This window comes from Bacillus sp. 11C (assembly GCF_055486375.1).
Window position 1 is genome coordinate 1 of record NZ_JBUPVZ010000019.1, and the last position, 53,363, is coordinate 53,363.

Annotated in this window: 77 protein-coding genes, 6 tRNA genes and 1 rRNA gene; 7 read left to right on the plus strand and 77 right to left on the minus strand. The window is 41.3% G+C overall.

What is annotated here, in order from left to right:
• Positions 1 to 158 precede the first annotated feature (158 nt).
• The 6 genes from ACY3LV_RS18915 to ACY3LV_RS18940 form a co-directional block, all read right to left on the minus strand.
• A tRNA-Ala gene (locus ACY3LV_RS18915) sits at positions 159 to 234 on the minus strand.
• 7 nt (positions 235 to 241) lie between these two features.
• A tRNA-Pro gene (locus tag ACY3LV_RS18920) sits at positions 242 to 318 on the minus strand.
• Positions 319 to 344: 26 nt separating this feature from the next.
• Positions 345 to 421: transfer RNA gene (locus ACY3LV_RS18925), tRNA-Arg, on the minus strand.
• Positions 422 to 454: 33 nt separating this feature from the next.
• Positions 455 to 529 (minus strand) — tRNA-Gly (locus tag ACY3LV_RS18930).
• A gap of 333 nt (positions 530 to 862) precedes the next feature.
• Positions 863 to 1,075 (minus strand): LexA family protein, encoded by a 213-nt coding sequence (locus tag ACY3LV_RS18935; protein ID WP_464864302.1) that lies wholly within the window; start codon positions 1,073 to 1,075, stop codon positions 863 to 865.
• Complete coding sequence (locus ACY3LV_RS18940) at positions 1,068 to 1,295, minus strand: hypothetical protein (RefSeq protein WP_268287870.1); 228 nt, start codon at positions 1,293 to 1,295, stop codon at positions 1,068 to 1,070. The genes ACY3LV_RS18935 and ACY3LV_RS18940 overlap by 8 nt, the downstream gene beginning before the upstream one ends.
• A gap of 106 nt (positions 1,296 to 1,401) precedes the next feature.
• Here ACY3LV_RS18940 and ACY3LV_RS18945 point away from each other — a divergent pair, with 106 nt between their 5' ends.
• Entirely contained in the window at positions 1,402 to 1,590 is a 189-nt protein-coding gene (locus ACY3LV_RS18945; RefSeq protein WP_044430359.1) for a hypothetical protein, read from the plus strand.
• A gap of 43 nt (positions 1,591 to 1,633) precedes the next feature.
• Here the strand turns inward: ACY3LV_RS18945 and ACY3LV_RS18950 are convergent, their stop codons facing one another.
• The 3 genes from ACY3LV_RS18950 to ACY3LV_RS18960 all read right to left on the minus strand — a co-directional run bounded on the left by ACY3LV_RS18950 (position 1,634) and on the right by ACY3LV_RS18960 (position 3,438).
• On the minus strand, positions 1,634 to 1,765 hold the full coding sequence (locus ACY3LV_RS18950) for a hypothetical protein (RefSeq protein ID WP_268287869.1): 132 nt from the start codon (positions 1,763 to 1,765) through the stop codon (positions 1,634 to 1,636).
• On the minus strand, positions 1,765 to 2,895 hold the full coding sequence (locus ACY3LV_RS18955; protein ID WP_464864303.1) for a response regulator aspartate phosphatase: 1,131 nt from the start codon (positions 2,893 to 2,895) through the stop codon (positions 1,765 to 1,767). The genes ACY3LV_RS18950 and ACY3LV_RS18955 overlap by 1 nt, the downstream gene beginning before the upstream one ends.
• Before the next feature lie 219 nt (positions 2,896 to 3,114).
• Positions 3,115 to 3,438, minus strand: a complete 324-nt coding sequence (locus ACY3LV_RS18960; RefSeq protein ID WP_088326066.1) for a hypothetical protein — start codon at positions 3,436 to 3,438, stop codon at positions 3,115 to 3,117.
• Positions 3,439 to 3,597: 159 nt separating this feature from the next.
• Between ACY3LV_RS18960 and ACY3LV_RS18965 the strand changes: the two genes are divergently transcribed.
• Positions 3,598 to 4,074, plus strand: coding sequence for a hypothetical protein (locus ACY3LV_RS18965; RefSeq protein ID WP_464864304.1), 477 nt, complete (start codon positions 3,598 to 3,600; stop codon positions 4,072 to 4,074).
• Positions 4,075 to 4,342: 268 nt separating this feature from the next.
• Here ACY3LV_RS18965 and ACY3LV_RS18970 read toward each other — a convergent pair whose 3' ends face one another.
• From ACY3LV_RS18970 to ACY3LV_RS19050, 17 genes are all read right to left on the minus strand, one after another.
• A complete protein-coding gene (locus ACY3LV_RS18970; RefSeq protein WP_464864305.1) occupies positions 4,343 to 5,317 on the minus strand; it encodes an N-acetylmuramoyl-L-alanine amidase in 975 nt (324 codons plus the stop codon).
• A gap of 50 nt (positions 5,318 to 5,367) precedes the next feature.
• The gene (locus ACY3LV_RS18975; RefSeq protein WP_213415706.1) at positions 5,368 to 5,631 is read right to left on the minus strand and encodes a phage holin; all 264 of its coding nucleotides are present in this window, start codon (positions 5,629 to 5,631) and stop codon (positions 5,368 to 5,370) included.
• A gap of 15 nt (positions 5,632 to 5,646) precedes the next feature.
• A complete protein-coding gene (locus tag ACY3LV_RS18980; protein WP_019712729.1) occupies positions 5,647 to 5,925 on the minus strand; it encodes a hemolysin XhlA family protein in 279 nt (92 codons plus the stop codon).
• A gap of 67 nt (positions 5,926 to 5,992) precedes the next feature.
• Positions 5,993 to 6,886, minus strand: a complete 894-nt coding sequence (gene xepA / locus ACY3LV_RS18985) for a phage-like element PBSX protein XepA (protein WP_464864306.1) — start codon at positions 6,884 to 6,886, stop codon at positions 5,993 to 5,995.
• A 91-nt stretch (positions 6,887 to 6,977) separates the two neighbouring features.
• Positions 6,978 to 7,142 (minus strand): XkdX family protein, encoded by a 165-nt coding sequence (locus ACY3LV_RS18990; protein WP_464864307.1) that lies wholly within the window; start codon positions 7,140 to 7,142, stop codon positions 6,978 to 6,980.
• Positions 7,139 to 7,468: an XkdW family protein gene (locus tag ACY3LV_RS18995; protein ID WP_464864308.1), complete on the minus strand. Its 330-nt coding sequence runs from the start codon at positions 7,466 to 7,468 to the stop codon at positions 7,139 to 7,141. The genes ACY3LV_RS18990 and ACY3LV_RS18995 overlap by 4 nt, the downstream gene beginning before the upstream one ends.
• Before the next feature lie 11 nt (positions 7,469 to 7,479).
• Positions 7,480 to 9,237, minus strand: a complete 1,758-nt coding sequence (locus ACY3LV_RS19000) for a pyocin knob domain-containing protein (RefSeq protein ID WP_464864309.1) — start codon at positions 9,235 to 9,237, stop codon at positions 7,480 to 7,482.
• 3 nt (positions 9,238 to 9,240) lie between these two features.
• Positions 9,241 to 9,513: a hypothetical protein gene (locus ACY3LV_RS19005; protein WP_464864310.1), complete on the minus strand. Its 273-nt coding sequence runs from the start codon at positions 9,511 to 9,513 to the stop codon at positions 9,241 to 9,243.
• Positions 9,510 to 10,088, minus strand: a complete 579-nt coding sequence (locus ACY3LV_RS19010) for a YmfQ family protein (RefSeq protein WP_464864311.1) — start codon at positions 10,086 to 10,088, stop codon at positions 9,510 to 9,512. Before ACY3LV_RS19010 ends, ACY3LV_RS19005 begins: the two co-directional genes overlap by 4 nt.
• A complete protein-coding gene (locus ACY3LV_RS19015) occupies positions 10,072 to 11,118 on the minus strand; it encodes a baseplate J/gp47 family protein (protein WP_464864312.1) in 1,047 nt (348 codons plus the stop codon). Before ACY3LV_RS19015 ends, ACY3LV_RS19010 begins: the two co-directional genes overlap by 17 nt.
• Entirely contained in the window at positions 11,111 to 11,536 is a 426-nt protein-coding gene (locus tag ACY3LV_RS19020; protein WP_456520355.1) for a DUF2634 domain-containing protein, read from the minus strand. The genes ACY3LV_RS19015 and ACY3LV_RS19020 overlap by 8 nt, the downstream gene beginning before the upstream one ends.
• Positions 11,537 to 11,548: 12 nt before the next feature.
• A complete protein-coding gene (locus ACY3LV_RS19025) occupies positions 11,549 to 11,815 on the minus strand; it encodes a DUF2577 family protein (RefSeq protein WP_456520356.1) in 267 nt (88 codons plus the stop codon).
• A complete protein-coding gene (locus ACY3LV_RS19030) occupies positions 11,812 to 12,792 on the minus strand; it encodes an XkdQ/YqbQ family protein (protein WP_464864313.1) in 981 nt (326 codons plus the stop codon). The genes ACY3LV_RS19025 and ACY3LV_RS19030 overlap by 4 nt, the downstream gene beginning before the upstream one ends.
• Positions 12,793 to 12,804: 12 nt before the next feature.
• Positions 12,805 to 13,464, minus strand: a complete 660-nt coding sequence (locus tag ACY3LV_RS19035) for a LysM peptidoglycan-binding domain-containing protein (RefSeq protein ID WP_003229936.1) — start codon at positions 13,462 to 13,464, stop codon at positions 12,805 to 12,807.
• On the minus strand, positions 13,457 to 18,799 hold the full coding sequence (locus tag ACY3LV_RS19040; protein ID WP_464864314.1) for a phage tail tape measure protein: 5,343 nt from the start codon (positions 18,797 to 18,799) through the stop codon (positions 13,457 to 13,459). Before ACY3LV_RS19040 ends, ACY3LV_RS19035 begins: the two co-directional genes overlap by 8 nt.
• A 2-nt stretch (positions 18,800 to 18,801) precedes the next feature.
• Positions 18,802 to 18,939, minus strand: coding sequence for a hypothetical protein (locus ACY3LV_RS19045; RefSeq protein WP_014112408.1), 138 nt, complete (start codon positions 18,937 to 18,939; stop codon positions 18,802 to 18,804).
• 41 nt (positions 18,940 to 18,980) lie between these two features.
• The gene (locus ACY3LV_RS19050) at positions 18,981 to 19,430 is read right to left on the minus strand and encodes a phage tail assembly chaperone (protein ID WP_131227018.1); all 450 of its coding nucleotides are present in this window, start codon (positions 19,428 to 19,430) and stop codon (positions 18,981 to 18,983) included.
• A 146-nt stretch (positions 19,431 to 19,576) separates the two neighbouring features.
• Here ACY3LV_RS19050 and ACY3LV_RS19055 point away from each other — a divergent pair, with 146 nt between their 5' ends.
• Positions 19,577 to 19,660, plus strand: coding sequence for a putative holin-like toxin (locus ACY3LV_RS19055; protein ID WP_268397074.1), 84 nt, complete (start codon positions 19,577 to 19,579; stop codon positions 19,658 to 19,660).
• 300 nt (positions 19,661 to 19,960) lie between these two features.
• Here the strand turns inward: ACY3LV_RS19055 and ACY3LV_RS19060 are convergent, their stop codons facing one another.
• The 48 genes from ACY3LV_RS19060 to ACY3LV_RS19295 all read right to left on the minus strand — a co-directional run bounded on the left by ACY3LV_RS19060 (position 19,961) and on the right by ACY3LV_RS19295 (position 49,873).
• On the minus strand, positions 19,961 to 20,404 hold the full coding sequence (locus ACY3LV_RS19060) for a phage tail tube protein (RefSeq protein WP_014112406.1): 444 nt from the start codon (positions 20,402 to 20,404) through the stop codon (positions 19,961 to 19,963).
• A gap of 1 nt (position 20,405) precedes the next feature.
• Positions 20,406 to 21,806, minus strand: coding sequence for a phage tail sheath family protein (locus ACY3LV_RS19065; protein ID WP_464864315.1), 1,401 nt, complete (start codon positions 21,804 to 21,806; stop codon positions 20,406 to 20,408).
• A complete protein-coding gene (locus tag ACY3LV_RS19070) occupies positions 21,807 to 21,998 on the minus strand; it encodes a hypothetical protein (protein WP_041952578.1) in 192 nt (63 codons plus the stop codon).
• Positions 21,995 to 22,432 carry a phage tail terminator family protein gene (locus ACY3LV_RS19075; protein WP_464864316.1) on the minus strand — a complete coding sequence of 146 codons (438 nt, stop codon included), beginning with the start codon at positions 22,430 to 22,432 and terminating at the stop codon, positions 21,995 to 21,997. The genes ACY3LV_RS19070 and ACY3LV_RS19075 overlap by 4 nt, the downstream gene beginning before the upstream one ends.
• 12 nt (positions 22,433 to 22,444) lie before the next feature.
• The gene (locus ACY3LV_RS19080) at positions 22,445 to 22,948 is read right to left on the minus strand and encodes an HK97 gp10 family phage protein (protein ID WP_464864317.1); all 504 of its coding nucleotides are present in this window, start codon (positions 22,946 to 22,948) and stop codon (positions 22,445 to 22,447) included.
• Positions 22,945 to 23,307: a YqbH/XkdH family protein gene (locus tag ACY3LV_RS19085; RefSeq protein ID WP_264240445.1), complete on the minus strand. Its 363-nt coding sequence runs from the start codon at positions 23,305 to 23,307 to the stop codon at positions 22,945 to 22,947. The genes ACY3LV_RS19080 and ACY3LV_RS19085 overlap by 4 nt, the downstream gene beginning before the upstream one ends.
• Positions 23,304 to 23,696: a protein YqbG gene (yqbG, locus tag ACY3LV_RS19090; RefSeq protein ID WP_464864318.1), complete on the minus strand. Its 393-nt coding sequence runs from the start codon at positions 23,694 to 23,696 to the stop codon at positions 23,304 to 23,306. The genes ACY3LV_RS19085 and yqbG overlap by 4 nt, the downstream gene beginning before the upstream one ends.
• 5 nt (positions 23,697 to 23,701) lie before the next feature.
• Positions 23,702 to 24,019: a YqbF domain-containing protein gene (locus tag ACY3LV_RS19095; protein WP_464864319.1), complete on the minus strand. Its 318-nt coding sequence runs from the start codon at positions 24,017 to 24,019 to the stop codon at positions 23,702 to 23,704.
• Positions 24,020 to 24,029: 10 nt separating this feature from the next.
• Complete coding sequence (locus ACY3LV_RS19100; protein ID WP_282627641.1) at positions 24,030 to 24,965, minus strand: phage major capsid protein; 936 nt, start codon at positions 24,963 to 24,965, stop codon at positions 24,030 to 24,032.
• A gap of 31 nt (positions 24,966 to 24,996) precedes the next feature.
• Positions 24,997 to 26,178, minus strand: coding sequence for an XkdF-like putative serine protease domain-containing protein (locus tag ACY3LV_RS19105; protein ID WP_464864320.1), 1,182 nt, complete (start codon positions 26,176 to 26,178; stop codon positions 24,997 to 24,999).
• 32 nt (positions 26,179 to 26,210) lie between these two features.
• Complete coding sequence (locus ACY3LV_RS19110; protein WP_464864321.1) at positions 26,211 to 26,918, minus strand: hypothetical protein; 708 nt, start codon at positions 26,916 to 26,918, stop codon at positions 26,211 to 26,213.
• Between the two features lie 40 nt (positions 26,919 to 26,958).
• Positions 26,959 to 27,876 carry a phage head morphogenesis protein gene (locus tag ACY3LV_RS19115; protein ID WP_464864322.1) on the minus strand — a complete coding sequence of 306 codons (918 nt, stop codon included), beginning with the start codon at positions 27,874 to 27,876 and terminating at the stop codon, positions 26,959 to 26,961.
• Positions 27,873 to 29,405 (minus strand): phage portal protein, encoded by a 1,533-nt coding sequence (locus ACY3LV_RS19120; protein WP_464864323.1) that lies wholly within the window; start codon positions 29,403 to 29,405, stop codon positions 27,873 to 27,875. The genes ACY3LV_RS19115 and ACY3LV_RS19120 overlap by 4 nt, the downstream gene beginning before the upstream one ends.
• Positions 29,398 to 30,717: a PBSX family phage terminase large subunit gene (locus tag ACY3LV_RS19125; RefSeq protein WP_464864324.1), complete on the minus strand. Its 1,320-nt coding sequence runs from the start codon at positions 30,715 to 30,717 to the stop codon at positions 29,398 to 29,400. The genes ACY3LV_RS19120 and ACY3LV_RS19125 overlap by 8 nt, the downstream gene beginning before the upstream one ends.
• On the minus strand, positions 30,714 to 31,604 hold the full coding sequence (terS, locus tag ACY3LV_RS19130) for a phage terminase small subunit (RefSeq protein ID WP_464864325.1): 891 nt from the start codon (positions 31,602 to 31,604) through the stop codon (positions 30,714 to 30,716). Before terS ends, ACY3LV_RS19125 begins: the two co-directional genes overlap by 4 nt.
• Positions 31,605 to 31,651: 47 nt before the next feature.
• Positions 31,652 to 31,900, minus strand: a complete 249-nt coding sequence (locus ACY3LV_RS19135) for a hypothetical protein (RefSeq protein WP_019713103.1) — start codon at positions 31,898 to 31,900, stop codon at positions 31,652 to 31,654.
• 137 nt (positions 31,901 to 32,037) lie between these two features.
• A complete protein-coding gene (locus tag ACY3LV_RS19140; RefSeq protein ID WP_464864326.1) occupies positions 32,038 to 33,057 on the minus strand; it encodes a DNA cytosine methyltransferase in 1,020 nt (339 codons plus the stop codon).
• A 10-nt stretch (positions 33,058 to 33,067) separates the two neighbouring features.
• Positions 33,068 to 33,589: a ParB N-terminal domain-containing protein gene (locus ACY3LV_RS19145; protein WP_464864327.1), complete on the minus strand. Its 522-nt coding sequence runs from the start codon at positions 33,587 to 33,589 to the stop codon at positions 33,068 to 33,070.
• A gap of 55 nt (positions 33,590 to 33,644) precedes the next feature.
• Entirely contained in the window at positions 33,645 to 34,103 is a 459-nt protein-coding gene (locus tag ACY3LV_RS19150; RefSeq protein ID WP_326353061.1) for a hypothetical protein, read from the minus strand.
• Positions 34,104 to 34,170: 67 nt separating this feature from the next.
• Positions 34,171 to 34,515: a structural protein gene (locus tag ACY3LV_RS19155; RefSeq protein WP_264240455.1), complete on the minus strand. Its 345-nt coding sequence runs from the start codon at positions 34,513 to 34,515 to the stop codon at positions 34,171 to 34,173.
• A gap of 94 nt (positions 34,516 to 34,609) precedes the next feature.
• Positions 34,610 to 34,777, minus strand: coding sequence for a hypothetical protein (locus ACY3LV_RS19160; protein WP_010330145.1), 168 nt, complete (start codon positions 34,775 to 34,777; stop codon positions 34,610 to 34,612).
• 493 nt (positions 34,778 to 35,270) lie between these two features.
• Positions 35,271 to 36,023, minus strand: a complete 753-nt coding sequence (locus ACY3LV_RS19165) for a hypothetical protein (RefSeq protein WP_440645060.1) — start codon at positions 36,021 to 36,023, stop codon at positions 35,271 to 35,273.
• 68 nt (positions 36,024 to 36,091) lie between these two features.
• Positions 36,092 to 36,478, minus strand: a complete 387-nt coding sequence (locus tag ACY3LV_RS19170) for an ArpU family phage packaging/lysis transcriptional regulator (RefSeq protein WP_019712760.1) — start codon at positions 36,476 to 36,478, stop codon at positions 36,092 to 36,094.
• 81 nt (positions 36,479 to 36,559) lie between these two features.
• Complete coding sequence (locus ACY3LV_RS19175; protein WP_264240459.1) at positions 36,560 to 36,958, minus strand: hypothetical protein; 399 nt, start codon at positions 36,956 to 36,958, stop codon at positions 36,560 to 36,562.
• Entirely contained in the window at positions 36,955 to 37,233 is a 279-nt protein-coding gene (locus ACY3LV_RS19180; RefSeq protein ID WP_264240460.1) for a hypothetical protein, read from the minus strand. The genes ACY3LV_RS19175 and ACY3LV_RS19180 overlap by 4 nt, the downstream gene beginning before the upstream one ends.
• 1 nt (position 37,234) lies before the next feature.
• The gene (locus ACY3LV_RS19185; RefSeq protein ID WP_464864328.1) at positions 37,235 to 37,738 is read right to left on the minus strand and encodes a hypothetical protein; all 504 of its coding nucleotides are present in this window, start codon (positions 37,736 to 37,738) and stop codon (positions 37,235 to 37,237) included.
• Positions 37,735 to 38,355, minus strand: coding sequence for a hypothetical protein (locus ACY3LV_RS19190; protein ID WP_464864329.1), 621 nt, complete (start codon positions 38,353 to 38,355; stop codon positions 37,735 to 37,737). The genes ACY3LV_RS19185 and ACY3LV_RS19190 overlap by 4 nt, the downstream gene beginning before the upstream one ends.
• A 33-nt stretch (positions 38,356 to 38,388) precedes the next feature.
• Entirely contained in the window at positions 38,389 to 38,661 is a 273-nt protein-coding gene (locus tag ACY3LV_RS19195; RefSeq protein WP_464864330.1) for a hypothetical protein, read from the minus strand.
• Entirely contained in the window at positions 38,658 to 38,945 is a 288-nt protein-coding gene (locus ACY3LV_RS19200) for a hypothetical protein (protein WP_464864331.1), read from the minus strand. The genes ACY3LV_RS19195 and ACY3LV_RS19200 overlap by 4 nt, the downstream gene beginning before the upstream one ends.
• A gap of 17 nt (positions 38,946 to 38,962) precedes the next feature.
• Positions 38,963 to 39,442, minus strand: coding sequence for a hypothetical protein (locus tag ACY3LV_RS19205; protein ID WP_464864332.1), 480 nt, complete (start codon positions 39,440 to 39,442; stop codon positions 38,963 to 38,965).
• A gap of 41 nt (positions 39,443 to 39,483) precedes the next feature.
• Complete coding sequence (locus ACY3LV_RS19210; protein ID WP_464864333.1) at positions 39,484 to 39,687, minus strand: XtrA/YqaO family protein; 204 nt, start codon at positions 39,685 to 39,687, stop codon at positions 39,484 to 39,486.
• A gap of 69 nt (positions 39,688 to 39,756) precedes the next feature.
• Positions 39,757 to 39,939 (minus strand): hypothetical protein, encoded by a 183-nt coding sequence (locus ACY3LV_RS19215; RefSeq protein ID WP_464864334.1) that lies wholly within the window; start codon positions 39,937 to 39,939, stop codon positions 39,757 to 39,759.
• A 126-nt stretch (positions 39,940 to 40,065) separates the two neighbouring features.
• Positions 40,066 to 40,761, minus strand: coding sequence for a hypothetical protein (locus ACY3LV_RS19220; RefSeq protein ID WP_010330156.1), 696 nt, complete (start codon positions 40,759 to 40,761; stop codon positions 40,066 to 40,068).
• Complete coding sequence (locus ACY3LV_RS19225; RefSeq protein ID WP_010330157.1) at positions 40,743 to 41,189, minus strand: RusA family crossover junction endodeoxyribonuclease; 447 nt, start codon at positions 41,187 to 41,189, stop codon at positions 40,743 to 40,745. The genes ACY3LV_RS19220 and ACY3LV_RS19225 overlap by 19 nt, the downstream gene beginning before the upstream one ends.
• 100 nt (positions 41,190 to 41,289) lie before the next feature.
• Positions 41,290 to 41,484 carry a Fur-regulated basic protein FbpA gene (locus ACY3LV_RS19230; protein WP_010330158.1) on the minus strand — a complete coding sequence of 65 codons (195 nt, stop codon included), beginning with the start codon at positions 41,482 to 41,484 and terminating at the stop codon, positions 41,290 to 41,292.
• Between the two features lie 18 nt (positions 41,485 to 41,502).
• Positions 41,503 to 42,801: a replicative DNA helicase gene (gene dnaB, locus ACY3LV_RS19235; protein ID WP_010330159.1), complete on the minus strand. Its 1,299-nt coding sequence runs from the start codon at positions 42,799 to 42,801 to the stop codon at positions 41,503 to 41,505.
• A complete protein-coding gene (locus ACY3LV_RS19240) occupies positions 42,776 to 43,057 on the minus strand; it encodes a replicative helicase loader/inhibitor (protein WP_010330160.1) in 282 nt (93 codons plus the stop codon). The genes dnaB and ACY3LV_RS19240 overlap by 26 nt, the downstream gene beginning before the upstream one ends.
• A gap of 13 nt (positions 43,058 to 43,070) precedes the next feature.
• Positions 43,071 to 43,829, minus strand: coding sequence for a hypothetical protein (locus ACY3LV_RS19245; protein ID WP_464864335.1), 759 nt, complete (start codon positions 43,827 to 43,829; stop codon positions 43,071 to 43,073).
• Positions 43,830 to 44,033: 204 nt separating this feature from the next.
• Entirely contained in the window at positions 44,034 to 44,735 is a 702-nt protein-coding gene (locus ACY3LV_RS19250) for an MBL fold metallo-hydrolase (RefSeq protein ID WP_264240470.1), read from the minus strand.
• Positions 44,732 to 45,613 (minus strand): recombinase RecT, encoded by an 882-nt coding sequence (locus ACY3LV_RS19255; RefSeq protein ID WP_264240472.1) that lies wholly within the window; start codon positions 45,611 to 45,613, stop codon positions 44,732 to 44,734. The genes ACY3LV_RS19250 and ACY3LV_RS19255 overlap by 4 nt, the downstream gene beginning before the upstream one ends.
• The gene (locus ACY3LV_RS19260) at positions 45,606 to 45,830 is read right to left on the minus strand and encodes a hypothetical protein (protein ID WP_017696746.1); all 225 of its coding nucleotides are present in this window, start codon (positions 45,828 to 45,830) and stop codon (positions 45,606 to 45,608) included. The genes ACY3LV_RS19255 and ACY3LV_RS19260 overlap by 8 nt, the downstream gene beginning before the upstream one ends.
• Positions 45,830 to 47,803: a hypothetical protein gene (locus ACY3LV_RS19265; RefSeq protein ID WP_464864336.1), complete on the minus strand. Its 1,974-nt coding sequence runs from the start codon at positions 47,801 to 47,803 to the stop codon at positions 45,830 to 45,832. Before ACY3LV_RS19265 ends, ACY3LV_RS19260 begins: the two co-directional genes overlap by 1 nt.
• Positions 47,800 to 47,985 (minus strand): hypothetical protein, encoded by a 186-nt coding sequence (locus tag ACY3LV_RS19270; RefSeq protein WP_017696744.1) that lies wholly within the window; start codon positions 47,983 to 47,985, stop codon positions 47,800 to 47,802. Before ACY3LV_RS19270 ends, ACY3LV_RS19265 begins: the two co-directional genes overlap by 4 nt.
• A 419-nt stretch (positions 47,986 to 48,404) precedes the next feature.
• Positions 48,405 to 48,569 carry a hypothetical protein gene (locus tag ACY3LV_RS19275; RefSeq protein ID WP_014112369.1) on the minus strand — a complete coding sequence of 55 codons (165 nt, stop codon included), beginning with the start codon at positions 48,567 to 48,569 and terminating at the stop codon, positions 48,405 to 48,407.
• The gene (locus ACY3LV_RS19280) at positions 48,570 to 48,830 is read right to left on the minus strand and encodes a hypothetical protein (RefSeq protein ID WP_044430518.1); all 261 of its coding nucleotides are present in this window, start codon (positions 48,828 to 48,830) and stop codon (positions 48,570 to 48,572) included. It lies immediately after the preceding gene.
• Positions 48,820 to 49,353, minus strand: coding sequence for a helix-turn-helix domain-containing protein (locus tag ACY3LV_RS19285; protein ID WP_014112367.1), 534 nt, complete (start codon positions 49,351 to 49,353; stop codon positions 48,820 to 48,822). Before ACY3LV_RS19285 ends, ACY3LV_RS19280 begins: the two co-directional genes overlap by 11 nt.
• Positions 49,354 to 49,417: 64 nt before the next feature.
• A complete protein-coding gene (locus ACY3LV_RS19290) occupies positions 49,418 to 49,609 on the minus strand; it encodes a helix-turn-helix domain-containing protein (protein ID WP_019713076.1) in 192 nt (63 codons plus the stop codon).
• 15 nt (positions 49,610 to 49,624) lie between these two features.
• Positions 49,625 to 49,873, minus strand: coding sequence for a helix-turn-helix transcriptional regulator (locus ACY3LV_RS19295; RefSeq protein ID WP_019713075.1), 249 nt, complete (start codon positions 49,871 to 49,873; stop codon positions 49,625 to 49,627).
• A 165-nt stretch (positions 49,874 to 50,038) separates the two neighbouring features.
• Between ACY3LV_RS19295 and ACY3LV_RS19300 the strand changes: the two genes are divergently transcribed.
• From ACY3LV_RS19300 to ACY3LV_RS19315, 4 genes are all read left to right on the plus strand, one after another.
• Positions 50,039 to 50,365, plus strand: coding sequence for a helix-turn-helix domain-containing protein (locus ACY3LV_RS19300; protein ID WP_019713074.1), 327 nt, complete (start codon positions 50,039 to 50,041; stop codon positions 50,363 to 50,365).
• Between the two features lie 231 nt (positions 50,366 to 50,596).
• On the plus strand, positions 50,597 to 51,202 hold the full coding sequence (locus ACY3LV_RS19305; RefSeq protein WP_003325899.1) for a hypothetical protein: 606 nt from the start codon (positions 50,597 to 50,599) through the stop codon (positions 51,200 to 51,202).
• A gap of 80 nt (positions 51,203 to 51,282) precedes the next feature.
• Positions 51,283 to 51,816, plus strand: coding sequence for an ImmA/IrrE family metallo-endopeptidase (locus ACY3LV_RS19310; RefSeq protein ID WP_464864337.1), 534 nt, complete (start codon positions 51,283 to 51,285; stop codon positions 51,814 to 51,816).
• Complete coding sequence (locus tag ACY3LV_RS19315) at positions 51,803 to 52,987, plus strand: tyrosine-type recombinase/integrase (protein WP_464864338.1); 1,185 nt, start codon at positions 51,803 to 51,805, stop codon at positions 52,985 to 52,987. The genes ACY3LV_RS19310 and ACY3LV_RS19315 overlap by 14 nt, the downstream gene beginning before the upstream one ends.
• Positions 52,988 to 53,093: 106 nt before the next feature.
• Here the strand turns inward: ACY3LV_RS19315 and ACY3LV_RS19320 are convergent.
• From ACY3LV_RS19320 to rrf, 3 genes are all read right to left on the minus strand, one after another.
• A tRNA-Thr gene (locus ACY3LV_RS19320) sits at positions 53,094 to 53,166 on the minus strand.
• A gap of 2 nt (positions 53,167 to 53,168) precedes the next feature.
• A tRNA-Asn gene (locus ACY3LV_RS19325) sits at positions 53,169 to 53,243 on the minus strand.
• Positions 53,244 to 53,287: 44 nt separating this feature from the next.
• Positions 53,288 to 53,363 (minus strand): 5S ribosomal RNA (rrf, locus tag ACY3LV_RS19330); the annotation flags it as partial.

Genomic DNA, 53,363 nt, shown 5'->3' on the forward strand with positions numbered 1-53,363 from the left:
ACTACGCACATCGCTGTGCGATTTATAAAAAATGAATTAACAGGTACGTTTTGTCTTGTTTAGTTTTCAAAGATCATTTCGTTTGTTCGCTTTGTTAAAGCAACTTTATTAGTATACAACGATGCTTCTTCAAAGTCAACAACCTTTTTTTAAAAAATTGGTGGAGCCTAGCGGGATCGAACCGCTGACCTCCTGCGTGCAAAGCAGGCGCTCTCCCAGCTGAGCTAAGGCCCCATTGAAATGGTCGGGAAGACAGGATTCGAACCTGCGACCCCATGGTCCCAAACCATGTGCTCTACCAAGCTGAGCTACTTCCCGATTCCCTATCTATTCTATAACAATAATGGCGCGCCCGAGAGGAGTCGAACCCCTAACCTTTTGATCCGTAGTCAAACGCTCTATCCAATTGAGCTACGGGCGCAATCAATTTTACAATATCCCGTTGGGATAAAAATGGAGCGGAAGACGGGATTCGAACCCGCGACCCCCACCTTGGCAAGGTGGTGTTCTACCACTGAACTACTTCCGCATATCGCAATAAAAAAAGCTTTCTCTTTTTTGAGAAACCTTGGTAATAACACACTTAATAAAGCTTCCAAGCGGGCTCGAACCGCTGACCTCTTCCTTACCATGGAAGAGCATCTTGAAAGTTTATATCCGGTTTCTTAGGACAAAAGTAATTATAGCAGGGTTTTGATAAATGTCAATACGGTTTAAACAAATTTAGAAAGGTGGCAAATAATCGTGTTTGCCACCTTTCTGCCACCCTGGGTGGCAGACACCTGAAATTAAACCCGGCAACCACTTCATTAAATACTGAACACGAGGGCAAATAAAAAACCATCTTATATATAGATGGTTTTCACTTAACAATTTTCAACGTTCTTGGTGATCCTGCTTCCCAGGTTATATAATCTTTTCTTTTCAGAGCATCCAACAACCCTTTTACTGTACTCGTTGAGGTTAGCCCTAACAGATTCATTAATTCTCTATATGTAGGAGCAAACCCCTTTTCCTTAATGTAATTCTCGATAACCTGGAGCGTTTCAAATTGTCTTTCTGTAATTTTACGCATAATTCCTGACCCCTCTTTTATATGCTGCAGGAGAAACAGCAAGGATATTTTCGATAGTAAACGTCTTTGTTTGACGGCTGGTGAAACAATAAGCGCGTATGTAACTCTGATTAATTTGTCGAACAATAATTGATCTCTTCGTGATAAGACCGTCACTTCTCATATAAATCATATCTAATGCTGTTTTCTCAGTTAATGAACGTTTTAAAATCGATTCCATGCTTTCCTCCTCCTTCTCTACCATTATTTTATACGAACATTAGTTCTATTTCAAGTTGAAAAGCGAATGTTTGTTCTGGTATTATTTACTCAAGGAGGCAATTGAATTGAACGATTTTGAACAAAAAGTGTATCGGATTATTTTTAATATGACCCATTTAGGAAAAAATCCTTCGTTGGATCAATTGAAGAGAAAAACTGGGAAGGATGAACGAGCTATACGGGAAGCCGTTAAAAATCTTATGAGGCAGCGTTTGTTAAAATGGGATAAGAAAAAGAATAAATGGATTGTGTAAAAACCCCACCTTAAAAAGATGGGGTTTAACAGGATAATATTACTTAGATATTAATAGCTTTTTCGGCTACATAGAAAGTTCCAGAATCATTCATAGCATCATATACCTTTTCCACATTTAATAAACCTGCAAAAAGAATACCGATTAAAGCGGAGCTGATTAAAAATTTTTTCATTATATAGCCTCCGTAACCTTAAGTATTTGTGTTTGTGCATGTATAGTTCTCTTTAAGAAGCTTCTTCCCTCTGCATAGTTTCTTTGCTCATAATGAAAGTCACCCAATTTTTCTGTTAATTCTGCAAAATCAGACCACAGGCGTTTCTTTTCCAAATAGTCTAAGCTTCGATTTACTTCTGTTTCATTATATTCTTCATATATTGAATTAATGATCTTTAATTTCGCCATGTATTCTTCTTCATTAGAATCTTCAGCCCGTTTTAAAGCTGTTTCATAAAAGAAACGTGCTTCCTTAGGTTTGTTGCTTTGGTAAAGTACATTTGCCATCATATATAATGATCTTACTCCATACACTGTATCAAGATGTTCTTTCATGTCTATTGCTTTTTTGAAATGCTCTTCAGCTGCACTTAGGTTTTGGGTCCTTAAATAAACTAAGCCTAAATTATGAAAGATCACCCCAATGATCCTTTTTGCCTTTTTCTCATTCATTCCCTCAGCGACACTTAAAGCTTCTCGGTAATATGATTCCGCCTCTGTCAGCCGGTACATATCGTACATATTAGCTCCAAACATCATATTGCATCCGATCACTTTCACCTTATATAATTGATTCTTTTCAAACAAATGCTTAGCTTTTTTCAAATGATTCAGGGAAACAAAATGCTGATCAATTTGATAGTAGGCATCAGCTATTTTATAATGAAATTCAGCTTGTTCCATTTCATCTGAAACTGCAGTCAATTCTTCCTCAGCTTTACGATAATAACTTATCGCTTCAACGTATTCTTTATGATCAAATTCATACATCCCTCGGAAAAATAATGAGTAATATTTTAAAAGGCCTGTAAGTCTTTTTTGCGGTTTTTCTATTTTTTCAAGTAGTTCATCGACTGTGGGACGATCCCGATATCTGTCTTCTGGCTCCAATGAATCTAACATCAATTGATGACGGAAACACATCAACGAATAATAAACAAGTAAATCCTGATCCTCTTCCATTTCCTCTATTTCTTGCTCCACTTCTGCCTTTAAGATTTCTGCATCAGGAACACTGAATTGACGAATCATTTTATACCATTCATTGATCTTGACTCCCACTCGGGATGACGGTAAAACTTGGTCCATACATACCCCTCCCTCTTATGTCTATTTTTGTAATATTGTAACATTTCCAAAAAGTGTTTAAACCGCAAAAAAACCGCAAATTTTTCTTGCGGGTATTTTCCGACATATAGCTGAATTACTTAAAGGCACCCTATCATAGGATATAGAAAAGAAAATATAGATTATTTAAAAAAGCCCCTCTCATATGAGTTGGGCTTATTTTTATGAGGGTAAATATTTTTATCTTTCCTCAATAGGATTATGTTTAGTTGCTTTCAACCCTGTTATAACTTTTTTGATGATCCTTAGTATTACATAAACCATCAGAACGGCGATTAAATAATTAACAACATTAAACTCTGTCTTTATGAATTCTGTTGGAGTAAATAACAAAAACCTATTTCCTACAAACCCATCATAGCTACGATAAATCACAAATTGAATAGGGAAACCGAGAGCATACCCCAATTCTGAAACCTTCTCATAGGGTATTACAAAAATCGAAATAAGTGGAACCAGAAAGCTTATCAAACCTAACTTGTATTTTTTCAATCGGTTTTTCATGCAATCACTCCCTTCCCCTTATATGTTACCCGGCAATTATAACATATCCAAATAAATAAATTTATTGAAAAATATAAATCTTTTGGTTTTTTATGGATTTTGGGACTTTTATATGTTTTAATTGGTTTGTAAGAACTAAATTAAATGGAGGTTGAGAGTATGAAAAGGATTTTAGTCTTAGTCATTGCCCTTGGCTTGGCTTTGGTTCCTTTTGCTTCAGCCAACGCAGAATCCACAACAAAAGAGATTGCTGAAACAAAGAACCAAGTGGAAGAATTACAAAAGGACCTTGGTTTTGAATTAGTGGATGTCTCAAGCGAAGAATTTTCAAGTGTATCTAAAAAGGATTTTTTGAAGTTTGATTCAGTTCAGGATTTTGAAGAGTTTATTAAAAATGCTCAACAACCACAAGAGTTTGAAAAGGCCATTAATGTTAGTGAAGGTACTCCCCTAATAAAACCACAAATAAATGACTCACATGTTATCAATTGGTGGGCGCCTTTTACAGGTTGGGGTATGACAGGGATGGCTTGCTGGAAAAATATCGCGTTTAATTACCAATATAAATTTGTAAATAAGAAGCCTCAGTTCACCAAAGTGTCAGGTATTAACTCTTATGTTACTGCCTTAACGTAGCTTGGTGGAAACAAACTGGAAAGAGCTATAACATTACTAAAACCAAAACAACTAATGATACTGCAAAAATTAAGGTTGTAGGGGCTATGGTTCTCGGTGTAGACATTAAAGGATTTACGATTGGAGCTAAAATCGGACAAACTTGGAACGGTAGTTTACGTTTATATTAAAAGCAAAAAGGGGTTATTGATACCCCTTTTTATTTTATTCTCTTTTTGTAATTAAGTGCATAATAGAGACGCTTAAAAGGCTTTGGTCAGAAGGCTTTTTATTTCAATTTCTCCTCAATTTTCGCTTTAGTCTTAGTTCCATAAATGCCGTCAGCAGTTAGACCACTGACTGACTGGAACCGCTTGACTGCATTTGCTGTTTTGGGACCATACACGCCATCAACACCATTATTCTTTGCCCCTTTATCCGGGTAGAAATAAAGAGCAGCCAGAGCATTTTGAACTTGTCTGACATTCGTTCCTTTCGTCATCGGACTTGTCACTTTAATAATTCCGGAAGGAAGCGGGTATGATGTCTTTTTGCCACTTGTTTTAGTGCTGCTGGATGAACTGGATGCTTTCAGTTTCAACTTTTGGCCAACTGTAATTTTATTCGGGTCTTTTATGTTATTCCAGCTCTGAAGATTTGCCACACTCACTCCGTGCTCTTTTGCAATTGCAGAAAGAGTATCGCCTTTTTTCACTGTATACGTTGTTCCGGATCCTGAAGAGCCGCCTGAAGACGCTGAGCTTTTACCGCCGATTTTGCTTAATTCATCAGCAATAGCGGCTTTTACTTCATCCCATCTACACTCATCTAAAATACGGTGCGGGCAATATTTGCCGCTCCAGTCTTGGTGCTTGCGAACACGATCAATGCCCCAACCGCGCTCTTTAAGCAGCTGCGCCACAAACTTGATTGCCAGTTTTTCAGCAGCGTAGTATTTAGCGCCTCCTGACTTACTGTAGCAGATCTCTACTCCGATGGACTTGCGGTTTCCTGGGCCATCTTTTCCGTCTCCTGTGTGCCATGCATTACGATTCAACGGAAGCCCTTGAATAACCTGTATATCATCCACCGCAAAATGATAGCTTGTTGAGCTTGTGTTGTTCTTCATATAAGAAATTTCATTCTTTGCCGAAGCGTCGTTTGCTGTATTGTGGATAGTGATATATTCCGGAACCATGGGATTCGGACATTTCAAACTGTATTTTTCTTGAGAAACTAAATTTTTCACCACTTTTATGGCCATAATATTTCCTCCCCTATCTTAAGATTAAAAAAGGCTGCCAGCCGGCAACCTCATTTAGTTAGATTGTTTTGTTTTAAAATGGCTTTCTGCTTGTGCCCTTTGTTTGTCACATAGTTATTTTTGAACCAGGCTGTCAGTGTCGTGCCGATAGTGAAGATCAGAGAGCCGGCAGTGTATAGCGCATCCGCCAGTTGGTTCACTTGTGCATCAGTAATATCCAAGGGTGATTTACCAAACATCAGCATAGTTTGGTTGATAAGTGCAATTAAAAGAAGCACTGTCCGAATGACCGTGCCTTTGTCATATTTTTTCATATTCGTAATTCCTCCCTATTTTTGCAACAGATTATAAAGAATTGCGATTGCTCCCCCTATAATCCCTGTGCAAACTGCTGTAATAATAGCGCCCGTGATTGTGCGTTTGATCCAGGTTGTATTCTCATCGATTTTGTTTAATTTTTCGTTCAGCGTCATGATTTGCTGGTCCTGTCGGTCAGACACGCGCTCTAATGCGGAAACCCTCTGTTCAAGTGCTTTGTGCTCACCTTTAATGTCCGCTAAATCCTGCTGAAAAATATTCACATCAGGTACCTCCGTCGGTTGTGACATCAGTACGCCCCCCTTTTATTTCATCTTCTTCACCTCCTTCGAGGCAAAATAAAAGGACAGCCGGATTTTATGAGACGGCCGTCCCTCTTACTGAAAAGTTTCCATTCGTCAAAGATTTAAGTTCCATCACAATTTCTTTAAAACCAGTAATATCAAAAGACCAGGCTTCAGATTTACCTTTTGTGCTAGTGGCAAACGTGCCATCGTCCACTTTTTGCCCTCTCAGGGCTCGTTTTGTTCCAGATAAGGATTTTCCCCAGAATATTAATTCGCTTGTCTCAGCTGTCCCATAAACCTCAATGAGCAACGTTTTAAATGATCCAACGGTGAATGGGTTACCCTCACCTATGGTTTCTGCTTTATCGTGAAAGACAATATCCATTGTTTTCGCTTGAGTGTCTAATGAGCTAAGGTTCAGGCCTTCAGTCTGAACTTTTAAACGACCTTCATCGGTTAAGCCGCTCTTGTCTATTTGCATAGTGAGCGGAACAGCTGTCATAATTGGAACGGCTTGTTTAATATTTATATCTTCTTCACCAGCGCCAAGTGACTGATATAGTAAGAATTCGGATTGCTGCAGATTACCGTTTGCATACCTGAAGCGGAAGTATCGCTGGGTTAAGTGGATCCATTCAGTCTCGCCAAGTGTCCCTGCCTTAACCACTAAGGAAGACACTGTGGTCCATGTATTAGCATCATTACTTTCTTCGATGAATAAGGTTCCTTCTCGATCAGAATAAGCGTGACCTTTTACTTTGGAAATCAAGACCTGACCTAATCGATCTTGGCCATACTGTGTATATACCTCTGTTGCTTTTAAGACTTTGTTTGTCAGCAGCTCTGCATTACCCGAAATGGCCGCCACCGGCACCACAAAATCTCTGTTTCCTTCTCTGTATGGCTTGGCTGCTCCCGGCTTACCCGCTGCATCTGTTGGAAATTGAAAACTATACTTCACCATTTAAAAATCCTCCTTGCTATTGTTGATCTTTACACGGTCAATCATAGGCGTTACATCGTATCCACCCCCTTTCAGGCAAAATAAAAAAGCCCTAAATGGCTTCTCCTGTAATCTCCTTATACTGTTCTGTAGTGATTAGATTTTTTTCTATTCCTTCCTGTAAATCTTCGGGCGAGCAATCTTTGTAATGGATTGCCTGCTTCACCATTTCATCGGTAGCCCAGTTATAATACAAAGCCAATACCCAATAATTCATACGTTATTCTCTCCTTGTAAGGAAAGCAGCTGTAGCTTTATTTCAGACAGCGCATTTCCTAGTGTTTGGTTTAATTCTTCAAGCTTTTTGCGGGCCAGCTTCTCTTGTGACAATTCTTGCGCAAGCAACTCTACCTGATCAGGAGGCTCATATGCTGGATTGCTTTTCGATTCTTCCCACCAGGCTTGCAATTCCTCCTGAGTAGGTAACGGCGCCCGGAGATTCCATTTCTCAATATATGAACCGTTACCGTCGTTCCGCAGTTCAAAGTCCTTTCTCGGTACCGCAGTAGGGTACTTGTACATAATCGCATCATACAAAATCATAAAAGCACCTCCTATAATCTCGGATAATTTCTGCCGCCAAGCTCCAGTACATCAAAGTAATTGAGAACTCCATTTGAATCTGAAACATAGCGTGTTACGTCCCCGGAATAACCAACGTAAACATAAATTTCAACGTAATCTCCTGCATCAAGCGGTACTGTAACCGATCCAGTTATGGTTGCATTAAACTCATCATCACTGTTACCGGCAGGAGTAGGCATTCTAAATTGATTCATCAATTTATACTTTGTGCCGTTGACATACACATATAATTCAAAATTAGAATACCGCTCCGTATTCTGTATATATAAGCTTGCGCCGACTAAGTGCATTCCTGCATGACTGGCTACAAACCTATTGTTTTTTGCATCAAACAAGTGATGGCTATCTTTTATAATGCGGTTATATTTAATTTTGTTATTTTCACCTTTAATCAATGCTTGTCTTCCAGTTGTTCCTACATTGACATGCGCAAATCCAGATATTTTTTCCCAAGGAGTCCAGCCAGAACCGCTCCACCAATGGCGAACCCATATCCCTGTACTGTCAATATAGGTTCCTGATTCATTGCCTGTACCGTAAAAATATTGTGTGAAGCGGGAATTATTATATTTCTCGTTTTTTACAATTCCGTATCGCAAAGGATATCCGGTCGTGTTACCTTGGCCAATATCCATAAGTGTAAGCCCAAGTGGATATGATTCTCCGCTAGTTCTCGCGTCTTGAATTGCATTTGTTCCTGTGAGGAGGGTGAGCTTCTGATTTGTAAAGTTGTTTTGAACAAAAGCTTTTGCATCTGATAGAGCCTTGTCAGCTTTCTCTTGTGATGCGGTTTCTGTCTCGAGTTTCTTCCACCCCTGCCATCCGACAGTATTACCATCCCAATAATTCGTAAAGACATTATTTCTGTAGTCCATTGCATAAACCCAGCCATAGTTACCTTTACCATCAGTGGATTGGCTTGTCATTTGATAAAATCCTCTTGTAGAAGCGGAAGAAGGAGAATTTATTGCTTTTCCATTTGCATAAAATGTGCCCATACTTCTACCTCTATTTACAATTGCCTGAAGCATATCTTCGCCTTCGTTAACTGCAAAAGATACACCTCCAACATCATTTGTAATTTTAGATAGTTGAGCACCATTCCATTTATCCTTATCAGATTTCGTGACATGGATATCTGTTTTATTGGCATGCGCATCGACTTTCTTTTGAGCTCCCTCTTCGGTTTCCATCTCAATCCAAGGTGTCCACGTTTCCCAGTCGTTTTTACGGATTCGATTGAAGGACTTCAAACCATTCGTGGCATCATACGCAGTTTGAACGAGCGTATTTCCATAGCTCATAACCAGAAGAAAGCATTGGGTCAAGCCTGGCCCGTTAAAACCAGCATTGTATATCAGATACATCCCGGTGTCAGTTAGCTCATTATAATCCGTTGTTTCACTGCTGGCTTTATAAAATACCCTGCCATTATCTTGCGTTAGTTTATAGAGCTGCCCTGCATTCCATTTGTCTTTCTCATTTTTTGAGACATGACGCTCATTGTTAAAATTATGTTGTCGAAACTCATAATAATCAGCCTGTTTGACGTCATCAACATTCCCCAATCCCAATTGTTCCTTTGTCATCTTGTGAGGATTGTTCATGTCATTTTTATGTGCTGCTAAATCTTTATGCGCATCTTGAATGCCTTTTTCCCAACGGTTCACATCATCCTCATTGATCGGATCATCCGGCAGCCAGTCTGTTTTTGCTTCATATGCCATTTGTTACACCACCTCAAAAGTAAATCTAAAGTCCAACGTTCTATTGTTACTTACATCTAAATCTGTTGTTCTTTCCGTAATCACGTTGTTTTGTTCATCAAGGACCTGAACACTCTCAATGTGTTTGATATCTTCTTCCCGATGGGTAAGCACTGTAACAACTGCGCCCTGAATGGTTATTTCCACAACCTTTGTTTCATTTCCATTCAGCAGCACTTTCGATATTCTACTTTTAAGATCTGCAGCAGTACGCTCTCTATAAACTTGCGTAATCATGGTAAAACCACCTCGTTATTATTGAGCGTGACGGAATAACCCACCATCAGCTCGCTTACCTTTCGATATCGTCTGTTATTTAAAATGACAGTATCTTTTATCTGGAGTGGCTCATTTAAAGCAGCTCGCAAGGTATACGCCAAGTGAGCCGGCTTCATATTTTCTAATGTTTCTATGAGCTCGCTCATGTGCTGCATATCATCTATATCAATATCAACATTAAAACGGTACTCTCCAGGAAGTAGCCGGACCTGAGCGGACGGATTCTTCAGGAACCGATTCAATGCCTGTTCAATGGCCATATATGTTGCGGGCGGTATATTGGACATTTTCGAGATCAGCCGCAGCCGGCGGATCTCGTACGTATCACCGGACTCTCGAGGTACGTTCAATATTTTTTCCCACCGTTCAAGCCCCCAGGTTGCCGTAGTAACAAACAGTTGATCTGTCAGATCAAAGATGCCGTTATTTTGCTTTTCAAATTCGGGAGCTTCCGCTTGAAGAAGTTCAGACATTTCCTTTAACTTGGTAAGGAACGGCGGCAAGTAAGCGGTCATTTCATCGAGTTTGCTCAATGATGTTCACCTGCCCCAATCTAGGGATTTCTACGTCACTAAGAATCAAATTTTCGGTCAAGCCGTTGATTTTGATATCTGCATAATCACTTACTGAGGGTGAGTTATAGACAATATTATTGATCTGCGATAAGCGGATGACATTGTCTTCGAATGCCATCTTTTTAAAGAGATTTAAAACACCTGATTCGATTTCTTGCTTTACCTGATCAATAGAGCTATTGACCTCGGGAAGCACCTCAGCTGATATCTCAATCTCTTTCCAAACCGCACTCTCCACCGTGACAAAGGCGCCAATAGGCGCCTGCCCCTCGCCTTGTCCGGGTTCAGGATCAATATAGTTTTTAACCTTAGAAATCAATATATCGGAAGCAGGTTCCAAGTTAGCATTGGTCACAACAATTTTTACTGTGCCATCCCCGTTCCAAAGCGGAAAAATTTTCGCCTTTCCGACTCCGTCAACTTCTTCCGCCCACTGTTTATAATGCTCTTTATTTGCACTAACAGCTTCCCGGCGTACGCGGGTAAAATATCTCGCTCTTAAACTGTCATCATCCTCTTCTTCACGTCCAGGAATCAGGATCTCTTTCACAATTGCTTTTTGAAGTCCTGGAATGGTATCCAATGACAATAGATTCTGTCCGGAAATATTCGCGTTTCCTGCTTCCCCGGCTGTTTCACATTCTAACGTCCCGTCAGCTGTGTATTGAAAGTAGAGGTTTTCAACAAAGAAGCGAGAACCCACCGGAATAGTTACACCTTCAGTAAACTCCGCCGCCCTGACTGCTTTTGTTGCAGCCGTTCGCTCGATGCCGGCTTCCGTAGCCCGTCGATCTAAGAATTCTCCTTGTGCTGTGTCCGAGAAGACAAGTTCCAGCACAGTATCGAGCCAAATATAAGACTTGGCCAATTCTGCAGCTGCAGGAGCTAAGGCGTTATAGATAACGCTGCCTTCCCTTGTATCGATGTCCGCGGAAATGCTGTTCAGCATACGGTTCATAATTTCTTCAAAGGTTTGATCTTCAAACATCCTCACCAAGCACCTCCTCGATCTCCAGTGTTCCCTCGTCAGTTTCGACCGCAAAGGAAACACGGAACGAATCGCCTTGTTTTTCTATTTCAAAATCTGACACAGAGGAAACACGATCGTCATAGATCAGCGCTTCCTCTATCAGCCGCGGAATCTCCATTTTCTTATATGCGTCTGTTGTTTCATTATCTGCTAGGACGTCTTGAAGCTCATTTCCAATGTCATGACTGAAAACAGAATAGGCGTATCGCTCAGTATGAAGGGATAAATATACAAACTGCTTGATCGCTTCAAGGCCTGTGATGATTTCATTTGTGATACGGCCATTTTCAAAATCTATTTTGTAGGTTTGCGAGGTCTCTATGACTTCGCTGTCATCTTCAATATCATCAAATTCAACTTCTGGCGAAAGGGCCAATCCAGGCACCCCCTATATTTTGTCGAGAATAAAAAATGATTGCCCACCTTTTAAGGAGACAACCATCACATTCTCACCCATCTTCAGTTCTTCATCTCCTCCAGCGCGCAACCGTTTAGGAATAATAATCAAATCAGACGGAATAATCAGCTTATCATTTTCATTGAGCTTAATTTCAACAGGAGAAACGGAAACCACTTCAGCCGGCAGAATATCCACCGGCGACTCTGAACCAACGGCACCGACAGCCAAATGTTTGATCGCTTCACTTAGTCTCATGAGGAAACACCATCAGGAATAGAGTTTTTCTCCACAACGTCAATGGTCATTGTGTGCGTGGATCCTTTAAATTCGTGTTTGTCTGTATCGATCCAATATGTTTTCTTAACCCCGACTTCCGGAATTGAGATATACACGGGCAATCCGCTCTGAAGTTCCGGAATACCAATTGCTTGAATACTTTTGAGTTCTTTTTTTACACCCTTTTTCTGTGCCTGTTTGACTTTCGCACGCTCCTGAAGCTGCGCTTGGTTAATGTTATCGGAAACCGTTTCGACATACTGAAGCACACCATATTTACTGATGCCTGAGCTGTCGCTTGCGGTGGCTGTGTATGTTTTATTGTCTTTCTGACGCCGCAGCTTTACTTTTGTGGCCGTGTCATTAATTGAAGTGCTGTATTGATATCCGGTGATGTTCACACCCGTCTCCAGCACCCATACTTCTGACGGATCAGGCCAAGCTCGAAGGCCAAGCTTCCCCTGTGCAGAATATAATTGATAATTCCTTCCGGTTTGGCTTTTCGTTTGTTTCAAGGCTTTCAAAATCATGTCATAAAGGCTCGTATCATCTTTGAACACAAGTGATTTAATTGTATGACCTGTATTTGCAATGGACGTCGTGGGAATCTGAAAGTCTCTTGCCAGGCGTTTTATGATCTCGTCTGCACGCTTATTAGAGAACACATAAACATCCTTGTTTTTGACCAGATATTGCAGCATATCATAAGCCGTAAAGGTCAAGCCATGCTCTTCAGGATTCCGTGAAAACACAATACCCCGAAACAGCTCTTTCCCCTTCCACTTAAATAAAACCGTATCCCCTTCAGATACGCTGTAATATGAATGGGTTCCCTGTTTCGTAATGATCTTTGCTGTGATCGATCGCGGCGCCTGATACCGTTGCCCTTCGAGGGAAACACTTTCAGTTACCAGCTCAAGCCATTCCGTTTCTTTAATGACGAAAAGTTCTATCATGTCATCACCTGCTTATTGCGGTATCTTTAATTTTTGACCAGGAAAGATCCAGTGTCCTGGCTGCCTGATATTCCGTTTACTTCGTTTGATCATAGCCTTTTTATTGACGTTCCATATCTTGCGCCATTTTGTGCTGTCGCCATAAAATTTGCCGGCAAGGTCCCACAATGTATCACCTTTTTTAACCGTGTACGTTTTAGGAGCTGATTTAGACGGCCGTTTTTTCTTTGTCTTTTTCTTTTGCTTGATCTTCCGCGGCGCAGCGGTTTTGTATTCCTTCAGTTTGATTTCATAATCACGATCACCTATGTCTTTTTGACCCTCACTATAAGAAAAGCCCTCAATGCTGCAGGTGAAGTTTATTTTCGTGCCAGTAATCAAAAATTGAACCGGCTTTTTCGCTTTTGCCCATTTCTCAATCTTAGCGATAGCATTTTCAGGAGAAGGAAATCCCTTATACTCAGCAAGCGGACTGTGTTTCTTTGGAAAAAAAGAAGAGAACGAAATCTCTTTCGCTCCCGGTTTATCTATAAAAGTGATCTCCCCAAAACTGGCCACTTTTACTGATTCATTTTGAATTGTGTTGGATATATCAATTTGTTCAGGAAGGACAGGAAGTCGCAGCTTGTCCTTCCCTTGTGAAATCCAGAATTCATAAACAGATCTAGTCAAACGCGACGACTCCCTTCGTACCGATGTTAATATCCTGTTCAAGCTCAGCGACAAGGGCCTGCTTAATTTTTGAGACAAAGCTGTTCACGTCTTGATCATTATAAAAGTGCTGATCACCATTAAACTGAATGACAACCTCTTTACCGCCTGCAGCTGTCACAGTTGTTTGATTGCTTCCTGCGGTAGCAGCTGTGACTTGGCCAGATGGTAGTTCAATTTGACCAGTTTGAGCCGGGTCTGTGACTTCCATGCCGAGCGCCTTAGCTGCTTGAGCTAACAAATAGCGCCCGCGGATCCCCCGTTCTTCCGGAATGATCCATTCACGTTTATTTCCTTCCCCGACACGAGCAATTTGTTCTTTTGTGATCAGGCCACCGTTAGCATAACCAACATACGGACCGCCATGTCTCAAGCTTTTAATGCCAGGCACATTATCTATTGATCCGTATCTGCTCTTAATATATCCGATCGCTGCAGCTGCATTGTGAATTGGGTTTCGAATGTTACCCATGCCCGGTGCTTTATGAGCATTAAATGTGGTCGGGACTGTCTGCATGAGTCCTTGTGATGGATTTCCCGCCTTCGCGTTGCTATCCCACAGGTTAATAGAGTTCGGGTTGCCCCCTGATTCATGCTGAGCAATCGTCATTAATCCCGGCAGCCAGCTCAATGGTGTCTTTGTGGCCATCATTGCTGCCATGAGCCACTGTTTCACATTGCCCCCTACTGCACCCATTCCGGAATAAGCAGCTGCCAGTGAACCGGCTTGCTTTTCAGCATACTTTTTCACATCGACAGAATCCAGACCTTTTACAACTCCGACAGAGGCGAAACGCCCCAAGCTCATCATGACACGAGAAGGTGAATGGATATCTAACTCTTCACGAAAAGCTTTCTCGACTTTTTTTGCTAGTTCCTTGGCTGCCTCATGGACCTCACTGCCCTTTGAAGTCATGCCTGAAACAAAATTCCCGATCATTCCGGTTCCCCAGCCGTTTGATGATTCTTTAGACTTCAAAAACGGCTTATTCACATGAGTATTTACATACTGATCAGTACCAGTTTGTGAACTATTTTGACCGGAAGCAAACCCTTTGACCGTACCGGTTCCCCATGAAGAGGATTTATTCACAGTATTCTGGAATGGTGTTTTGACTTTCGTCTGTAGGAATCCATCTGTTCCGGTTGCCGTACTGTTCTGACCATTAGCATAACCATTGACCACCTGTTTTCCGTAATTCGGAGTGTAAGAGATCAAATTTTTCATAGGCTGGCCGACGTTTTTCTGTTTCCAAGTGTCCATTGAAACGACATTATCGCCAATACCTTGATCGAAGCCTTGTGTGAACTGTTGGCCGAAAGAAGCCGCCTGTTCATTTAGGCTCGACGTATCAACAGTAGGAGCTACCGTCGCTGAGACTGACGCTCCGCCGGCTAATGGTGAAACAGCAGTTTCTCCACCTGCAGATGAAGCAGAAGCCATATCGTCAACAACGCTCATACCAAGTTTTGAAGCTGCCTGAGAAAGAAGCATTTTACCGCGGCCTTTGTTGTTATCAACAGGGATAACAAACTCTTTACCCGCTTCACCAATCCATGAAATGGTTGGTTTGGTAATATAGCCGCCCGTCGCATTCTTTTCAGTTGCAAGAACACTTTTTTGTTTAGGAAAAATACTTGTTGGCGCTGATGACTGAGACTGGGCAAGACCAGCAATTCCTCCGCCACCGCTAGAATTTTTACCAGATGAGGATTTACCGGATTTCTTTTGGTGAAGACCTGTTGCATCCTCACCTCTCCCTATGATATTGCCTATGATCTCCCCACCAGCGTCAGCTAATCCTTTTAGCTTAATAACCCACCAGAAGGTATCTTCAAACTTCTTCTTAATTCCGTCAGCAATTTCACCTAATGGATCACCTACATTTTTAGTGAACCAAGTTTTAACGCCTTTCCACGCGTCCGTCACTGCTGTTTTTGCTGACTCAAATTTTTCTGAAATGGATTTTTTTGCATCTTCTACTTTTGAGACAATTGGATTCCAAACATTTTCACTAAACCAAGCTGAAACAGCACTCCATTTGTCAGATATCCATGTCCATGCTTCGTTAAGCTTTGTCCAGATCCAGTTTGCTGCATTAGTGACAGCATCACTTACCGGCGTCCACACATTATCCATAAACCAAGTTGAGACTGTAGACCATAAATCTGAAATAAAAGTCCATGCTTCGTTGATCTTCGTCCAAATCCAATTTGCTACGTCACTAACTGCTGTACTGATTGGATTCCAGACGTTGTCATAGAACCAAGTTGCCACTTGAAGCCATTTTAATTGGATCCAGATTCGCGCATAATCAATATGATCTTGTATCCAGCCAGCCACAGTTGCCACTGCATCACTAATGGGATTCCAAACATTATCCATGAACCAAGTGGAGACAGTGGACCATGTGTCTGAGATCCAAGTCCAAGCGTCATTTATTTTTGTCCAAATCCAATCAGCAGCATCAGTGACACCGTCAACTAATGGATTCCAGACATTATCCATGAACCAAGTGGAGACAATCTTCCAGAGAGCTTGGATACCATCCCAAGCAAATAGAAAGGCACCTACTACTAAATTTATAATCGGAACTGCTGTGTTATAAATAGGTGTCCACACGTTATCCACAAACCAGGATGATACGTCATTCCAGGTATCAGTCAGCCATTTCTTAGCATCCTCAAATTTATCGGTGATCTTATCAATCTTGTCTCCAGCCCAATCACTAACTGGGTTCCAGACGTTATCCATAAACCAATCTGAGAAATCAGACCAAGTATCCTTGATCCAATCAACGGCGTTTCCTGCACCGTCCTGAATTCCATCCCATGCTTTAGAAGCGCCGCCATCATCAAACCATTTGCCAATGGATGATCCTAAATCTGAACCCCCGATGCCGCCTGCAATACTACCGACAACTCCGCCGACAGCAGTGCCGACAACAGGGACGACAGAACCAATGGCTGCACCTGCGGCTCCTCCTGCAGCAGCTCCGCCAAGATTCCCAGCAAAAGAACCAACTTTCTCACCTGCATTATCTTTGTTCATCCCGAGTAAGTCGGTTGCAGCTAATGCAGTTCCCAAAAGAGGGATACCTTTCGCAAATTTACCGACACTTTTCAGCGGACTTAAAACTTTCCCGAACTTCGAGGCACCGCCCGTCGCTCGGCCTGCTGCACGAAGTTCTGATCTGGTTGTGTTAACTGAAGCTCTCGAACCGCCCTCTGCGTTTGCTGCCGTTCTTCCTGAACGACGTCTTTCCAGCTGTTCAGATGACACAGTGATAGATCTATTAGAAGGGTTCACACTGGTTGGATTACCACGTCGGCCAGAAGCATTTCTCCCTCTTCCTTTACGGCTGCGGTCACTTCCTCCGATACCGCTACAGCAACAACATGTTAAGCTACCGCTCCGTGGTAGACTTGTTGGACTCGATACAGATCCGGAACTTCCGCCCCTTCTCCCTGAACCACGAGCAGCCTTTCCATTACGTCTGCCGCTACGTGTATTAGGGTCACCGCCGGGAGTACGGTTGGGAATCAACTTCCGAATTACTCCCGCTGCATCACTTCCGACAGTTCCAATTCCTTTTAAGAGCGGCCGTAGGATTTTCAAATATGCAATCAATCCAATTAAAGAAGGAATCACAACTTTAAAGGCTGTTTTTAAATTGTCCCAATGATTCACCGTCCACTCAATGGCCACATTCAGCTTGTCACCTATGGCCTCGCCAAGATCAGTAATATCCTTTTTGATCTCTTTGAGTTTTTCTTGACCTTCCTTGCTGTTTAGGAACGAGTCGATCTTGTCAAAAGCTGGGCCTAAACCGGTAAGCAGTGAAGTTCCCATATCCTTAGATATGCTTTCAAAATCCCGCATGGCGTCATTAATCGGTGTCATCGGGTTATTATCCCGAAGCTGAGAAAAGCTGCGTTCCAGTTCGCCTGTTGTTTTTGCACTTGTCCCAATGCCTTCAGCCATATCTAAAATCGGCTGCTTCAGGTCTTCATATTGCGTTCCTATTAGCTCCGTGGCGATAGATGCCCGCTTAGTCTTGTCTTTGACTTTTGATAAGGCATCAGCAACCTTAAATAAGCTTTCTTGACCACTAATAGAACCGTCTTTAAATCCTTTGAACATCTTCTCTGTTTCTTTGGCACCGAATAGCGATTTGAACGCGTCTACTTGACTATCAGACATTTCAGTACGGCGAATGTTAAATTCACGCATACTGTCAGCAAGGTTGTCGAAGTTTCTGGCCCCGCCTTTTGTCCCTTTAATCATGGCGTTAGCGATCTGGCCGCCTGTAAGTTTCATGTCTTTAAAAGTGGAACTGTATTCATTCATCGTGTCCAGCAAATCGTCAGCCTGGTCACCCGCGTTCCGGTACACATACGCAATTAAATCTCCGCTGTCTTTCCCGGACATTTTCAAGTTGTTATACATTGAACTGAAGGCCCGGTCCACTTCCGCCTGATCAGCGTTCATGAGCTGTGCGATTTTACTAGACGACTCAGTCAATTCAGCCAGGGCTTTTTTAGATGCGCCTGTCTGTTGTGACAAGGTTCTCAAAGATAAGCTGACTTCTTCCCGGGATCCTCCCGCTTTCTTGTCATAATAGATCTGGTCTGTCATTCTAGCAGCGTCTTTTTTACTGACTTTCGAAGTCGCAGAAACATAGGCGTCTTGGGACATAGCACTTTTCCCGCTGCCCATAATCGCACCAGCCGACAGTCCGCCGCCAACTGCCAGGGTGACAGCAGCGTTTTTCAGACCGTCTAACTTTGCTTCAATTGCATCCAGAACCGCTGAAGCCTTGTCCTTAATAGAAACAGTAGGCTCTGCATGTTCGCTGTCTACATCAGACACATGGCGCCGGATCTCATCTAATTGGCTTGAAGCACGATCACGAACTGAAACAGTAGGTTCAGCATGCGAGCGATTCAAATCTGAAAGGCCTCCTCGAATTAAGCGGAAACGCGGTGTAGCCTGATCGTTAACGGAAACCGTCACCTCGTGGCTGCCTTCAGTCAGATCCTCTGTTTGCTGGCGTATAGAATGTAAACCATTCGAAACCCGATCATCTAAACCGACTTCAAGCGATCGAGCACGCCCAGTCAATCGGTTTGCTGATCGGTCAATTCGTCTCATAACCCGCTCCGTTCGATCCTCAGCATCAAAAATAAGAGGGCCATTAGCGGCCCTCTGAAGTCTTTCTGCATTTCCTTGGATCTTTCGAAGTTTACGGGTGATCTTATCCTGTAAATCAAACGTCGCTGTTAGTTTAGCCATAGTTAATTACCTCCCTTCTTCGCTTCCTTTTCTAACAGCTCAAGCTTGTAACTGATCAAACCATATAAAAGCGCCTTGAACTCTCTCGGCGCCTCATATAGTTCTTGTAATTCTGACGGGGAATATTTGAGCTCATGCATAGCGTAATAAAGATACACAGTCTCTTTATCCCCGTCCTTTATTAGTTTTTTGCTGCTTCTTCAAGATCTTCGGGATCATCCTCAAAGCCATTGATCTCAATTGCTTTGTTCAGCCAGTTTGCATATTCACCGCCGACAGAAAGAACACGTTTTGCAACTTCCACCGGATCCTCTGTTTTGTAGGCTTCGCGCAGTTCCTTAGATTTAAAGTTCGGGTAAACAGTGGTTTCAACGGCAATACGAGCATAGAAGCGTTGGCTGTCCAAATCTTTCACACGGCCGCGGCCTTTTACATTTTTGTAAGTGGTGTTTTCTTTCTCCAGCTCGTCAATGCGTTCTGTGGTAATAGCTTTGAACACAAACGGAATCACCTTTCCTTGCTTGTCCACAAACCGCTTTGAAATAAGCACTTCTACTTCTTCCGCTTCAATTGTTTGTCCTGGCATAAAGAATGAAAGATCATATACTTTTTCGTTTTGTTTTTCGCTCATGTTAATTAGCTCCTTTTGTTTTGGTTGTCTTTAGGCAATAAAAAAACACTCTCTGAGTTTGAGAGTGTTATGGTACAATATGGCTTAAGTACAAATGAAGCGGCTTCTTAAGGGTGGTCTGGCTCATCCCCAACAGAAAGGGGGTGATGCTAGTGACAACTTTTGAAACAATCTATTTAATGATTGCTTTTGGCATGTTAGTTGCCACGTTGTCAAAGAAAGAAAAATAGACCTCCCTTGAGCCTGAGAAACTTGGGGAAGGTCTATCATCACTAAACACCTTAAAGCCAGCCCTCTTAACGGGCCTTCACTTTCATTGTACCTACCCGGTTGCCGCCGGGTCTTTTTTTATTTTATGCATTTCTCGCGAAAGAAATACATGTTAACGAAATTGGTACCAAACAGCTGCTGTGCCCAGCAGTTGCAATACTTTTGTTTGGTACCAGTATATCATGAATGTGTATTGATTATATAATTATTTGTATCTCTTAGTTACAATTTTTGATTTTGAATGTGTAAGAACCTCAAAATTAAAATGTATCCTTCAGCTTTTCAGGAAGATCAAAGTCCTCAAAGGTAAACGGCACTTCTTCTTCCAATGCTTCAGAATCAACGTCAAGCCCTGCAATTTTCGCAGAGTCAAAATTCACATCATACAGCGTGACACGCTCAGTTCCACGGCCGGAAGACGCATCATCCAGAACTGCTTGAAGCGTGAAATAAGGATCTTCACCTTTCTTCACATAGTTTAGCATCAGCTGCACAAAGCGGGATGTGACTTTATAAAATGTCGCTGTGCCTGTTCCGTTTGCGCCTGTCGTTTTATGACCGGTCATGCGGCGCCCCATAACGTTGACTTCCGATTTATTTTTCTCCACATTCGCTTCGAATGTTTTGATAAACGCCAGTTCCTCACCGTCCAAGAAAAGGCGTCCCTCTTTACCAGATATCGTATTCTGCGCTTTAAAAGCCACCTTACTTCACCTCCACATTAAAGTAGAATTTCTCAGCTGCATCAACTGGCTGCACGGCAAGGTCAATCAGGAAACCGTCACGATCGCTATTCAGAGCGATTGTAATGTCATTCTCTGAATCAAAATTGGTAATGCCCCCGTTATCCTGAAGAACACTCAAATATTGAGTAATTAACGTTTTCACGAACTGAAGGCCGTCATTTGTAGCAGGGACGTCGCTTCCACTCGCTTTACGGGACTTAATCAATACTTTCAATTGTGATGTCAGATCATTATTGATTGCATCCAGCACTCGCACAATTTTGTTTTTCTGGAACATCTTATTTTTTTCGGCTGTTAGGCTTGTTAGGGAGTTGATATCCTTTTCAACTGAAACAGATTTATCTCGAGAATCATAAGTAAACAGGAATTCACCGTTCGCCAGCCGCTGAATTACCTGATCATTATCCAAGCGTGTCAGGACGTCCACCGCTCCCGCATATTCTACGAACGTAAGCGACTGATTGAACGTCGCTCCCGCGCTGGCGCCGGCGACCCAAGCAGTGGCTTTTTCCGGAGTGATCTCCGTTCCATCTTCAAGCAGAACCCCGCCTGTGACATTAATAATACCTTCGTGATCGCCTTTGTAATTAGAGAGTACGCCTTGAACCTTTAAGCCTTGATTGTCTCTCAGCCGTTTGATGAATGCAACAAACGTCGCTTTCAATTGCTCATTATCCTCAACAGGCAGCGCGATTGTGTCAAAGTATTCAGTTTCAGCCGCTTCTAAGAAAGCAGTGTAATCGGCATTTGTCGGTGTCTTATCTGTTCCACCTGACAAGCGGATCCCGGAAGATGCCGGGAGATCCCCGCTGACGTCCTCCGGAGCTGTGCCTGTTAGTGGAATAGAAACTGTTAAATCCCCTTGTCCCGTAAACTCGACCAACTTATTAGCTTTCAGTTCCTCGGCTTTGGATACTGTTTGTTTATCCACTTCAGACTGATCCAGATAGGTTGTGACATCCACTTTTGAAGAATCAATAACGTTTTCTGTAATTCTGATAATGATGTCATTTCCTTTAGTCCCGCCATAAAGAGCGGTTGCCTTTACGCCTTCACTAATGTCTGCTTGAGCACGCAGCCCCTCCGTCAAACGGTAAAGCAAGACTGTGCTTGCCTTCTTCATTGCCTCACGAAGAAGCAACAACGAAGGATCATCAATGTTCAATCCCACTTTTTTATTCAAATCCTCGATGGAAGAGATAGAAATGAATTTCTTAACCTCTCCCCAGCTGGATGCTATCGGCAGCGCCACTGTTCCACGTTCGCCTACTGATACCCGATCCTCTGCGGTCGTTTTAAAGTTAAAATAAATACCGGCACGCTCTTTTTCCTTGCCGACTGTAAATGTTCCGCCGTTCATCTATTTGACCTCCTTCTGAAGAAACTGAGTGATCAGCTTCTTCGCTTCTGATTTAGTGATGCTGTTTTTTTCTACATGAAAAAGAGCACCGTCAAACACCTCGGGCTTTACCCCAAAGAGCTCTCGACTGTGCTCTCGCAAATTCTTAATATAAAAAGCGTTTTCCGCTTTCTCTTTTTTAGTGGCCATCATTTCACCCCGCTTGTAAAATCAAAGTTTTCAAGAGAAGGATGCTGTTCTCGTTCATACCAATAGCGACTCGTCCAATTTAAAACAATGCTCGCATAATCATCTGAGATACGGATTTCTATACGTGATAAGCGAATAAATTCGCCCGTATCTTCACCAGATTCCCGTATGAGCGGAATTAATCCTCTCTTACTTCTAAGTGTATCCGCAATCCTTTCCGCCTCGTTATGAGCCTCCTGCGCGTTTTTGTGAAAGAGTTTCACGTTTAAAACATAGGATTTTTGAAACGTAGATACTGTGTCCACCCCATCGACTGTGGAAGCCGGAGGAATGTAAAGAGATGGGACAACAAAGTCCTGCGGTATTTCTTGACTATACACTTGTACAGGATACAGTTTGTATAGGTAGCCCATAATTGAGCCCACTTCTTGATTCATGGCAGCACCGCCTTAAAATTCTTCATCGATCCACTGCTGCAGCTTCCGCTCAAGACTTCTCTCAAACATTAGTTCAAAGATGGCCATAGCATTATCCCAAAAGCCGGACCCGTCCACCCATTGGAATTTAAGCAGCATTCCAGAACTTCTTTCGGCGGGATCATACTCGAACCGATCACCCTTCCAGCGGCCGGGGATCCACCGACGGTCCTGATTTTTAGACGGATCAATTGTAAAGTGCCCGTCATTCACATAGGAGGCGTATTCCAGATTTGTTCCGACATCCAGTTTTAAGCTGCCTGATGTCATTGAAAAAATATTGTCCTGGTCACCGCGTTGAAAGGAATTTAGCAAGCGGCGAGTATCTACTGTTTTTGTCCTGATGATTTCGTCTAGTACGATATCAATAAATTCATAACCCATAGCTTCAAGCCACTGCTCATATTTACTTTGCAGCCCTCCTCGAGAAGCCCGGTTTAATGACTGTATGAACTGATCAAGTCCCTTTATTTTCACAAGTATTCCACCTCCCGGACTGCCGTCACTTCCCAATGATGATTCTTGATCTTCCGCGGCTTCTGTAATTTATAAGCTGTGCCATCCCAAATAATCCTGTCATTCAAGCGGATATCTGCAGAAGCTGGGAAGTGGACCAGAAATGATTGATATATGGCCGTGTTCGGTTCCTGCTGCACAATGGATTGGTTCTTTTCTGTGAAGTAACACGGCTGGCCAGCTATATCTGGAACTTCAGGATATGAAAAAGCCGGCTGAACATCTTCAACCGGCACCCCAAAGGATTGTTTTTTGTTTTCCGCTTTCTCCTGCAGGTGATAAACATCGCATCGATGAGTTAATAAAGATCGATAGCTCATATGGACCTCATCCGCATTTTTACTTCTGTACCTTCCAAACTTGGCTCAGATGGTATCACATAATCTTTAATGAGTGTGTAGACGTCTGGTTTTTGAATAGGGCTGCCGTTTCCAAGAGAATATGAATAGTCACCGATCTTCTCGGTTGTATATCCTTTGGTGATTGACTCATCGGAATTTGTTAACGCAAAATACTGCGCCATTTTCAATAAAGCCAGCCGAACCTTTTCAGGGAGCGGATCATATTCAGGACCAGAAAAATCATGGCCAACTTGATAGGTGATATCAGCTATAGCTTCTATGATGTCCTGAGCAAGAAGGGAATCAGACCGATCCTTTACGGAATCAAAAACAGTGTATCCCTTTAGGTCAGCAGGAGTGATCAGCACGCAGCTCACTCCCCGCTGTTTTCTTGATGGTTAAGGATGAAGGCAATTCTTTCGTCTGCGTTTTTGAAGTCAGACGGATTGCCACCAAGATTAGAAATAATGGTTTCATGGTCCGATTTTTGCATACCTTTCAATTGAGATTCTGTATAATTTATCGGTTCTTCACCGCCATTATTCTCGCCTTGCACCTCATTTACTTCGAAAGCTTCGTTTTGCTTCAAGTAAAGATACAATTTTCTTGAAACCGGCTGTTCTTCTCCGATTTTAAAAACCTTGTCCATCACGTGATAGTTCTTGCCTTTAGTGAGTTTAGCTGTATACATAGCTCCTCACCTACTCTTTCACTTTCACGATTTTGGCAACAGCATCTTCCTCTTCGAATTTGCTGTCCAGCTTAGCTGTCAGGACGATGATAAATTTACGCGCTCTAATATCCTTATCCACTTCAATTCTGATATTACGGGAGAAGCCGAGAATAATATTCTTCGGATGTGTAAGGATGATATCAGAAACATCAGAAGTCGTTTCCGCTTCGCCAATCGTATAAGGCTGCAGGTTCGCAATTCCCTTGACTGGAACACCGAAAGCGGAAGAAAGCCCACCTTGAACAGCTGCATCCCCTAAGCTCGTTTGTCGATCAGCGACACGATCTTTCCATTCAACCTCAATACCAGGAGAAGTATAGAAGCGGAACTCCTGTGGAATTCGTAAATATTTAGACGGAACAGCCTTGTATCCACGCTTAAATGTTTGACGTGACAGTTCTTCGCCAGCTGCATCAACAATGTGAGAAGTGGCTTGTTTACGGATACCGTCTATCTGAGCAAGAAACGTATCAGATGAAGTTGTATCTCCGTTTACGATCAGTTCTTCGATATCAACCGCAGCACGTTCAGCTAAAATTTGCATGATTGTATTCTGAAGCCCATCTCCTTCAATGTTATTTTCGAGTGTGTCATAAGTAATATTGATTTCAGCAATAACTTCTTTTGCATTCAACTGGACAGTGCTTGTCGTTGGAACTACCCTTTGATCTTTTGTCAGCTCAGTTCCCTCTACTCCAGCTCTTAATACACGCTGCCCGAAGCCGATTTTCTCAAATTTTTGTGCATCATGGTCCATTGGAATGACGCGTGCGTCCTTTAAAATAGTTGGCGCATTCTGAACCATTCGAATAAATTCTTTTGACTGAGTAGGATTCATTAAGCCGCCACTTTTTAAGCTGGACAGCGTCATTTCTGCTTTTCTAATTGCCTCTTGGTTTGTCACTTCATTTCCTCCTTATAAAAAAAGTCAGGGTTTAAAGGAGCCCTGACCAGATTGATTTATTAACTTGTGTTTCAGTTTCTGAAGTCTCATCTTGTTTAGAGATTCCACGGCTTTTTTCAATCGCTTCAATACGATCAGCGAGCGGTTGAACAGCGTCTGTGATGGCTTTTTTCAGCTTCTTAGCCTCTTCTTCCTCAGCTACTTTTTCCTCGTCTTTCTTCTTTTTAGGATCCTCATCTTTTTCTAATTCTGCGAGCTGCTTCTTAATTGGATCTAATGCTTCTGCAATGGATTTTGCTACATCCTCTGCGTTCATTTCTTCTTCCTCTCCTTCCGTCTCTACCTGACTCAGCAAATTGCCGAGAGCAGTATGAGCGCTTTTAATTTCTTGCAAGTTTGAAGCCGAGAATTTTCGGCCGGCCTTTTGCAGCTCTTCAGGCTTTGGTCCAATCGCTTTCAAAATGTCATCGGAAATCAATACATTCTGGGCGATATTCACAAAGTCTTGCAGGGCTTCTCTAATTTTTTCGGGATCCGTCTCCATACCTTCGGAGTAATCCCATTTGAATAAAGCAGAGTTTAACGCATCTTGTGCCGCCCAAAACTCACGGCGTTTACGTCCTTCATCATATTTCTCCTGTACAGCGCCCTTGGCAAGATGGGCATTGCCAGTAAAAAAGTTTTTGAGCAAATTAAAAAGCCCTTTCTCGTCGTGTTTTTCTTGAGAAATAGGCTTTTCTTCTTGTTTTGCAATATCTGCGATGCCGGCCATTGAATAACCGGTGATCTCGCCTTTCTTGATTTCCTCCCATATTTCCTCGGAGGCTTTTGTCACAAGGACCCATGATCCTTTTTTGATGGTTTCCCCATTCATTTCAAAGTCTGCAGGTGCGACGTAGGACTCTACCACCGCGCCAACACCGCCCTTAAAGTCATGCTGCTTATCAATTTCACGGGCATCTTTCAGGAAGCCATGAGCGGCCTTTTCAATTTCTGCAGCTGTCATGAAATCCCCGTGAGCGTCTACTGTATCAGGCTCATATACGATACCGTACACAAGTTTTTGCTCGTCCGCTTCTTTTGCAATGACCTTGACTTCCTTTTGAAAGTCCGGCTGTTTTTCTGACTTCATAAAAAAGAACTGCTTTTGATTAGCAGCCTTATCTACGTAAGAAACATGCGTGATTTTTGCGTTTACCAATTCTCTTGGCATGTTGTTCACCTCCTTTCAAAATAAAAAGACCTTCACGATTGAAGGTCTTCTGATGCAAGTGATTTTGATAACTCAGTACGGAGTAGTTCGAGCGACTGCACACAAATGATGTAATACTCTCTTGCTGTTTCTGCAAATTGGGGCCTTTCATTTACTTTTACTTTCATACTATCGTTTTCTACTGAATGAGAAATGATAAATAAACTTTTTATAGCGTCAGCCGATTGTTTTGAAATTTTTTTATTCTCGTATAGAACATCCATAACGTGATAAGTGTCGCCTTCGAATGTCAAATCAGTATGCTTCATTACAAGAGCTATGATATTTTCTAAATCCCTTGTGAAATCACTCCAAATATCTTCAATAGTTTTGACTGGATCTAATAGCGCCTTTTTGCTCACTGATTCTATTATTTGTTTATCATTTCTCATTGATAAAGGAATGTGTATTAATGCTTTTTCATCTTTTTCATCTTTTTGAACCTTTTTAGATGCTTCTTTTAAATTCACTTTAGTTGTTTCTAACAACTCATCTACAATGAGTTTTAATCCGTTTCCTCCCCCTGCTTCCACTTGAACTTTCCTATTTTTCAAGATCTCTATTATTCCTTTTTTGAAGGAAAGTGCAATTATTAATATGACTAACGGCCACGAGGTAATTGCATTGGTAATAAATTTGGAATTAAAAATAGATGATATAAACTGACTAACCTGTTCCCACGTAATATTTAGTAATACCATATAGCTCCCCCACTTTTAGTAATGAGGAAATTATACTATTTTATTCCATGTTTGCTAAGGCTTCTCTTCTAATTTCTTCTTTTTCCTCAGCTGACAATCCTAAAATCTCGTTATCTACCACAGGCGACAAAACACAATGGCAATGAACCCGCTCCCCTGCTGATAGTTTAGGATCCCTCGGAAACATGCAGGTTTCGCTACTGCCTGGTATCTGAAATTCTTCATCTACTCCAATGACTGTACCGTCAAGATCGATGTGATTTTCACGCGGGTTGTTCTTCTTCCCTCCGCTGTGCCGCCATTTCTTTTTCTTTACTGCCGGCGATTGTGCATAAGATTCATGCTGCGCGGCAGAGGAAGCGGCAAGCACTTCAGTAATGGCCGTGGTCCGGGCCCGCTCCCGATCGAATTGCGGCATGTCTTTGAGAGTCAATTCAATGTCCTGGATAGATGCCCCGTCCTCGATAGCATCTGTCAGCACGTTTTCCACTGCCTCATGAGTATTCAACTTCATGATCTTAGCCAGCTTTTCCGACCAACCTTTGATCCAATCCGCTGCCCTGGTTGATAAAGCTTCAAATGGGACATCTGGATCCAATGAATCCATTATCACTCCGGCCAGTTCCTCAACGGTCTGCTGTAGAAATCCCTCGGTAAGCTCCTGAAATTCTTCCTCGAAGTCATCTTCTGCAAATAAGTTCTGTGTAAAAAACATCAGAATGGCTTCCAGCGTTTCTTTTGAGTCTTTACCTATAAAACCATTCAGCCCATCTAAAAACCTCTTACGCTGGCGTCTGAGCAATCTGGCAATGCCTTTTTCATATTCTTCTACAAAGCCGGGTATCTTAGAAAGGCCGGGGAAATCAGGTACGACCTCCACGAGCTTCTCTCTCTCATCTTCCTCGGCTTTTTGAATAAAGAGATTTAAATTCTCCAGCAGCTTATCCGTTTTGTTCATTGCTTTAGATCCTCCAGAACATCCCGCATGTCTTTTAGTATGCCGATTACATTAGGAGTGCCGCTTTTAGACTTAAAGAGCGCAGCCAACGGATCAGAAGCGGGCGCGGCGGTATTTTTGCCTATCGGTCTGCTGTACTCTTCCTCTGGCCATTCTTCAAGCGTCTTACCAAGAATACGTCCAGCCAGATCACGCAGATCATTCGGCGAGACTGCGCCGGCATTAATAAAAGGAGTCAGAACCTTTGCTATCTCGATAGGATCCCGGAAATCCGGTCCTTTTAACTGCAGCTCCACTTTGTGGATTTCAAGATCATTCAAGAATAAGGCGTTCAGCTTACCGGTGATCAATTTTCTTTCCGGCTGAAATACCTGCTCCTCTGTGATCTTTCTCGCCGTGTCAGCTGTCGCCTTGTTATAGTCCTGGGCTTCGCCAGTATAGAGCGGTGGCAACCGGAAGGCGGAGCGGAGCTTGTCCCTGCTCTTTTGATCGTATTCAAGAAATAATGCGTCTTGCTGAAGGATTTCAGCCAGTGACTTGATTTCCACTTTAACTGGCGTGATTTCCTCATCACCTTGAATGTTTTTCCCCTTGGCTATCCCTTCCGCTTCAAGCAAAAGGAACTTATGAGCGTTTTCCACACCTTCAAGACCGTTCATATAGTCCTGCAGTTGCTTATATGAGTCTTCAGACAGCATTCCATTTTCAATGGTTATAGCAGCGGGAACGTGCCGGCCCTGTTTGAAGTACATAAAATTCAACTCTTCAGCCTTACGCGCACCGTATAAATTAACAATGTGGCCAATCCAACGCGGCTTCCCATATGCTCCGCTCCCTATTTTAAAATGCACAACCTCATTGGCCTGTTTATCAAAAGGAGTCTTTTCATCATATTCTCCTGTTTCGGAATTCAAGATTCGAGGGTCTCCGTATTCTTTGAAAAACACCCTTTTTCCATTGATGATCTGCACATATTTTCGGAAGCGTTTTTGACGCCGCATCTTCTTTAATATACCTGACTCAAAATAATTGTATGGGACCTCTATAGGTTCTGATAATGAGCAAACTCGGACATACTCAGATGCCATATGTTCAATGCCAGCCGGTTTCCCGGCTCCGTCTCGGATCACTTCTATATATCCGTTGCCGGTCTTTTCCCGGTCTTCTATGCTAAAGCCGAGTAATGTTTCAGCTGATTCATCAAAATGAATATACTTGATAAATTCTTCAAGCTGCTGCCATTCTTTATCCGCTGCCGTTTTTTCTGCAGAATCCACTTCATCAGAATTGATATCCTTTGAGTATTTCATCTCGAAGCCAAAGCCCACTATATTGGTCTTGTACGCATCCACACACTGCTGTAAGATCGTCGAATACTCTGCGATGTGTTTAAGCTCTTTCAGGTTATACGGCGGGGGTATGATGTTCTCTCCGTACATTTCCGCAAATTCATCTTCATAAATCTGCTTTGTTGTTTCATTAGGTGGAGCAGCTTTAAATACTCGCGCTTTAACTGTAGATTTACTCATTCACTTCCCCCCTTTCTCTGCTTCGTGGTCTTGACCGTTTAGGTCTTCCTTTTGATTCTTCTTTCAGATCGGTTACCTCGTAATCATCAAGCGCGTACCATATCGCTGAAAGTGTATGCGGGTCTATGGTGAACTCATCTTCTATGATGTGTCCCAATTTATCCTTGGCATAGGTGAGCGGCTTCAGCTCGTATATCGTGTTCTCACATCGATCAGAACAAATGATTTTCTTGAACCGCTTGATCTTCTTTGTATATTGAAGGCGGGATCCTTTATATTTGTGGGCACCCACCATGTTGAATCCTTGCTGCTGAAAATATCGGATTGTTTTGGGCTCGGCTGAGTCCGCCTTAATTAACTCCTTGGTCTCAGCAAATTCACTTAGTTCTTCAGCCGTCTGGTCGTCCGTCATTCCATTTTTGTAATACTCCCAATAGATATAGAGGTATTTCTTTTCGTGGTCCACAGCGAGCCGGACAACGGCGTTGTATGACTCTTCAAAACCAAAGTCCATACCTACCCGCTTAAGCGGACGGTTAATATTAGCGATTGCTGTCATAACCTCTTCATGTGGCCTCTCTTCAAATTGCGGCAGCACACGAACCCCATTCACGCCAAAATGACCTTGCCGCGCAATTCGGTAAAGGTCTGGGTCGTATTCTTTCATTTCATCAAGCTGCTTCACGTAGCTTCCTGGAAGAAATAAATTATCGTCCGCTGTTGAGTGGTGATAATAGGTGTCATTAATTATGACAGTCCGCTTTTCGTATAGCTCTTTATCATCGAGCACAAACCGTTTTTGGCGGTCATCTTTGAAGAAATGCTTATATGTCCAGTTATCTTCTCCGACCGGGTTTGTTGAAAGAATCATATGAAGCGGCAATGTTGGGTGACGCAGACGTCCAAGCAGCTCCTTGAACCCCTCATACTTCACCTCAGAACATTCCTCAATCCATATGAGAGAAACGTTATTGATCGATTTCAGCTTGGCCGGCTTATCCAGCCCTTTAAATATGATTCGGCCTCCGTTTGGAAAGCGGATCTGCATTGGTGAAGAAACGCATCTAACAATATGATCGATCTCAAGGTCATTGATAATTTCATCAAAGAGGGAAAAGGTTGAGTCTCTATGCGTGTCGTATACTTCCCTCACGACAAGAACGGTCCGTTTCTCTTCAAGCAATTTAAGAACAATCTTGAGCGCCACATGATAACTCTTCGAGGATCCATAACCGCCGACTAAAAACTGAAACTTTTGACTCCAATCAAAGAGAAAATCTTCAAAGTGTGGATTTACTTCCTTGTTAATCATTTGCCCTCATCCTTACGCTTACGCTCAATAGTAATATGAACAGAATTATCAACCGGACGGGCTGTGAGCCTTTCAAGTTCTGCCTGTTTGGTCTCATTTGTAAGATAAATACCACGTAGCTTCAGCTCGTGCTCATCCATGGATCGAATCATTTCGTATTTCTGGCGGATTGCTTTTAACCGCTTATCAGTGACGCGTGTCATCGCTTCTTCCAAACGAAGAATCTTATCTACACTCGGCTCAGATACCTCTTCAATTTCAGTAACGACAAGGCGCTCATTCATAAGTGCCTGGTGCTTCACTAAACCGGTTTTCTGGTCCTTGGTCGGCACGATGTCTTTTACCTTTCGCAATTGCTGAAGGACGCGGCGTTGCGTTTCATTCAAGCCATTCTCTATACGGCTTATTCTCTGCATCATCCGCCGCTCCCTAAGGCTCAGCTCCCTGATTGTTAGATCAATTTGATAGAGCGGGTCTGTTTCGATCTGGCCAAACAGCTCTTTTTCTGTATCATCCATGAAATCAAATAGGATTGATTCATACTCGCCAGTGCGCACAGAGTTTTTATTTCCTTTGGGGGCTGCGCCGCCTTTATTCCCTTTGGCGTTTTGATTGCCAGGCGGCGCTTTTCCTCCCTTATTCCCTTTGGCGTTCTTACTTCCTTTTGGAGCACCAGGGCGTTTAGTAACGTTACCATTGGGTTTATCATTTTGTTTAGTAACGTTACCATTCAATTTATCTTCCCAATGATCTTGGTTTTTCCACTTACGAATAAGTGACGGGGAGCAACCGAGCTCCTCAGCTATATCTTTTAGTAAGCGGGTTCCGCCGCTTTCTTCCCACAGACGGAACGCTTCGTCTCGTTTAGGATCTCGTGGTCTCGGCATTACATCTCACCCACCTCCGGACCTCATAATTAAGTTTGAGTTTGTTTTTAAATTTCCTCATCCTTCTGAAGCTCTATATCAAGCTCTATGAGCTTTTTTAAATCGTCCACAGTATTCACCTTGATATGGCCACTTTGGAAGTCTTTAACCCACTGGGCGATACCTGCTTGAATAATTTTTCGGTATTTCTCTTTAGACTGACTGATGTTCTCTAACAACTCGGCACTATGCAGGAGAAGGAGATTCTCTTTTTCGTCATCAGAAAGGGAACATATGTTTCTATTTTCTATTGCCATCCTCCCTGTCCTCCATTACAATATGAGATGAGAGCGTGATGTTTTCCCACAACGCGGCCGCGTCTTGATCACGCTCTTTGACAGGGAGTTTCTCTCTGCTTAGAAAGGGAGGGTGTTATCAGCACCCTCTTTTTTTATTAAGAAAACCATTGTTTATGAATTTGCTCCGCTATGCCCTTCATCATTAAGGGCGGCACGCTCATACCGCAAACATACTGCGCTGAAGCGTTCATAAAATCATAGTCAAGAGGAAAAGACTGCATCAATATAATGTCTCGTTCAGAGATATAATAAGGCTCGTCATAACGAACAAAGACAGAACCGCTTGCAAGTGTAGGCGGCACTAGACTGTTTTTCACTAAAATCGTATTGAAATTAGATTCTTTCCCTTCTGTCCTTTTCGTTATATCACCTATGTTGCTATCTGACGGTCTTCTCTTCACCCATCTCCTATACAATTTCGATGTCTCTTTCAATCTGGATCCACGCCCGCTCCTAAACTCTTTATAAGGGATAGGCCGCTCATTAAACGAGAGCTTTAACTGAGGTAAGTTCAGATCTTTTCTCCGGCCAATAAAAAAGACCCGCTCTCTTCTTTGCGGGACTCCCATTGTGGCAGCATTCAACAAAAACACCTGAACGTCATACCCGATTTCTTTCGCTCTTTCTATTACAAGCTTCACATACCCTTTCGCTTTACCAATGATCATGCCTTTCACGTTCTCGGCTACAAAGGTTTTCGGCTTCAGTCTTTCAACTGCATCCAGGTAATCAAAAAATAAATCATCAAGCGACTGCTTAGCCTGTCCCTCTCTGAAAGCTTTTTCCTTTCCCCAAGCATCCTCACGATCACCAGCCATTGAAAAAACGCTGCATGGAGGGGATCCATCGAAAATATCCAAATCGAATAATTCCTCCGGCAGATCGTCCAATTTGTTGAATTTCCTGATATCCATTAAAAACGAGTATTTAGGATTGTGATTCTTTCTATAGATTTTCATCATTTGCGGATCAATTTCACAGTTTCCAAGAAGGTTATATCCAGCAAGCTTATAACCCATGGAGGAACCTCCGCCACATGAAAACGTACTAAAAACCTTCAATCCGTTCTGCTCAACATTTTTCAGATCAGACAGATACCATCTATAACTGTTCATTGTTGCTCACCTACTCATTGAAAGAGAACCCACATTTAGGACAGGTATGTTCAAATTGGTCCTCCTCGTAATCATCAAGATCAATCTCATGATTATCGGTAACTTTCCCGCCGTTCCCTGCATGTTCTGTCAGATCTTCTAAAATACTTTCTAGTTCGCCTTCTGAAAAGCCGGTGAAGGACAGATCAAAATTATTTTCTTCCAGCTCTCTTAAAACTTGTTCGAGCTTGTACTCATCCCAATCGCCGCCTGTTTTGTTTAGTGCAATATTTAAGGCTTTTTCCTCGTTATCATCGAGATTTACCACCGAAACAGTAAGCTCTGCAGGGTTATTCTCCATATGTATTTTGAACCGCTGATGGCCACCTACAAGGTTTCCTGTTCTTTCGTTCCAAACAAGCGGCTCGACATTACCGAACCGTTCAATAGATGCTTTTATTCTTTCATAATCGGGATCGCCTGGCTGGAGATCAATACGAGGGTTGTATGCAGCGGGGTTAATCTTTTCTACAGGTATAGTTCTAATATCCATGATGTCTCGCCTCCAATAAAAAAACACCTTATTCAGTAAGGTGTTTGGTGCTTGTTTATACTCTTCTTCTAAAATGTCTTTTATCTGGAATTTCATCTAAACACTCTTGTAATAATCTTTTATAACCGGTTAATTTTTTTAGTCTTCTTGATTCTCCAAATGATAGCGCAAACCAAATCGCTACCGCAGTATAAAAAACCAATATGATAATTGTAGAAGCAAAACTTACTTCTGCAAGACCAAGTCCATAATTTAAAGTACCGCCCAAAATAAAAGAAAGAATTGCAAAAAAAGCTGTAGTAAAGTGACTTAAAGCCTTTTTATTATCGATCATATCTTCCAGCCTGCCCAAAAGCATTTGAATTTGCTTTTTATCATGACGCTTTTTGATTTCTTCTCTAAATGTAATTTGATCAGAGAAGCTTTTTTTATGTATGTCCTTTTCAACTCGTTGCAAATAAATTTCTGCGTCTTTGATATCACCAAATTTAATTATTTCTTTGGTTTCACTCATAAAAAATCGCCTCCTAAAACTATATCGGAGGCGTTTTTTCAATATTTAGCAATTCAAGTTAGAATGCTTACTTAATATAAAACTCGTCAGTGTAGAATGTTCCTTCTGTTTTGACGGGATCTCCTTTGGAATCATAGCGCTCAACTTCAACTTTAAAGCGATATGTGCCTTTTTTGTTGTCGAACATCTCCTTGATGCCCCAATCATCATAATCCTTCTGATCGGGCTTAAGTGGATTTGGAGAATTCGCGTTAAGAGTCTTCCACTTCCCGCTCTCTTTCCGCTGAGGAATAAGGTTAGGACCTGCAATATAGTCATTGTCATTTTTGACAGCAACTCTAACGATCTTGTCCTCTCCTAAAATGTGATTCTGTTTTGTTGGATTGGCGCTTACTCCCTTTAATGAAGCCATTCCGATTTCCTCCCTTATTTTGTTTTTGTGCTCCTATCCCTCTCCAAAGCACTGGCAGCCATACTCCCGATACATGACGGCTGTTCCCATCATTTCACTTTCTCCGGATCCGGCCGCCTACACGTCTGAAGGTGTCACGTCTCGTTCCCATGATTTCTTCCCAATCCCTTCTCGTCAAAGGTTCATCTGCCTTTGTTGAGGGACTTAACACTTTTTTAAGCTGCTGTTTCGTGTCAGCAGATAAAACGTCTCTCATCTTCATCTTTCATTACTCCTTGCCGAATAAGCACCGCCTTACGCTATTCGCTTTTATTTATTTGTGGCCCGCCGATTTCCCCCAGGAGGTAAGCAAAGAAAATGGAGAGCCGGTTTAAGACTTTCCTTGCAAGCGGGATCTCACCGCTTGCGTTCCCCGTGACTATCGCGCGCAATACTGCATAGACTCCAGCCGCTCCTCCTGTGAAGCTAACGACCTTCATAGTCATTCGATACATCCGAGTGCACACTTGATAAAGGAAAGGTGCGTCTCCTGGTATGGCCATAAAAAAACGGCCACTAATCAGCTGTACAAAATCGCCTGTACAAAAGATCAGCGTCCGTAGGTATCTCCTTTTTGGACTGTTATTCACGTTCGTTTTCTTGTCTCTATCGTATGACAAAACACGATTTAAAAAAGTACCCATTTTATCCCCCGTTTTGTCGGCTTTTTATCGGTATTTTATCGGTGTATTTAGAGCAATAAAAAAAGCACTCTTTTATACAGAGTGCTTTTCAGTAGTTTCAGATGTAATGCCAACCCCATATAAATCCTGAATGCTGCTTAATTGCATTGCACATTCTCTCAAATCTCCAACCTCGATAGTTAAACTATCTTCTCCAGACGGATTACTTGCTATGATTCTATATTCTTTTTGAGCCTCAAAATATTTCCGCTTATAAAAAAGTGGTTTATAAATATTTTTTTCAACTTCTTCATCAGTCAATGGATAATTAGAGTATTCGTCAAAATACTTAACTGTATCGGCTAGCAATGCAATTTTCTCTATCGAAGCTTTTTCTTTTAATCTTTCAAAGAAAAAATTAGGTTCATGAATTATTATAGGTATTCTACCTTCAAACTCTTTAGCTAAGCCCTCTATTATCGAAGGTTTTATCTTATAAATAGCTTCTTCATTCTCAATTTTTAAATCATCAGCTAAATATAAATCATCTAAACTATAATCAATGATAGTGAAGCAAGAAAGCATAAGTGACCTAAATGATTCATTTATCTGAGTCATAAACCCTCTTTTTGTAGGAATAACAATCTTTTCACCCTTATGCTCTATCATGAATATGCTATTCTCAGTATCGAGATGTTTAAAAAGGGCACCTTCATATTTATCCCCAATTCCCTTAATTTTGGTACTCTTTTCTAAGTCGATAAAATAACCAGTGTTCATAAAGAAAACAGAACCATCTAAAAAAGAAGTAACATGGTCAGGCCTTACAAATTTAATAAGTAACAATTTCTTCCCTCCTTTTATAATAGTTTACAATATATCAATTGGTTAGAATACATACTAAAAAACAGCCCTCAGATTATTCCGAGCGCTGTCGCGATGTTGTATATAGCTTGTCTTTTCACCTGATAGAACTTATCTCTTTTGAGACCCAGCTCAATCATGATTTCAAGATCCTTTATTTTTTCTGGAGATAAGTATTTCTTCTCTATGATGCTGTATTCGTCTTGATCAAGGCAGTGCTTTAGCGCCCTATCCATCTGCTTGACCTTCAGCTCATTATATTCGGTGCTTTTCCGCAGCTGCGGGAATAACCCAATGACTCCCTTTTCCTTTTGCTCTCTCCTATTTTCCGCTTGAATTTTTAGTGATCTATACGTTTTCAGTTCCTTGATGACTGTGTTTCGCACTTCCTTTTCATTCACTTCCGGAATAAATGACAACTGTTGTGCTGCTTGCATGTGATACCTCCTAAATAGTAGAAGCGGGCACCGATCACACCGCTACTGCAGCATGATCGATGTCCGCGAAGTTTATCAAATTCACTTAATATAAATTTTTGCTGATCTTGCTGTACCGATGTATTTTCTTTCGCTTGAATCACTGTATAGATTAATAACGACTTGATATGTTCCCGGCCGCGTTTTTGATAAGCTGAATTTCTTTAACGGTGTACCCGATGTGAAATTACCCCGCTGCGCTCCTGAATTACTGTAATTATCCGTTCTGATTAACATAGCAGAGTAATACACACGGCCTGACGTTGTTTTTTGCGCTTTCCAATCCACTGAAGTGGCCCGCGTTGAATAGGTTGTGGCATCTGTATAAATTCTCACCTTTTTACTTGTTTGATAGCCTGACCAGGCAGCCGATGCGCCTTCTGGTAAAATCGTAACCCCTAATGTGATAACAGCAACTAAAGCAAATATGATCTTTTTCATTTGTTTTCGCTCTCCCATCTGTCGATATAAGCATAGCCATCATGCGTTAACACACACCCGAAATACGGAAGCCTTTCCGCTCCTGTCAGTTCCCTTACCTTCGGATCATACTTCCCTAATTCGTCCATATCCTCAATAAATTGCAGGAAAGAAGGATCAAACCTTTGTATTTCCCTTGCTGTTTCCGCTTCTGCGAATCCCCAAATTGTAGCGCCGTCCGCGCAGCCGTTCATAAAGTCGATATGTTTTTGCTCCATTTTCACAATTGAAGTCATTTTATTTATCCCCTTTCACTAACTCAGGATGGCTATATATGCTCTTTCCAGTCCATTCTAAAGACGAACACTCCAGTAAGGACATTTGTTTCTGATATTCGCTAATGATACGGCAGTCCCATTCATCGACTTGATCTGGGTCAATTGCTTCAACGTAGAACCCTAAGCATTCCGTTCCCTCATATTCTCCGCCGCTGCCATCCTGCATATATCGACCGAATTTCACCACCGCCAGCCATTTAGTATTCCAACTTCCCTCTACTTCAACGATATCACCCTCATACAGTTCAACGCCCTTAACCGCATCCGTTGCTTTGCTGTATAAATCTACTGTGCTATACAAATTCCTGCCAACAAATTCATAACCGTGTTCTCTGAAAATATATCTCATGTTTTTAGCGCTGCCGTTTTCAAGCGTTTCGATGTCTTCGACGTGAAATTTTATTTCGCCTGTCTTCCTGTGTTTGTACACATACCGCATTTTAAATTCTTCAGTCGGTTTCATTTCAGGCCCTCCCCACTCTCTTTGCGCGGTACATAAATTGAATCAGCGTGGTACTGATATCCCTCGTCATCAAAAGCCCCCCAAGTTTGGTTTGCCGGACGAATACGAACCAAAGTTCCACAGTCCTCACAAGGAGTAAATCTATAGCCATTAGGGACTTGCTTGTCCTTTTTTAAATTACAAGATGGACATGAAAACTTGGTCTTACAAATACTCCGTTCACTTGTCGAAGTATACTTTTTCGGTTCATTCTCCAATTTCTGATTGGATCCTAGTAAATCAGCCAACGGCGTTGTTAATGTCCGCTCACTATTCAGCAAATCAACACGGCGCGGCCGAGGTGTTTCTGCCCGGGCTACTGTTTTTTCGGGTACAGATGGGACATTATCCGTTTTTGGATCCTGATGTATATTTGTCTTGTGAACAATCCCATCTGAAATACTTCTATTATTCAAATCACGTACACGTAAAGGCTGCTTACTATCAACGCTTTTTACTGCTTCACTCTTCATGTAGAAAAGCAATTGTGCCAACAGTTTACCTGTTTCTTCCGCTGTAAAACCTGACGCCTCAAATTCCGCTTGTTTTAATTTGTCTTTAACCGCTACTTTGATCATTTTTATCTCTCCCGTTATATTTTTCATTTGTTTCTATCTGATCAATTCATTTTCCCTTGATAAAACTTGTATTTCGCACAGTAAACAAACCATGATACAAGGCATAACAGAAGTGAATTTTTCCGTTCTCGATGCTGTTGATCCTTTCAACGCTGCAGCTACTTTTTCCGCCTCTTCCTCTTGATGATTCGACGCCAGAATGATGGCGCTCACTTCAAACAAGTTTTTATCAAGGTGAGTCAGTTTAGACCAGGCAGCAGCCAGGTTATAAAACTGCGAATCACTTTTTTCATAAATTCTTATCAATTATTCTCACCTTCTAATTCATTTTTAGCAGCTGTTATTGTGAATTGCAGATTCTTGATAACTTGCTGTAAAGCCTTTTTATACTTGCTACTTTCCCCGCTCAGGCGCCGGATATCTTGCTGGGCCTGTTTGAACTGATTAACTGCTATTTCTTCCTGCCGTTTGTTTTCCTCAATGACGGCCAGCTGTTGCTTAACCGTATCAATCAGCCACTCCGTTGAGGCCAGAGATAGCCCCATATGCTGCCTGCATTCATTTTCGATTTTCTGAATCTTATCTTTCATATTGGCTCCTCCTTATCTCAGAACAAGCTCATTTGCTGCCATTCACTTGCCGGCAGCTCCTTTTTCTCTTCTATTTCATCAACCGGAGTCTCATCCATTTCTTGAAAATTGATAAACCAATGAAGAGGGTAAATCCCTCCGTATTTTGTTAACTCTCTATCATAGTAGTAATTACAGTGAGTCATCCTTGGAGCCCGCGGCTTAACATAATACGTGCCAAGCGGTTTTAAGAGAGCATAAGCCGGCTCCATCCAAATAAGTTCTGCGCTGTAAATCTTTGAAGAATCCAGATGCTCATAATTACCTGCAGTCGGCTCTTCTCCTAAGCCCGCATCGATGACTTGAAAATGTTTCTTTTCATAGGCGCCGCAATGAGCGTTTACACTGTCAAATTTAGATACATAATAGTGGCTATCCCCTAAAGGGAAGAGGAAGTATTCTCGCCCTTTGTCTAATGGTGTAATGTCTGAACTGAGACATTTGCCTTTCATGGCCATAAACACTCCCCCTAATAACAGCAGAGGGTGTCCCCTCCGCTTTACTTCTTAAATCCATAGTCAAAATGGATTCTTGTATATTCATTGCCTTTTGTATGCACGTTTGTAATGCCATATTCAGGTGTGTCCGCTAAATATGCACAGCCATCCTTACCGTCAAGAATAACTAGCTTTATTTTGTTTCGTTCGATCAAGTCTCCAACGGAAAGTTGGTGTAAGTTTTCAAGTTCAATAGGTCGGTTCATTTTGCAGCACTCCCCGTGTTATAATTAATTGTCGAGATTAACTAAACCGGGGCCTTGTGCTGCGGTTTTTTATATATCCTCTTCTTCTTCCTCGTCCTCTTCTTCCCAAGCCATCTTGAAAGCAGATTCTAAAAATCTCAATCGCTTTTCAAGTTCTTCCTCTGTCATCTTAGAAAGATCCGGTCCGTGTCCTGGAACCATCATGAAATCTTCCGTAAGACGTTTTATAAGATACTCTCTCCTTGAAGCCACCAATAACCCTCCATCCATTTTTAAGCCGCTGGAGCAGCTCGTATTTTCTTAAAGGCTCATAGAGGTGGACTGCTCGTCCATCCTCCATGCGAAACAGCAAATACCAACGCCGCTGCCTTTTGACCATTAAGCCGCTCCGTGTTCGCCCTCATCCTGGTTGTCTTCCTCTTTTTCATCTGAGGAGGATGGATCAGCTTCATTGTTTTGATCTAGAGGAACAGGGGGCGCTTCTTTTTCCAAAGGTTCCGCTTCTGCAGCTTGATCTTGTTTCCAATCCCACCAAGCTTCAGCAATTGGAGCAATTTCTTTTCTGTACTCGTTAATGAGGTCTATAGTGGCACTTGGAGACATTCCAAGCTCATCTGCAAGCCTGCGGTATGATTCCCCTTCAATACGGCGTTTTGCAATTTCATCAATATTTTCAGGAAAACCATCACGAACTGGAGGCGTACCTTCAGTGATGAAAGAATCAACAATTTCTCGATCTATCTCCATTGGTTTTTCTTCAATTCTTGGTTTTTCTTCGGGGAGCCCTAACTCTGCCTCAAGTTGTTCCGGTTCAGGATCCGCGACATTAACAATTCCTCTTTGATCAACCGTGTAATTTGTAATTGGTTTCTCAGTTTTCGCATTTATTTCTAAGACATATTGAACTGTTTCTGATTCCAGCTGAGCTTGTACTTCCTTATCAATCATTTCAGAAAGGCGTGAAATCCTAGATCCACCTAATTCTTTTGTGCTGACCTCCAAAACGATTTCAGTAATACCTTTAGGCTTCATATTCACCTTTTTAACGAGAGATTTTAGATTAATGAAAGACATAACTGCTCCTCCTCTTGTGATAGTGGCTTTACCTGTATTTCGATTCTTGGATTTTGGCTATAATACTTACTGACATGAAGGTCTACAATTTGGCTGTCATCATGCCAGATGACTTTATTTAGTCCGTCCTTAATGCCCTTTATATAGTTATCAACATCTGGCTTTTTGCTCGGCCTTAACAGCCCTTGTTCTGCTTCTGCAACTTTTTTCTTACTGAAGCTTTTCAGAGTGGATTTATAAACCCTTACTGACAATTCAAGTGGTCCTTCTAGCAATTTAGATGGCCGATAATCTGAAGCAGCCAGCTTTACATATTGCTTAAAGTCTCTTGATTTCTTTGGATCATATAGCCTGGTCATCCCATTAACCGTGGTGGCTCTCGGTCTCCCTTGGGCTACTGGCTCACCGTAAACTGTAAAACTAATCAATGCTGTTACCTCCCGTCAGCTGATTCCAGCTGCTCTATTTCAGTCATTATTAAATCCGCGTTCATGATTATGAATGTTAAGGAGCGGAGCGTGCCGAGCATCAATCTCCCTCCTCGAAGGACATTTCACGGCCAAACTTGCATTTAACGTTAATATGTAGCCGCTCCAGTTCCGGCAAAGACAGTTCATACAGCTGTTGCCCGTCCTCCGATTCATACTGGCCATACTTGATAAGCTCATTCGTTAAAAATTCCCGCCGCTCGTCTGTGGCAGTCTGTGTTATATCTGAAGGCATAATATGTGCTCCTTTCTTTTAAGCGAGCTTCTCTTCCATTTGTCTATCAAGGTTTAAGAATCGGCCGTACTCTTTAATAAAGGCAGCCATGACAGTGCCAACCGAGCCGTTTCTTTGTTTTGCAAAAATGATCTCCACTATGTTTTTTAGGTCGCTTTGCTTATCGTAATAGTCATCCCTATAGAGAAAACTAACGATATCGGCATCTTGCTCAATGCTGCCTGAATCTCGAAGATCAGACATCATCGGCCGCTTATCTTGTCGCTGCTCAACACCGCGAGAAAGTTGAGAGAGCAGAATGATTGGAATATTGAATGTCCGGGCTATGTTCTTCAATTCGCCTGTTATGCTTGCGACCTCTAAGTTTTTCGTTTCGAATTTTCCAATAGGTCGGATTAATTGAAGATAATCAATCACAACCAAATGCTTTTGATCCGGGTGTTCCTTTGTGGTCTTCCGAATGGCAGAACGAATATCAGCCACTGACTGTGACGGTTTGTCGTGAATATAGATGTCTAGTTTTTCATATTCACCGATGGCCCGATTCGCGTTTTCATAGTCTTTTTCACTGAAATACTTGTGCGGGTTTCTCCATTTTGTACCTTCGATTGAACCTAAATTGCTGAGCATCCGGTTAACAAGTTGACGGTCGGACATCTCCAAAGAAAAAACATCCACAACTCCACCTTTTAACGCCGCATTCTGGGCCAAATTTAGAGCGAAAGCTGTTTTTCCCATGGAAGGCCGGGCAGCTACGATAATTAAGTCGCTATCCTGCCAGCCTCCGGTCATAGCGTCTAGATCAGCTAGCCCAGTTTCCACTCCTGTTATTTCGCCTTTCTCTTGATACATGTCGTTGTATATTTCAGTTAAAACATCCATCTTGGTGCGATTATTTTTAATTCCAATCTCCTGCAGCTCCACGGTCTTCTGATAGACTTGCAAAATACCCTCATCGCTTGGGTTGTTTGCAAAATCAAGCGCTGTTTTTTGCATATCTCGAAGTTTAAAAGCTTCATAGATTAATGTTTGATAGGTTTCAAAATTAATAACAGAAGGAACCGCACTTGCTAGATCTACAAGATAAGAGGTACCACCGATCGCTTCGACTGTATCCCCTAACTCTGTAACTACTGTCACCATTTCAACAGGCTGTCCGGAGGAATCAACATCACGCATAGCCTTAAAAATCCGTTTATGCCGCTCATCTGCAAAATGCTTTGGCTCCAAAGTGGTTTCCTTAATCAGCTCGCCTTCAACAAGGATACAGCCCAACAGGCTCTCTTCTGCTTCAAGGTTTTTTAGCATGTTTTGCATTTCGTTCCCACTCTTTCTGTTGCTCTAAAAATTCATTTTTCTCTGGTTGTTTGACGCTAATCTCCGCAATTGTTGGAGGGAATGGTTTATTTGCAATATGCTCATTTATCTTTGTTTTTGCGGCTTCGAACGGCATTTTTTGAAGATGGTCCATCCACAATTCAATTCGCTCTTTCCCAACATCGCCGCTTAAATCAAAACGCGGATATGCTGCGGAAAGCCGCAACAATAATTTCATTGCTTCTGCTTTTTCCAAAGTAATCACCTTCCTAATTCACCTTAATGCCGTTCTCTCTAGCATAATCCTCGAGAGCAGCAAAGCTTTTTTCTTGTATCGATCCTCGCGGCCTAAATTCTGAGACATTAGAAGGCTGTTTTTCGCTTTGTTTAGCAACCCATCTATCACGAATAATTAGTTCACAGTAAGAAAAAGAATTTATCTTGTCTCCTGGATATTTAGGTTTATATTGATCAAAAATTTCATCTATCCAAGTCAAAACATCGTCGATAGGTATCTCTGCCTCTATGACTCTTTTGATTGCCGCTGTATCTACAGCAGATAAAAATAGAGAGCCTTTTCTCGAAGTGAATTTTTCTTCGATTTTTTGGAAAGAAGTCGAGCCCTCGTCCTTCTGCTGAGGTGCTTTTGGCTTTTCTTTAGCCTTATTTTCATATGTAGGCTCTTCAGCAGTACCTTGGAATTTTGAATAATTTAATACAGTCCAAAGCATTCCGTATTCAGTTTCCTCTGCAGTAATCATTCCTTTTGCCTGAAGCCTTTCAGCTGCAGCTTTGACTGCGGCTCTTGTGAATTTTGTTAAACCTCTGCCCTTTTTAATCGCTAAGTCATCACATAGTTTTGAATATGAGCGGATATACTGGCCTTTTTTTAATTCATAATCATTAATCTTCATACCGTCCTGAAACGCAGCTTTGGCAATTAAGAAAGTGAACAACCTAAAGCCGACATTATCTGTAAAGATCTCATGATCGACCATTGACTTATATAGCCTCACCCATCCAGCCAAGGGCCTCGCCTCCTTTCCATCGCTATTTCTTTCTGCAGATAGCTTTTAACCCTTTGATTGTCACAAGAGTAAGATTGGGTTCATATTTTCGAAAATACGTTGAAACGTACATTAGTAGTGTGTCCTTACGCATATCTGGGGCCACTGTCTTGGCCAATGACACATAACAATAAGGGTAAGGAACAGCAATTAAGTCATTGTCAGTCATGGTATATAAACAACCTTTCCAGTCAATTTCATGATGTCTTCTTTAAAAAGCTCCTCGTCGCTGTTTGATTCAGAAAGATGCAGCAGCCAAATTTCCTGAACCCTGCTCAAGTCATTTGCCTTCAAAAACTCTTTTACGTTTTCTAAACTGAAGTGCGACTGTAAGAGTCGTCTTTTCATAAATGGCGGTGTACGGCCGCTTTCGATGTTTTCATTCAGTATTTCATTCGAGTAATTGCATTCCACCATAATGTGAGTGAGTCCTGGAAACTTGTATTTGATGTAATAGGTATCAGTGGCAAACAGAAGCTTGTCACCGTCCTCATTAGCCAACAGGAAGCCATATGGCTCCGCCACATCGTGCTGCACGTCAAAGGGCATAATAGACCAAGAACCAACTTTAAACGGCTGTTTAGCGCGCACAGGCTTTATTCTGTGATGAGAAATGCCAATTGCCCCGGCCGTCCCAGGAGACATGTAACAATCAATGCCGGCTTTCAGAACATCCTTAATTGCTTTGCAGTGATCCCCATGCTCATGAGAAACAAGGCAGCCAGCGAATTGAGAAATTTTATACTGAAACCCCTTCTGCATTTGTTTAAAGTTGATGCCGCATTCCAAAAGAAGTGGGGTCTTACCATCGGTGACCCGATAGCAATTCCCCTTACTACTCGATGACAGGGCTGTAATTTCAATCAAAAATCTGGTCCGTCCGATTCAAAGACTGAGGGCTTCTCATCTTTTTTTGTTGGTTGGGACTCTGGCTGTTCTGTTGATGGATCCGGAATTGGCTCAATATCGATAATCTCTGTATTTGCGTTTTCCTCAATTTGCTTCTGTACTTCGGCTGGAGTTACATCTACACGTTCGTTGTCATATTCATTTTCTGTTGAATTATTAATCGCCTGTACAAGTAAATCGCTGTCATCACTTGTGTTTATAAAAGATTTTGCGGCACGATTGATAACAGTTCTTTTGGCCATTTCCTGAGGAAACTTGTTTTGAACGCTCTTTGTTTTCGCTTGAGTCCATGAAGTTTCAATTTCTTTACGCGTCATAACAGTTAATATTTCTTCATCTTCTATTGTTTTTATAACTGCATAAGCCCCTAAAATTTCGTTGTCTCTGTTCTGGAATTTGGTTTCATGCTTAAGTAGCTTTTCGCGTCCGCCCACAATCTCGTAATCGAATACATCACCATCAAAAATTACGTTTGACCAAATATCCTTGACATTGGTCAGCCGTTTAAGCACAGCTTGTGTTCCAAAATAAGAACGGTTAAGTTGTAGTTGATTTCCATAAACTATGAAGTAGCACTGTGTCTTTGCTGGACTTAAACCTTGAACAACCATATCTAACAAAGAGTTAGCTATTGATTCCCTAGAACACACTTCCAATGCTGGCTTTCCGTTTTTATCTCTTACTTCTTGCAGTTTAAAAAAAGCACTTTTTAAAGCATTACTTGCGTTATAGTTAGAAGGCAGGACTAAACCATCGTCCTGCAATCTGGTTAAACTTTTGTTCACATCATCAGTTATATCTTTTTGAATAATTGCCAATTGATTCTGGCTATTCATTTGAATCCCCCTCTTGTGGCGCAGTCAATAATAGTTGCTTCTCCCTTGGAGTACATGCTTCTTTGACACTTACATGAGTTTCAACTTTGATTTCACTGTCAAACTCGTCATAATAGCCACGTTCAAGACATCTGTAAGCATCCTGTGCGCTGTCAGCAACAATTAACGATTTAGTAGTTTTGGTCTCAACATGTTCGATAATGTAATAGGCTCCCATTAGATTGCCTCCTGAACGAGTTCGTCTTGAAACTCAACACGAAGCTGTTTATCTTTCTCGGAAACAATCAGACTGAGGATCTGTGAATTTGTGTTGATCAATTTCGTCACCGCTTCAGAGTTATCAACGAAAATGGGAGCAGTGATTCCGTAGTAATCATTAAGGGTATTAATGATGTCTAAGCCAACGTTAATACGTGCAGCATTGTTTAAGCCGGACGAATACGGCACACCTTCATAAAGGGTTTCACATGTCTCTTCCAGTCCCCCGTTGATCTGGTCCTTGAAGAGCTTGAAACGAGCATATTTAAACTTACTGTTTATCTTCTCTTCGAGGAGATGCACCTTAGTGCGAACAAATTCTTCAGTCAAAAAGAGTTGATGTTGTAGCTGTTCATATTGTTCTGCTAACTCTTTTTGTTCCTGCTCAAGCTTCCTTACCCGATCATTAACATGCCTTGCGTGATCAATTTTTGCTTGATCTTTTTGAAGCAGCAAAATCTCTTGTTTTCTACTGTTGATATCATCCTTAATCAATTGAACGGCTTGATCTACGGAAGATTCTAAATGCTGAATTTCATTCCGGACGGCCTCAATTTCAGCTTGTTTATTTTGATAAATTGGATCCGCTGAAATATCTGATCTATTGCTTTGCGCGCCCTCTAATTCTTTTTCAAGTGATAATAAAGTCTCTTCTTCACTCTTATAGGCATCCTGCAAATTAGATATTGCAGCTTCTAATTCCTGAATAGCATCCTCAGACTTTTCTTTTTGACTCTTAACCGACTTGCCTTTTTCATTGATTTCAGCTAAAGCTTGGCTTTTATGAAAATTGAATTTTTCAATGGCTTGATCAATTTTTTCTTTCGGTAATTCTTGGCCGCATGTAGGGCATTCAGTTTGATGTTGATCAAACGTCTCCTCATTCTTGTCGCACCAACTCTGGCGCAGCGACTCGATTTCCGTATTTAATCGATCCAAATTGTCTTTTTCAAGTGATAACTGCCGCTGATTCGATTTAATCTCCATTGAAATTTCATCAATCTTGCTTTTCACAGGGTATAGCTGCTCTTTAATCTCATTGATCTTTTTGTATTCTTTTTCCTGATGACCATTTTTAATTTCCTGAAGATCATTCTGCAGCTGGAGAATTACTTTCCTCTTCTCAGAAATAGCTTCACCATTACGAGCTGAACGAAGTTTCTCCTCCAATGACTCAACTTCTTTTTGAAGAAAATTTATCTCGTCATGTAATTCTTGTTCATCTAGACCAGATGTATCTTCGACTGTGCGCTGGACTTCATCGATTCTTACCGGTATTGCATCGAGCTGTTTATTTATTTCACGCTGTTTTCCCGCGATCACCTTTCTATGCTCTTCAAGCGACCGTTTCTTTAAGATGCTTTCCAGGGCAGCCACAGAAGGGTTTTTACTGAATACTTCCTCGGCTGTTACATCGCCACTGATCTCAAGTAAAATCTTCCGTCTGTCTTGCCATTTCAATTGCTCATTGAAGAATGATGGGGAAGTAATAAGTTTGAATTTATCTTCTTCAATAATTGAGCTGACTCGATCATTAAACTCTTTTTTCTTTGATGGTACTTCGTTAATAAAATAATCAGTGGTATGGCCAGAGAATACGGCTTCAGCACTACTCCGCTTTTTAGTCCACTTCTCGGAGTACACCTTTTTCAAAGATAATTCAGCACCATCTACCAAAAACAAGCCGCTGACTTCATGATTCAGTCCGCTAATAGGCTTGTTTTCTTTTGTGAGAGTTTTAATCTGAAAATCTTTTTTGTTTTGGCTGTCCTTATCGAATAAGAGCCAAATAAAAGCATCAAACAAAGTTGTTTTTCCTGTCGCATTATCACCGAAGACCTTGACGTTCTCGCCTTGAGTATCAAGAGTAAAATGTCTAATCCCCTTAAAATTTCGAAGTTCTAATTTGAGCAGTTTAATTTCCTTTTTCATTTGGCTTCACGTCCTTTCTCTTTAAACTTGCGAGAAAGATACTCATTTCGCGCCTCAGCTGTCGGGAAGTGAAAACATGGATTCCCCTTAAGATCATAGGAAATTGATCCACCTACAGTGGTAAGATTAATTTGATCGCGACGATGATCACTAAATGGCTCAGTGTAAAAAACTTCATTCATTTGTCAAAGACCTCCAAAGATTTGATTTTTGGAAGGTGATACAGTACACTATCAATACCAAAGTTTGTAACACCTTCTACGGCTCGCTCTGCAAAGCGAGCTTTTTTTATTTCGCTTTTTGAAGTAGTTCCTGAACGCTATCAGGAATTTTGTGTTCACATTTGCTGCAATAAATTTTGTAAGATTGTTCTTCGACCTTTCCGCAATTAGGGCACTTCCTTGGCGGAATAACCAGGTAATACACCGAAAACCCTCCTTTCTGATGCTTGTACGCATCGTCAGACCAGAGAGAAGATGGTGGTAAAATAAAGGGGGTTTAGGATGGATAAAAAAGATCTCCCCCTGGCCTGACGACAAGAACAAGCTTGCCGTGCTCAATAAAGAGCGATATAATACTTTCATAACGTTTTATATTTTCCTTAAGCAGTGAGTGTAGGAGCTTGCTGCTTTTTTATATTTTCAATAGCCTTCTTCGCCTCGGCATTCACCAGAAGAATCTGTGCTGGATTCCTCTTTACTTCCCGACAATGATTCACAACCTCAGAAGCTTTCATTAATCGGCTTGCAGATAATACAAATTTCATTTAAATCATCCCCTCTAATTTTTTTTCAAAAAAATCTTTTGATGGTATAACTTCTACAATGCGATCGAAGTCTCGCTTGGATTTTATGTAGTGATCTAGTTGTTTTACAGATTTGCGAAGTTCATTAATCCTTTCGTTCGCCTTTTTTATATCTCCGTTAGCAACATCACTGATCAAAAGCTTTGAGTATTCCTCAATAAATATTTGTTCTCGCCTTGCTGAATTAGAATGTTGTTTCAAAACCATGTCCTCAAGAAGCACCTTTGATTAACCCCCTCGTTAAAAGCTTCATTTTATGCTTGCCCCACATCTTGACCCACGAAATCGAATATTCCTTACAGAGAACAACGATTAGTTGAGTTAAAGCTGTTATGACGTCTAAACATTCCTGAATCGATTTCTCAATCATTTTTGTATCTGACAATGTTTTGGGATTGACTGAGATATGTTCAACTGAATTTTGTAAGGCGTCCAAGGCTTCTGTCATTTGTATCTTGGATTGAACAAGAAGATTCACCCTGTGCAAATCGGCTGTTTCCCCGTCCAGGATTAAAGGTCCCCACCCTGTATAATCAGAAGCAGCTTCAAGAGCAGGACGCGGATCATTATGTTTCTCAGCAAAATACTGGGCCACCTCCGGCTGAACTTTGTGGCGGCCGCATTCCTGATGAGATACAGATTCACGAGAAAGAAATAATTCATCGTCCATAGATAACTGCTGTTGTGTAAGTTCCGCCTCTTTACGAGCGCTTTTTAGTGCTTTCGGTGCTCTACCAAATTTCACTTTAAACCTCTCCTTTTTCTACCAAATTTTTCGCTTGCAATTGGTAAACTTTAGTTAGAAGCGGTTATGCTAACTCTTTCATGCTGTTTTGCTCCTGTAGTTTGATCCACTCATTAAGAGAATCAACTCGAAAGAAAATTTTCTTTCTAACTTTGAAATGAGGGATCTGACCATTTCTAACCATGATATAAATTGTTTCCTTGTGAACCCCCAAAAAGTCTGCGGCTTCTTGAGGGGTTAAAGCAGTTCGATTCAATGTAAATACCTCCATTTAAGCAGAATCTTGATTATGCAACCTGTGGTTTACATCCTGTTCAAAAAAAATAGTCCAATCAAGACCTAGTACCGGAGCAAGTTTCATAGCTACAGAAGGTGATGGTTGTCTCTCACCTCTCTCAATCAAACCATAGTATTGACTGGTTATTCCAGCTTTAGATAGATCAGCAACTTGTTTTTGACTAAGGTTCCGGTCTTTTCTAGCTTTAATTAAATATTGAGTAAGAGCAGATGTCTTTTTCAAATCATCACCTCCTTTTTGTAAACTGTTTGTTTCTACGCTGTTAATAATAAAAGAAACCTATAGTTTCTGTCAACACTTTTATGAAACTTTTTGTTTCCTTTCGTTTACGAAACTAATTGTTTCTATATAATAAATGTCAAAGGCCAATAAAGTGAGGAACCTACTATGTTTGGAGAACGTTTAAAAAAATGCCGTACCTCCAAAGGATATAGCCAGCAACAAATGGCAGATTTCTTAGGAATTACGAGACAAGGGTATGGAAAATATGAAATCGGTAAGGCTGAACCTGATTTAAAAACCCTTACTAAATTAAGCACCATTTTAGGTGTATCAACTGATTTTCTTCTTAAAGGCACAGATGCACAAATTGATCTCGATGAAATTTTAAATGATCCTGAAACCTTAATAGCTGGTCGTGATGGTAAGATCTCGAAAGAACAAGCTAAAGAGCTACTGTATTATCTTTTGAAAAAAGAGTTTGACGAACAGTAAGCAGCTATTCTTTATTCTTAATTCTTTAATTCTTCTTCTGGTAAAACATTCGTTAAACATTTGTTTAATAAAAAGAAGTCTAAGTGTTAAATAAAACTTTTTGCACCCCCTAAAAACATAGATATATCAAGGGTTTATGAAAGGTGCACACTGTAAAACAAACTGTTTAACATTAATTGAGTTAAATGAAAGATAAAGAAAACTTAACTGGAGTAAAAAGGGGAACTTAAATTGTTTAAAAAATTGGGGACTTTACTATTAATCACTTCACTGATATTGCTAGCAGCATGCAAAAATAGTGAAGAGTCTTCTACATCATCAGTAGACACAAACAATACAACTGATACCAACACATCAGAAAGCCAAGACATCTCTACTAATGGACCTGAAAAAGTTGGGGATGTATATGAAATTGAGAGCGGTACAGCGAAAGTAATGGCCATCAGCAATAAAGAAGCCACTGCGAAAACTGGCCCGATGCAAGTAACTGTAAAAAAAGTAATTGCAGCTGTGGCCAACGAACAAACACCTTTTATTGAGGTTCAACTTGAAGCGGAAAATACATCAGATAAAGTAGTTTATTTCGGCCTAGATGATGCAAAATTAGCAACAAGCAATGGGGTACAAATCGATGAGGCATCTACTAGCGAAAATGAAAAGTTTCTTGGAGAGTATGTGGGGAAAGTAAATGATAGTGGATCCGTCTTTTATATTTTTGAAAACGAAGAGGATATAAAAGATTTAGATTCAATTCGGCTGAGATTCAATCTTCCGGTTGATGAGGACGCACATGCTTTAGATGACGATCTTGATTTAAAAATTAACTTAGAGCATTAAAAAGAAGCCCTATTTTGGGGCTTTTCTTTAGAAATCAAAACCGAACATAAGTTTGCATTTCGTTAGTAGGAGGCTTTACCTTGTATCATTTATCACTTCTTGAGGAAAGAATACAAACAATTTACACCGGCATCGGTATTACAGAGCCTGGTTCATGGGACTTGGAACTAATTGCAGATAGGTTAAAAATAATAGTCCATTACAAAAATCGTTCATCTGTAGCAGTAAAACTGCTGGGAATGGCTTGCATTATTCTTGATTCACGATTATCCAAAAAAAAGCAATGGGAAGACTTTTCCCATGAACTGTGCCATCACATAAATCATGTGGGTGTTCAATACAAATTACCCCCACTTTTTAGAGAATTACAGGAGAATCAAGCAAATGCATTTATGTATCACTTTGCTGTACCTAGCTTTATGCTGAAAAACATTAAATTACCGGCAACCAAGCGGGAATCTATAAGTCTCATATCTGATCTTTTTCAGGTTACTCATCCTTTTGCGGAAAAAAGATTGGATATGTACTTCCGTAAGTTATTCAGCTTTAAGTACCAATCATTTATGATTCAAAAGAATAAAGAAAGGGAGAGAATTTTATATGCCAACAATTGAAAAAAGAGGCGAAAAGTCATTTCGATTAGTTGTTGATATCGGTACAAAGAGCAAGCGTAAAAGAAAGGTCAAAACAATTAGAATAGAGGATCCAGCTTTATTAAAAACCACTAAAAAGCTGCGCAATTACTTGGAGAGTGAATGGTATAAATTCAAAACAGAAGTTGAAGCCGGCGCTTATATCACACCACACAAACGAACATTCAATATGTTCATAGAGGACTGGGAGAAAAAATACGCCCTAGATCATCTCGATGATAAAACTCGTGAAACTTATGAATATATTATGGGGAAAGAAATACAACCCTATTTTGGAGACATGTACTTAGACGAGATTCAGCCGATTCACATATTAAATTTCTTAGAAGAATATCAACGGGAAAATGATGTCTCAACGTCAAGCATTCATGCAAGATATCGAATCATTAGAGATATCTTAGGAAGAGCAGCTGAGTGGAAAATTATAAAAGAAAACCCTGCTGAAAACGTAAAGCGGCCAAAACAAAAATACAATGAATATGAAATTTATACTGAAGAAGAAATAAAGGAAATCTTTATGTTATTAGATGAACACGCTCCATTGAGGAACAGAGTTATGATTAAGTTTGCTTTTACTGGTGGATTTCGTAGAGGTGAACTATTGGCAATCGATGAAACAGATTTATTTTTTGATACTAATGAAGTCAGAATTGATGAGTCTTTACAATATACAAAGAAGAAAGGTTATCGGTTTAAAGATCCTAAAAGTAACTCTTTCCGTAAAGTTACGATGCCGCCTGATATAATGCATGAAGCAGCTATTTTGCTACGAGAGATCAAGAAGAATAAATTACTGTTGGGCGAACTGTGGAGAGGAACAGATAAGCTTTTGTTATTTGGTGGGGATATGGGGCAACCCCAGTATCCAACCTCACCTAATACTTGGTGGCAGAGATTCACTAAGAGGCACAATATTAAGCCAGGACGTCTTCATGATATGAGACACTCACACGCAACAATGTTAATAAATCAAATTGGGAAAGTACCTGGATTAAACATTAAAGCTATTTCTCAGAGGCTTGGCCATGCTAACGTCCAAACCACATTGAATATTTACACTCACGCTAACCGTGAGTCAGATATTTTAGTTGCTGATGCAATCAATAATATATTAAAAACGGGGACATTTTAGAGAAATACTCTAATTTGCCACCCGTATGACACCCACATATTTTAGACAAAAAAAATAACAGTTCCATATCTCGCGGAAACTGCATAAGATCAACGTATTTTAGATAAGCTTCCAAGCGGGCTCGAACCGCTGACCTCTTCCTTACCATGGAAGTGCTCTACCTGCTGAGCTATGGAAGCAATGGCTCCGCAGGTAGGATTCGAACCTACGACCGATCGGTTAACAGCCGATAGCTCTACCACTGAGCTACTGCGGAATAATATAAGCTTCATAAACAAACATGGTAGAAATAACAAAACTGCTTGGCGGCGTCCTACTCTCACAGGGGGAAACCCCCGACTACCATCGGCGCTGAAGAGCTTAACTTCCGTGTTCG

Bases quoted from the DNA above. Each gene is read 5' to 3' on its own strand.
- ACY3LV_RS18935 (WP_464864302.1), bottom strand. From the start codon at position 1,075: ATGCGTAAAATTACAGAAAGACAATTTGAAACGCTCCAGGTTATCGAG.
- ACY3LV_RS18940 (WP_268287870.1), bottom strand. From the start codon at position 1,295: ATGGAATCGATTTTAAAACGTTCATTAACTGAGAAAACAGCATTAGAT.
- ACY3LV_RS18950 (WP_268287869.1), bottom strand. From the start codon at position 1,765: ATGAAAAAATTTTTAATCAGCTCCGCTTTAATCGGTATTCTTTTTGCA.
- ACY3LV_RS18955 (WP_464864303.1), bottom strand. From the start codon at position 2,895: ATGGACCAAGTTTTACCGTCATCCCGAGTGGGAGTCAAGATCAATGAA.
- ACY3LV_RS18960 (WP_088326066.1), bottom strand. From the start codon at position 3,438: ATGAAAAACCGATTGAAAAAATACAAGTTAGGTTTGATAAGCTTTCTG.
- ACY3LV_RS18965 (WP_464864304.1), top strand. From the start codon at position 3,598: ATGAAAAGGATTTTAGTCTTAGTCATTGCCCTTGGCTTGGCTTTGGTT.
- ACY3LV_RS18970 (WP_464864305.1), bottom strand. From the start codon at position 5,317: ATGGCCATAAAAGTGGTGAAAAATTTAGTTTCTCAAGAAAAATACAGT.
- ACY3LV_RS18975 (WP_213415706.1), bottom strand. From the start codon at position 5,631: ATGAAAAAATATGACAAAGGCACGGTCATTCGGACAGTGCTTCTTTTA.
- ACY3LV_RS18980 (WP_019712729.1), bottom strand. From the start codon at position 5,925: ATGTCACAACCGACGGAGGTACCTGATGTGAATATTTTTCAGCAGGAT.
- xepA (WP_464864306.1), bottom strand. From the start codon at position 6,886: ATGGTGAAGTATAGTTTTCAATTTCCAACAGATGCAGCGGGTAAGCCG.
- ACY3LV_RS18990 (WP_464864307.1), bottom strand. From the start codon at position 7,142: ATGAATTATTGGGTATTGGCTTTGTATTATAACTGGGCTACCGATGAA.
- ACY3LV_RS18995 (WP_464864308.1), bottom strand. From the start codon at position 7,468: ATGATTTTGTATGATGCGATTATGTACAAGTACCCTACTGCGGTACCG.
- ACY3LV_RS19000 (WP_464864309.1), bottom strand. From the start codon at position 9,237: ATGGCATATGAAGCAAAAACAGACTGGCTGCCGGATGATCCGATCAAT.
- ACY3LV_RS19005 (WP_464864310.1), bottom strand. From the start codon at position 9,513: ATGATTACGCAAGTTTATAGAGAGCGTACTGCTGCAGATCTTAAAAGT.
- ACY3LV_RS19015 (WP_464864312.1), bottom strand. From the start codon at position 11,118: ATGTTTGAAGATCAAACCTTTGAAGAAATTATGAACCGTATGCTGAAC.
- ACY3LV_RS19025 (WP_456520356.1), bottom strand. From the start codon at position 11,815: ATGAGACTAAGTGAAGCGATCAAACATTTGGCTGTCGGTGCCGTTGGT.
- ACY3LV_RS19030 (WP_464864313.1), bottom strand. From the start codon at position 12,792: ATGATAGAACTTTTCGTCATTAAAGAAACGGAATGGCTTGAGCTGGTA.
- ACY3LV_RS19040 (WP_464864314.1), bottom strand. From the start codon at position 18,799: ATGGCTAAACTAACAGCGACGTTTGATTTACAGGATAAGATCACCCGT.
- ACY3LV_RS19045 (WP_014112408.1), bottom strand. From the start codon at position 18,939: ATGCATGAGCTCAAATATTCCCCGTCAGAATTACAAGAACTATATGAG.
- ACY3LV_RS19050 (WP_131227018.1), bottom strand. From the start codon at position 19,430: ATGAGCGAAAAACAAAACGAAAAAGTATATGATCTTTCATTCTTTATG.
- ACY3LV_RS19055 (WP_268397074.1), top strand. From the start codon at position 19,577: ATGCTAGTGACAACTTTTGAAACAATCTATTTAATGATTGCTTTTGGC.
- ACY3LV_RS19065 (WP_464864315.1), bottom strand. From the start codon at position 21,806: ATGAACGGCGGAACATTTACAGTCGGCAAGGAAAAAGAGCGTGCCGGT.
- ACY3LV_RS19070 (WP_041952578.1), bottom strand. From the start codon at position 21,998: ATGATGGCCACTAAAAAAGAGAAAGCGGAAAACGCTTTTTATATTAAG.
- ACY3LV_RS19075 (WP_464864316.1), bottom strand. From the start codon at position 22,432: ATGAATCAAGAAGTGGGCTCAATTATGGGCTACCTATACAAACTGTAT.
- ACY3LV_RS19085 (WP_264240445.1), bottom strand. From the start codon at position 23,307: ATGAGCTATCGATCTTTATTAACTCATCGATGCGATGTTTATCACCTG.
- ACY3LV_RS19095 (WP_464864319.1), bottom strand. From the start codon at position 24,019: ATGTATACAGCTAAACTCACTAAAGGCAAGAACTATCACGTGATGGAC.
- ACY3LV_RS19105 (WP_464864320.1), bottom strand. From the start codon at position 26,178: ATGCCAAGAGAATTGGTAAACGCAAAAATCACGCATGTTTCTTACGTA.
- ACY3LV_RS19110 (WP_464864321.1), bottom strand. From the start codon at position 26,918: ATGGTATTACTAAATATTACGTGGGAACAGGTTAGTCAGTTTATATCA.
- ACY3LV_RS19115 (WP_464864322.1), bottom strand. From the start codon at position 27,876: ATGAACAAAACGGATAAGCTGCTGGAGAATTTAAATCTCTTTATTCAA.
- ACY3LV_RS19120 (WP_464864323.1), bottom strand. From the start codon at position 29,405: ATGAGTAAATCTACAGTTAAAGCGCGAGTATTTAAAGCTGCTCCACCT.
- ACY3LV_RS19125 (WP_464864324.1), bottom strand. From the start codon at position 30,717: ATGATTAACAAGGAAGTAAATCCACACTTTGAAGATTTTCTCTTTGAT.
- terS (WP_464864325.1), bottom strand. From the start codon at position 31,604: ATGCCGAGACCACGAGATCCTAAACGAGACGAAGCGTTCCGTCTGTGG.
- ACY3LV_RS19135 (WP_019713103.1), bottom strand. From the start codon at position 31,900: ATGGCAATAGAAAATAGAAACATATGTTCCCTTTCTGATGACGAAAAA.
- ACY3LV_RS19140 (WP_464864326.1), bottom strand. From the start codon at position 33,057: ATGAACAGTTATAGATGGTATCTGTCTGATCTGAAAAATGTTGAGCAG.
- ACY3LV_RS19145 (WP_464864327.1), bottom strand. From the start codon at position 33,589: ATGGATATTAGAACTATACCTGTAGAAAAGATTAACCCCGCTGCATAC.
- ACY3LV_RS19150 (WP_326353061.1), bottom strand. From the start codon at position 34,103: ATGAGTGAAACCAAAGAAATAATTAAATTTGGTGATATCAAAGACGCA.
- ACY3LV_RS19155 (WP_264240455.1), bottom strand. From the start codon at position 34,515: ATGGCTTCATTAAAGGGAGTAAGCGCCAATCCAACAAAACAGAATCAC.
- ACY3LV_RS19160 (WP_010330145.1), bottom strand. From the start codon at position 34,777: ATGAAGATGAGAGACGTTTTATCTGCTGACACGAAACAGCAGCTTAAA.
- ACY3LV_RS19170 (WP_019712760.1), bottom strand. From the start codon at position 36,478: ATGCAAGCAGCACAACAGTTGTCATTTATTCCGGAAGTGAATGAAAAG.
- ACY3LV_RS19175 (WP_264240459.1), bottom strand. From the start codon at position 36,958: ATGAAAAAGATCATATTTGCTTTAGTTGCTGTTATCACATTAGGGGTT.
- ACY3LV_RS19180 (WP_264240460.1), bottom strand. From the start codon at position 37,233: ATGACTTCAATTGTGAAAATGGAGCAAAAACATATCGACTTTATGAAC.
- ACY3LV_RS19185 (WP_464864328.1), bottom strand. From the start codon at position 37,738: ATGAAACCGACTGAAGAATTTAAAATGCGGTATGTGTACAAACACAGG.
- ACY3LV_RS19190 (WP_464864329.1), bottom strand. From the start codon at position 38,355: ATGATCAAAGTAGCGGTTAAAGACAAATTAAAACAAGCGGAATTTGAG.
- ACY3LV_RS19200 (WP_464864331.1), bottom strand. From the start codon at position 38,945: ATGAAAGATAAGATTCAGAAAATCGAAAATGAATGCAGGCAGCATATG.
- ACY3LV_RS19205 (WP_464864332.1), bottom strand. From the start codon at position 39,442: ATGGCCATGAAAGGCAAATGTCTCAGTTCAGACATTACACCATTAGAC.
- ACY3LV_RS19210 (WP_464864333.1), bottom strand. From the start codon at position 39,687: ATGAACCGACCTATTGAACTTGAAAACTTACACCAACTTTCCGTTGGA.
- ACY3LV_RS19220 (WP_010330156.1), bottom strand. From the start codon at position 40,761: ATGTCTTTCATTAATCTAAAATCTCTCGTTAAAAAGGTGAATATGAAG.
- ACY3LV_RS19230 (WP_010330158.1), bottom strand. From the start codon at position 41,484: ATGCCTTCAGATATAACACAGACTGCCACAGACGAGCGGCGGGAATTT.
- dnaB (WP_010330159.1), bottom strand. From the start codon at position 42,801: ATGCAAAACATGCTAAAAAACCTTGAAGCAGAAGAGAGCCTGTTGGGC.
- ACY3LV_RS19255 (WP_264240472.1), bottom strand. From the start codon at position 45,613: ATGAATAGCCAGAATCAATTGGCAATTATTCAAAAAGATATAACTGAT.
- ACY3LV_RS19260 (WP_017696746.1), bottom strand. From the start codon at position 45,830: ATGGGAGCCTATTACATTATCGAACATGTTGAGACCAAAACTACTAAA.
- ACY3LV_RS19265 (WP_464864336.1), bottom strand. From the start codon at position 47,803: ATGAAAAAGGAAATTAAACTGCTCAAATTAGAACTTCGAAATTTTAAG.
- ACY3LV_RS19270 (WP_017696744.1), bottom strand. From the start codon at position 47,985: ATGAATGAAGTTTTTTACACTGAGCCATTTAGTGATCATCGTCGCGAT.
- ACY3LV_RS19275 (WP_014112369.1), bottom strand. From the start codon at position 48,569: ATGAAATTTGTATTATCTGCAAGCCGATTAATGAAAGCTTCTGAGGTT.
- ACY3LV_RS19300 (WP_019713074.1), top strand. From the start codon at position 50,039: ATGTTTGGAGAACGTTTAAAAAAATGCCGTACCTCCAAAGGATATAGC.
- ACY3LV_RS19315 (WP_464864338.1), top strand. From the start codon at position 51,803: ATGCCAACAATTGAAAAAAGAGGCGAAAAGTCATTTCGATTAGTTGTT.